This is a genomic window from Haloarcula salina, assembly GCF_010119195.1.
GTDB classification, from domain to species: Archaea; Halobacteriota; Halobacteria; order Halobacteriales; family Haloarculaceae; genus Haloarcula; species Haloarcula salina.
Genome location: NZ_WRXL01000002.1, coordinates 443,596 through 497,593, shown reverse-complemented (window position 1 = coordinate 497,593; position 53,998 = coordinate 443,596). Strand labels below are relative to the sequence as shown.

The 53,998-nt window shown below is 64.2% G+C and carries 66 protein-coding genes and 2 tRNA genes (2 of these 68 running past the window's edge); 17 read left to right on the top strand and 51 right to left on the bottom strand.

Annotated features, from left to right (window positions below; translation table 11 throughout):
• Nucleotides 1-452, top strand: partial view of an NAD(P)-dependent alcohol dehydrogenase gene (locus GM656_RS07560; protein ID WP_162413051.1) — the 3' portion only. Its footprint begins 589 nt before the window's first position; 452 of the gene's 1,041 nt are visible here — the last part of the coding sequence; its start codon lies off the left edge, out of view; its stop codon occupies nt 450-452.
• Nucleotides 453-499: 47 nt separating this feature from the next.
• Here GM656_RS07560 and GM656_RS07555 read toward each other — a convergent pair whose 3' ends face one another.
• From GM656_RS07555 to GM656_RS07505, 11 genes are all read right to left on the bottom strand, one after another.
• Nucleotides 500-802 (bottom strand): DUF7562 family protein, encoded by a 303-nt coding sequence (locus GM656_RS07555; protein ID WP_162413050.1) that lies wholly within the window; start codon nt 800-802, stop codon nt 500-502.
• Between the two features lie 207 nt (nt 803-1,009).
• Nucleotides 1,010-1,084, bottom strand: a tRNA-Thr gene (locus tag GM656_RS07550).
• A gap of 77 nt (nt 1,085-1,161) precedes the next feature.
• Nucleotides 1,162-1,575 (bottom strand): universal stress protein, encoded by a 414-nt coding sequence (locus GM656_RS07545; protein WP_162413049.1) that lies wholly within the window; start codon nt 1,573-1,575, stop codon nt 1,162-1,164.
• A gap of 3 nt (nt 1,576-1,578) precedes the next feature.
• Complete coding sequence (locus GM656_RS07540) at nt 1,579-2,328, bottom strand: ABC transporter ATP-binding protein (RefSeq protein WP_241692722.1); 750 nt, start codon at nt 2,326-2,328, stop codon at nt 1,579-1,581.
• 2 nt (nt 2,329-2,330) lie between these two features.
• A complete protein-coding gene (locus GM656_RS07535; protein ID WP_162413048.1) occupies nt 2,331-3,116 on the bottom strand; it encodes an ABC transporter ATP-binding protein in 786 nt (261 codons plus the stop codon).
• Nucleotides 3,109-4,167: a branched-chain amino acid ABC transporter permease gene (locus GM656_RS07530; RefSeq protein WP_162413047.1), complete on the bottom strand. Its 1,059-nt coding sequence runs from the start codon at nt 4,165-4,167 to the stop codon at nt 3,109-3,111. The genes GM656_RS07535 and GM656_RS07530 overlap by 8 nt, the downstream gene beginning before the upstream one ends.
• Nucleotides 4,164-5,051 (bottom strand): branched-chain amino acid ABC transporter permease, encoded by an 888-nt coding sequence (locus GM656_RS07525; protein WP_162413046.1) that lies wholly within the window; start codon nt 5,049-5,051, stop codon nt 4,164-4,166. Before GM656_RS07525 ends, GM656_RS07530 begins: the two co-directional genes overlap by 4 nt.
• A 5-nt stretch (nt 5,052-5,056) precedes the next feature.
• The gene (locus GM656_RS07520) at nt 5,057-6,403 is read right to left on the bottom strand and encodes an amino acid ABC transporter substrate-binding protein (protein WP_162413045.1); all 1,347 of its coding nucleotides are present in this window, start codon (nt 6,401-6,403) and stop codon (nt 5,057-5,059) included.
• A gap of 148 nt (nt 6,404-6,551) precedes the next feature.
• Nucleotides 6,552-8,099, bottom strand: a complete 1,548-nt coding sequence (locus GM656_RS07515) for an SLC13 family permease (protein ID WP_162413219.1) — start codon at nt 8,097-8,099, stop codon at nt 6,552-6,554.
• Between the two features lie 52 nt (nt 8,100-8,151).
• Entirely contained in the window at nt 8,152-8,403 is a 252-nt protein-coding gene (locus GM656_RS07510) for a helix-turn-helix domain-containing protein (RefSeq protein WP_162413044.1), read from the bottom strand.
• A 46-nt stretch (nt 8,404-8,449) separates the two neighbouring features.
• Complete coding sequence (locus GM656_RS07505) at nt 8,450-9,430, bottom strand: class I SAM-dependent methyltransferase (RefSeq protein ID WP_162413043.1); 981 nt, start codon at nt 9,428-9,430, stop codon at nt 8,450-8,452.
• 75 nt (nt 9,431-9,505) lie between these two features.
• Between GM656_RS07505 and dph5 the strand changes: the two genes are divergently transcribed.
• Nucleotides 9,506-10,285 (top strand): diphthine synthase, encoded by a 780-nt coding sequence (gene dph5 / locus GM656_RS07500; protein ID WP_162413042.1) that lies wholly within the window; start codon nt 9,506-9,508, stop codon nt 10,283-10,285.
• A 23-nt stretch (nt 10,286-10,308) separates the two neighbouring features.
• On the opposite strand, the gene artA is transcribed toward dph5, so the two are convergent.
• The gene (artA, locus tag GM656_RS07495; protein WP_162413041.1) at nt 10,309-11,310 is read right to left on the bottom strand and encodes an archaeosortase A; all 1,002 of its coding nucleotides are present in this window, start codon (nt 11,308-11,310) and stop codon (nt 10,309-10,311) included.
• A gap of 148 nt (nt 11,311-11,458) precedes the next feature.
• Entirely contained in the window at nt 11,459-14,173 is a 2,715-nt protein-coding gene (locus tag GM656_RS07490; RefSeq protein WP_162413040.1) for a DUF7282 domain-containing protein, read from the bottom strand.
• Nucleotides 14,174-14,576: 403 nt separating this feature from the next.
• On the opposite strand from GM656_RS07490, the gene GM656_RS07485 reads away from it, so the two are divergent.
• The gene (locus tag GM656_RS07485; RefSeq protein WP_162413039.1) at nt 14,577-15,224 is read left to right on the top strand and encodes a hypothetical protein; all 648 of its coding nucleotides are present in this window, start codon (nt 14,577-14,579) and stop codon (nt 15,222-15,224) included.
• A gap of 79 nt (nt 15,225-15,303) precedes the next feature.
• Here the strand turns inward: GM656_RS07485 and GM656_RS07480 are convergent, their stop codons facing one another.
• The 4 genes from GM656_RS07480 to GM656_RS07465 form a co-directional block, all read right to left on the bottom strand.
• The gene (locus GM656_RS07480) at nt 15,304-18,066 is read right to left on the bottom strand and encodes a DUF7282 domain-containing protein (protein ID WP_162413038.1); all 2,763 of its coding nucleotides are present in this window, start codon (nt 18,064-18,066) and stop codon (nt 15,304-15,306) included.
• Between the two features lie 388 nt (nt 18,067-18,454).
• The gene (locus GM656_RS07475; RefSeq protein WP_162413037.1) at nt 18,455-19,207 is read right to left on the bottom strand and encodes a VOC family protein; all 753 of its coding nucleotides are present in this window, start codon (nt 19,205-19,207) and stop codon (nt 18,455-18,457) included.
• 72 nt (nt 19,208-19,279) lie between these two features.
• Complete coding sequence (locus GM656_RS07470) at nt 19,280-19,720, bottom strand: TIGR04206 family protein (protein ID WP_162413036.1); 441 nt, start codon at nt 19,718-19,720, stop codon at nt 19,280-19,282.
• A gap of 78 nt (nt 19,721-19,798) precedes the next feature.
• Nucleotides 19,799-20,908, bottom strand: coding sequence for an OBG GTPase family GTP-binding protein (locus GM656_RS07465; RefSeq protein ID WP_162413035.1), 1,110 nt, complete (start codon nt 20,906-20,908; stop codon nt 19,799-19,801).
• 149 nt (nt 20,909-21,057) lie between these two features.
• On the opposite strand from GM656_RS07465, the gene GM656_RS07460 reads away from it, so the two are divergent.
• From GM656_RS07460 to rpl12p, 5 genes are all read left to right on the top strand, one after another.
• Nucleotides 21,058-21,258 carry a VNG_1110C family protein gene (locus GM656_RS07460; RefSeq protein WP_162413034.1) on the top strand — a complete coding sequence of 67 codons (201 nt, stop codon included), beginning with the start codon at nt 21,058-21,060 and terminating at the stop codon, nt 21,256-21,258.
• Between the two features lie 113 nt (nt 21,259-21,371).
• A complete protein-coding gene (locus GM656_RS07455) occupies nt 21,372-21,860 on the top strand; it encodes a 50S ribosomal protein L11 (RefSeq protein ID WP_162413033.1) in 489 nt (162 codons plus the stop codon).
• A 248-nt stretch (nt 21,861-22,108) separates the two neighbouring features.
• The gene (locus GM656_RS07450) at nt 22,109-22,747 is read left to right on the top strand and encodes a 50S ribosomal protein L1 (RefSeq protein ID WP_162413032.1); all 639 of its coding nucleotides are present in this window, start codon (nt 22,109-22,111) and stop codon (nt 22,745-22,747) included.
• A gap of 1 nt (nt 22,748) precedes the next feature.
• Nucleotides 22,749-23,795, top strand: coding sequence for a 50S ribosomal protein L10 (locus GM656_RS07445; protein WP_162413031.1), 1,047 nt, complete (start codon nt 22,749-22,751; stop codon nt 23,793-23,795).
• An 18-nt stretch (nt 23,796-23,813) separates the two neighbouring features.
• The gene (rpl12p, locus tag GM656_RS07440; protein WP_162413030.1) at nt 23,814-24,161 is read left to right on the top strand and encodes a 50S ribosomal protein P1; all 348 of its coding nucleotides are present in this window, start codon (nt 23,814-23,816) and stop codon (nt 24,159-24,161) included.
• Nucleotides 24,162-24,328: 167 nt separating this feature from the next.
• Here the strand turns inward: rpl12p and GM656_RS07435 are convergent, their stop codons facing one another.
• From GM656_RS07435 to GM656_RS07420, 4 genes are all read right to left on the bottom strand, one after another.
• Nucleotides 24,329-28,051 carry a DUF7289 family protein gene (locus GM656_RS07435; protein WP_338401348.1) on the bottom strand — a complete coding sequence of 1,241 codons (3,723 nt, stop codon included), beginning with the start codon at nt 28,049-28,051 and terminating at the stop codon, nt 24,329-24,331.
• Between the two features lie 569 nt (nt 28,052-28,620).
• The gene (locus GM656_RS07430; protein WP_162413028.1) at nt 28,621-29,631 is read right to left on the bottom strand and encodes a tyrosine-type recombinase/integrase; all 1,011 of its coding nucleotides are present in this window, start codon (nt 29,629-29,631) and stop codon (nt 28,621-28,623) included.
• Nucleotides 29,624-29,947 (bottom strand): hypothetical protein, encoded by a 324-nt coding sequence (locus tag GM656_RS07425; RefSeq protein ID WP_162413027.1) that lies wholly within the window; start codon nt 29,945-29,947, stop codon nt 29,624-29,626. Before GM656_RS07425 ends, GM656_RS07430 begins: the two co-directional genes overlap by 8 nt.
• Before the next feature lie 83 nt (nt 29,948-30,030).
• Nucleotides 30,031-30,198, bottom strand: a complete 168-nt coding sequence (locus GM656_RS07420) for a CopG family transcriptional regulator (protein WP_162413026.1) — start codon at nt 30,196-30,198, stop codon at nt 30,031-30,033.
• A 185-nt stretch (nt 30,199-30,383) separates the two neighbouring features.
• Here GM656_RS07420 and GM656_RS07415 point away from each other — a divergent pair, with 185 nt between their 5' ends.
• The gene (locus GM656_RS07415) at nt 30,384-30,680 is read left to right on the top strand and encodes a MarR family transcriptional regulator (protein WP_241692721.1); all 297 of its coding nucleotides are present in this window, start codon (nt 30,384-30,386) and stop codon (nt 30,678-30,680) included.
• A 27-nt stretch (nt 30,681-30,707) separates the two neighbouring features.
• The gene (locus GM656_RS07410) at nt 30,708-31,028 is read left to right on the top strand and encodes a hypothetical protein (RefSeq protein ID WP_162413024.1); all 321 of its coding nucleotides are present in this window, start codon (nt 30,708-30,710) and stop codon (nt 31,026-31,028) included.
• 225 nt (nt 31,029-31,253) lie between these two features.
• On the opposite strand, the gene GM656_RS07405 is transcribed toward GM656_RS07410, so the two are convergent.
• From GM656_RS07405 to GM656_RS07270, 28 genes are all read right to left on the bottom strand, one after another.
• The gene (locus tag GM656_RS07405) at nt 31,254-31,655 is read right to left on the bottom strand and encodes a type II toxin-antitoxin system VapC family toxin (RefSeq protein WP_162413023.1); all 402 of its coding nucleotides are present in this window, start codon (nt 31,653-31,655) and stop codon (nt 31,254-31,256) included.
• The gene (locus tag GM656_RS07400; RefSeq protein WP_162413022.1) at nt 31,652-31,873 is read right to left on the bottom strand and encodes a DUF7557 family protein; all 222 of its coding nucleotides are present in this window, start codon (nt 31,871-31,873) and stop codon (nt 31,652-31,654) included. The genes GM656_RS07405 and GM656_RS07400 overlap by 4 nt, the downstream gene beginning before the upstream one ends.
• A 51-nt stretch (nt 31,874-31,924) precedes the next feature.
• Nucleotides 31,925-32,581, bottom strand: a complete 657-nt coding sequence (locus GM656_RS07395) for a site-specific integrase (protein ID WP_162413021.1) — start codon at nt 32,579-32,581, stop codon at nt 31,925-31,927.
• A gap of 121 nt (nt 32,582-32,702) precedes the next feature.
• Nucleotides 32,703-32,936 carry a hypothetical protein gene (locus GM656_RS07390; protein ID WP_162413020.1) on the bottom strand — a complete coding sequence of 78 codons (234 nt, stop codon included), beginning with the start codon at nt 32,934-32,936 and terminating at the stop codon, nt 32,703-32,705.
• A 243-nt stretch (nt 32,937-33,179) separates the two neighbouring features.
• Nucleotides 33,180-33,734, bottom strand: coding sequence for a hypothetical protein (locus tag GM656_RS07385; protein ID WP_206673697.1), 555 nt, complete (start codon nt 33,732-33,734; stop codon nt 33,180-33,182).
• Between the two features lie 494 nt (nt 33,735-34,228).
• The gene (locus GM656_RS07380; RefSeq protein ID WP_162412564.1) at nt 34,229-34,702 is read right to left on the bottom strand and encodes a hypothetical protein; all 474 of its coding nucleotides are present in this window, start codon (nt 34,700-34,702) and stop codon (nt 34,229-34,231) included.
• Nucleotide 34,703: 1 nt separating this feature from the next.
• Complete coding sequence (locus GM656_RS07375; protein ID WP_241692720.1) at nt 34,704-34,976, bottom strand: hypothetical protein; 273 nt, start codon at nt 34,974-34,976, stop codon at nt 34,704-34,706.
• A complete protein-coding gene (locus tag GM656_RS07370) occupies nt 34,973-35,206 on the bottom strand; it encodes a hypothetical protein (RefSeq protein WP_162413018.1) in 234 nt (77 codons plus the stop codon). The genes GM656_RS07375 and GM656_RS07370 overlap by 4 nt, the downstream gene beginning before the upstream one ends.
• Complete coding sequence (locus GM656_RS07365) at nt 35,203-35,763, bottom strand: hypothetical protein (protein WP_162413017.1); 561 nt, start codon at nt 35,761-35,763, stop codon at nt 35,203-35,205. The genes GM656_RS07370 and GM656_RS07365 overlap by 4 nt, the downstream gene beginning before the upstream one ends.
• Nucleotides 35,756-36,142 carry a hypothetical protein gene (locus tag GM656_RS07360; RefSeq protein ID WP_162413016.1) on the bottom strand — a complete coding sequence of 129 codons (387 nt, stop codon included), beginning with the start codon at nt 36,140-36,142 and terminating at the stop codon, nt 35,756-35,758. Before GM656_RS07360 ends, GM656_RS07365 begins: the two co-directional genes overlap by 8 nt.
• Nucleotides 36,139-36,498, bottom strand: a complete 360-nt coding sequence (locus GM656_RS07355) for a hypothetical protein (protein WP_162413015.1) — start codon at nt 36,496-36,498, stop codon at nt 36,139-36,141. The genes GM656_RS07360 and GM656_RS07355 overlap by 4 nt, the downstream gene beginning before the upstream one ends.
• An 81-nt stretch (nt 36,499-36,579) precedes the next feature.
• Nucleotides 36,580-36,777 carry a hypothetical protein gene (locus GM656_RS07350; RefSeq protein WP_162413014.1) on the bottom strand — a complete coding sequence of 66 codons (198 nt, stop codon included), beginning with the start codon at nt 36,775-36,777 and terminating at the stop codon, nt 36,580-36,582.
• Entirely contained in the window at nt 36,777-37,283 is a 507-nt protein-coding gene (locus GM656_RS07345; protein WP_162413013.1) for a hypothetical protein, read from the bottom strand. Before GM656_RS07345 ends, GM656_RS07350 begins: the two co-directional genes overlap by 1 nt.
• The gene (locus GM656_RS07340; RefSeq protein ID WP_162413012.1) at nt 37,280-37,810 is read right to left on the bottom strand and encodes a hypothetical protein; all 531 of its coding nucleotides are present in this window, start codon (nt 37,808-37,810) and stop codon (nt 37,280-37,282) included. Before GM656_RS07340 ends, GM656_RS07345 begins: the two co-directional genes overlap by 4 nt.
• Before the next feature lies 1 nt (nt 37,811).
• Nucleotides 37,812-38,000 (bottom strand): hypothetical protein, encoded by a 189-nt coding sequence (locus GM656_RS07335; RefSeq protein ID WP_162413011.1) that lies wholly within the window; start codon nt 37,998-38,000, stop codon nt 37,812-37,814.
• 102 nt (nt 38,001-38,102) lie between these two features.
• Nucleotides 38,103-38,828 carry a hypothetical protein gene (locus GM656_RS07330; protein ID WP_162413010.1) on the bottom strand — a complete coding sequence of 242 codons (726 nt, stop codon included), beginning with the start codon at nt 38,826-38,828 and terminating at the stop codon, nt 38,103-38,105.
• A 4-nt stretch (nt 38,829-38,832) separates the two neighbouring features.
• Nucleotides 38,833-39,363: a hypothetical protein gene (locus tag GM656_RS07325; protein ID WP_162413009.1), complete on the bottom strand. Its 531-nt coding sequence runs from the start codon at nt 39,361-39,363 to the stop codon at nt 38,833-38,835.
• Nucleotides 39,363-39,608 carry a hypothetical protein gene (locus GM656_RS07320; protein ID WP_241692719.1) on the bottom strand — a complete coding sequence of 82 codons (246 nt, stop codon included), beginning with the start codon at nt 39,606-39,608 and terminating at the stop codon, nt 39,363-39,365. Before GM656_RS07320 ends, GM656_RS07325 begins: the two co-directional genes overlap by 1 nt.
• Nucleotides 39,609-39,702: 94 nt before the next feature.
• Complete coding sequence (locus tag GM656_RS07315) at nt 39,703-39,840, bottom strand: hypothetical protein (RefSeq protein ID WP_162412563.1); 138 nt, start codon at nt 39,838-39,840, stop codon at nt 39,703-39,705.
• On the bottom strand, nt 39,840-40,640 hold the full coding sequence (locus GM656_RS07310) for an ATP-binding protein (protein ID WP_241692718.1): 801 nt from the start codon (nt 40,638-40,640) through the stop codon (nt 39,840-39,842). Before GM656_RS07310 ends, GM656_RS07315 begins: the two co-directional genes overlap by 1 nt.
• Nucleotides 40,637-41,212 carry a hypothetical protein gene (locus GM656_RS07305; protein ID WP_162413007.1) on the bottom strand — a complete coding sequence of 192 codons (576 nt, stop codon included), beginning with the start codon at nt 41,210-41,212 and terminating at the stop codon, nt 40,637-40,639. Before GM656_RS07305 ends, GM656_RS07310 begins: the two co-directional genes overlap by 4 nt.
• 4 nt (nt 41,213-41,216) lie before the next feature.
• Complete coding sequence (locus GM656_RS07300; protein ID WP_162413006.1) at nt 41,217-41,759, bottom strand: hypothetical protein; 543 nt, start codon at nt 41,757-41,759, stop codon at nt 41,217-41,219.
• Nucleotides 41,753-42,307, bottom strand: a complete 555-nt coding sequence (locus GM656_RS07295; protein WP_162413005.1) for a hypothetical protein — start codon at nt 42,305-42,307, stop codon at nt 41,753-41,755. The genes GM656_RS07300 and GM656_RS07295 overlap by 7 nt, the downstream gene beginning before the upstream one ends.
• The gene (locus GM656_RS07290) at nt 42,304-43,452 is read right to left on the bottom strand and encodes a hypothetical protein (RefSeq protein ID WP_162413004.1); all 1,149 of its coding nucleotides are present in this window, start codon (nt 43,450-43,452) and stop codon (nt 42,304-42,306) included. Before GM656_RS07290 ends, GM656_RS07295 begins: the two co-directional genes overlap by 4 nt.
• A gap of 101 nt (nt 43,453-43,553) precedes the next feature.
• Complete coding sequence (locus tag GM656_RS07285; protein ID WP_162413003.1) at nt 43,554-44,288, bottom strand: DNA cytosine methyltransferase; 735 nt, start codon at nt 44,286-44,288, stop codon at nt 43,554-43,556.
• Entirely contained in the window at nt 44,281-44,736 is a 456-nt protein-coding gene (locus tag GM656_RS07280) for a hypothetical protein (RefSeq protein ID WP_162413002.1), read from the bottom strand. Before GM656_RS07280 ends, GM656_RS07285 begins: the two co-directional genes overlap by 8 nt.
• 139 nt (nt 44,737-44,875) lie before the next feature.
• A complete protein-coding gene (locus GM656_RS07275) occupies nt 44,876-45,430 on the bottom strand; it encodes an SWIM zinc finger family protein (RefSeq protein ID WP_162413001.1) in 555 nt (184 codons plus the stop codon).
• Between the two features lie 244 nt (nt 45,431-45,674).
• Nucleotides 45,675-45,746 (bottom strand) — tRNA-Ala (locus GM656_RS07270).
• Between the two features lie 163 nt (nt 45,747-45,909).
• On the opposite strand from GM656_RS07270, the gene GM656_RS07265 reads away from it, so the two are divergent.
• The 5 genes from GM656_RS07265 to GM656_RS07245 are packed head-to-tail and all read left to right on the top strand — an operon-like array spanning nt 45,910 to nt 49,247.
• The gene (locus GM656_RS07265) at nt 45,910-46,506 is read left to right on the top strand and encodes a DUF7287 family protein (protein ID WP_241692717.1); all 597 of its coding nucleotides are present in this window, start codon (nt 45,910-45,912) and stop codon (nt 46,504-46,506) included.
• A 1-nt stretch (nt 46,507) separates the two neighbouring features.
• Nucleotides 46,508-47,095, top strand: coding sequence for a DUF7288 family protein (locus GM656_RS07260; RefSeq protein WP_162413000.1), 588 nt, complete (start codon nt 46,508-46,510; stop codon nt 47,093-47,095).
• Nucleotides 47,083-48,087, top strand: a complete 1,005-nt coding sequence (locus GM656_RS07255) for a DUF7261 family protein (protein ID WP_162412999.1) — start codon at nt 47,083-47,085, stop codon at nt 48,085-48,087. Before GM656_RS07260 ends, GM656_RS07255 begins: the two co-directional genes overlap by 13 nt.
• On the top strand, nt 48,080-48,517 hold the full coding sequence (locus tag GM656_RS07250) for a DUF7266 family protein (protein ID WP_162412998.1): 438 nt from the start codon (nt 48,080-48,082) through the stop codon (nt 48,515-48,517). Before GM656_RS07255 ends, GM656_RS07250 begins: the two co-directional genes overlap by 8 nt.
• Nucleotides 48,510-49,247 carry a DUF7289 family protein gene (locus tag GM656_RS07245; RefSeq protein ID WP_162412997.1) on the top strand — a complete coding sequence of 246 codons (738 nt, stop codon included), beginning with the start codon at nt 48,510-48,512 and terminating at the stop codon, nt 49,245-49,247. Before GM656_RS07250 ends, GM656_RS07245 begins: the two co-directional genes overlap by 8 nt.
• Before the next feature lie 12 nt (nt 49,248-49,259).
• On the opposite strand, the gene GM656_RS07240 is transcribed toward GM656_RS07245, so the two are convergent.
• A complete protein-coding gene (locus tag GM656_RS07240; RefSeq protein ID WP_162412996.1) occupies nt 49,260-51,053 on the bottom strand; it encodes a DUF7289 family protein in 1,794 nt (597 codons plus the stop codon).
• Nucleotides 51,054-51,125: 72 nt separating this feature from the next.
• Complete coding sequence (locus GM656_RS07235; RefSeq protein ID WP_162412995.1) at nt 51,126-52,877, bottom strand: DUF7289 family protein; 1,752 nt, start codon at nt 52,875-52,877, stop codon at nt 51,126-51,128.
• 296 nt (nt 52,878-53,173) lie between these two features.
• On the opposite strand from GM656_RS07235, the gene GM656_RS07230 reads away from it, so the two are divergent.
• Both GM656_RS07230 and GM656_RS07225 read left to right on the top strand, forming a co-directional pair.
• Nucleotides 53,174-53,644, top strand: a complete 471-nt coding sequence (locus GM656_RS07230) for a 30S ribosomal protein S15 (RefSeq protein WP_162412994.1) — start codon at nt 53,174-53,176, stop codon at nt 53,642-53,644.
• Nucleotides 53,645-53,998, top strand: partial view of a hypothetical protein gene (locus GM656_RS07225; protein WP_162412993.1) — the start only. The gene runs 756 nt beyond the window's last position; the window shows 354 of its 1,110 coding nt (coding positions 1-354); its start codon is at nt 53,645-53,647; its stop codon lies off the right edge, out of view.

Here is a 53,998-nt window from a genome sequence, read left to right as displayed (position 1 = left end):
CCGCCGACATCGTCGCCGTCGACCTCAAGAGATCTGCTCGCGACCTCGCCGAGGACCTGGGGGCGCACTACACCATCGACCCCGAGACCGAGGACGTAGCGAGCGAAATCGAGGACATCACGGAGGGAACGGGGGCCGCACAGGTGCTCGATTTCGTCGGGGCCGACGAGACCACCGCGCTCGCTCCGGACGTCTGTGCCGCCGGCGGCGACCACCAGATCATCGGCTACGGCGGGCACATTCACGAACCCGCGCAGGCCTTGGTCAACGGCGAGTTCGCCTACCAGGGCAACATCGTCGGCCGCTACACCGAGCTCCAGGAACTCGTCGCGCTGGTCGAACGCGACGCGGTCGCGCTCCACACGACACGGTACGACCTCGACGACGTGAACTCCGTCGCCCAGAAACTCGAAGCCCGTGAAATCGACGGCCGGGCGGTCATCACGCCCTGAGCGGGTGGCGACCGTCCCCTGAAGCGAATCCCGAACCGACGGATCGGTTACCGCCGCCCGGTCCGCGGTCGCTCCCCGCCGGCCAGATCGTGATACCGCCGGAGGAACTCGCCTCGGCTCGCGATCCCGGCCCCGGCCGCTTCGAGGCGGTCTTCCAGCCCCGTCCGGTCGACGTGACAGCACTCCCCGTCGCAGGGCTTACAGAGGTACTCGAAGGACTTGCCGTCGCGGTCCCAGCGGTCGCCGTACTTGTCGTACTCGCGGGCGTCCGAGCGCGAGACGGTCTCGCCGCAGGCGATGCAGGTCACCTCGGCGTCGGCGTCACGGTGACAGCGATCCCGAAAGCCCATCACCGACCACCTCCGCCAGCGGGACGAGCGGTCGGTCGCCGAGCGGTCCGTCGTCGTGCCGGGAGCGAACAGTCGTGTGCCAGCATCGTGTACGGTCGAGGGTTCGCCTCGCGTCGCCGAGGCGGTGTCGCCCCACCAGTGAGGGTCGTTTATCAACCGATCGAATGCGAGCCGACCGGCTCTCGGGAATTCGGTAGCGGGAAGGAGAGCCGGTGGAGGGATTTGAACCCTCGGCCTAATCCTTACGAAGGATTCGCTCTAGCCAGTCTGAGCTACACCGGCGCGGCGTTCGCGTACTACGTTCTTGGACGGATAACCGCAATAAGGATTGCGAATCGGACCCGGCGAGGGAGCCTCTCTCACTCCTCGCGGGCGCCGACGACGGTGACCGGTACGTCGGCTTCGAGCAGGACCTGCTGCGAGACGCTGCCGAAGACCGCTTTGCCGGTCGGGGACCGCTTCCGGGACCCCATCGCGATGTGGTCGGCGTCGAACTCCTCGGCGAGGGAGAGAATCCCGTCGGCCGGGGGCTGTTGGCCCTCGGCGAGCCGGACGTCGACGTCTCGCTCTTCGAGGTAGTCGCGGACGACGCGGACCGTCGCGATGCGCTCGACGTTGCGGATCTCCTCGGGAGCGTCCACCTCTTCGCCGGTGAGCGCGTGGGTGATCACGGCCTCGATGTCGGTATCGGCGGCCGGCAGTTCCGAGACGAAGGCGGCCTGTCCGCGGGCGCGGTCTTCGTCGGCGTCGACGGGGACCAGTATCGTGTACATCTCTCAGCCTCCTAGGTAGAGTCGTCCGACTTCCTCGTCGTTAAGCAGTTCGGTCCCCGTACCGGTGAACTTGATCTCGCCGCTGGCGAGGACGAAGCCGCGGTCGGCCACGGACAGCCCCTTCTCGGCGTTCTGTTCGACCAGCAGGATGGTCGTTCCGAGGTCGTTGAGCTGTTCGATGCGCTCGAACACGTCGTCGATGAACCGCGGTTCGAGGCCGATAGACGGTTCGTCGAGCATCATTACGTCGGGGTCGACCATCAGCGCCCGGGCCAGTTCGAGCAGGCGGCGCTGACCGCCCGAGAGCGTTCCGGCCTTCTGGCCGCGGATGTCGCCGAGCACCGGGAACTCGTCGTACAGTTCCTCGGCGCGGGCGGCGGCCCGGTCGTCGTCGTTGAACACGTAGCCGCCCATCAGCATGTTCTCGTGGACGCTCATCCCCGGGAACACGCTGGCGTCCTGCAGGACGTAGCTCATGCCGTTGGCGAGGTTGTCCTGTGGCGACCGGCCGGTGATCTCCTCGCCGCGGAGCGTGACCGTGCCTGACTGGACGTCCGCGAAGCCGTAGATGCTCTTCATCAGCGTGGACTTCCCGGAGCCGTTCGGCCCGATGAGACAGGCGATCTGGCCGTCCTCCACGGCGATGCTCACGTCGTGGAGCACGGTCGTGTTGCCGTAGCCCGACGTGACGTTGTCCATCCGGAGGATGGGATCGGTTGTCATCCTGACGCCGTCGTCTGGTGTCGTCGCCACGGTCATTCCCTCCCGAGGTAGGCGTCGAGGACGGTCTGGTCGTTCTGTATCTCCTCGGGCGTCCCCTCGGCGATGCGCTCGCCGTGTGCCAGGACGTAGATCCGGTCTGCGATCTCCATGACGAAGTCCATGTTGTGTTCGATGAGGAAGATGGTCGTCTCCTCGTCCTCGTTGGCGTTGCGGATGTAGTCGATGAGGTTCTCCAGCATCGAGGGGTTGATCCCTCCGGCCGGCTCGTCCATCAGCAGGATCTCCGGCTCGGACATCAGTTCCATCGCGAACTCCAGCAGCTTCTGCTGACCGAAGCTCATCCGGCCGGCGCGGGTGTCCGCGAGGCCGGCGAGGTCGACGTAGTCCAGCAGTTCGTCGGTTCGCGCCAGCAACGAGTCGTCCGGGCGACGCAGGAGGTTCCCCACGTCGGCCCCGCCCTCCTGGGCGGCCAGCAGCAGGTTCTTCCGGACGGTCATGTCCCCGAAGACCCGCGTCTCCTGGAACATCCGGCCGAGGCCGGCGCGGGCGATCTTGTGCTCGGGCCAGTCCGTCACGTCCTCGCCCTGCAGGTAGACCTGCCCCTCGTCGGGAGTCAGCGTCCCGGTGATGCAGTTGAACAGGGTCGACTTGCCGGCCCCGTTCGGCCCGATGAGACCGACGATCTCGCCCCGGTGGATCTCGACGTTCACGTCGCTGACGGCGGTCAGGCCGCCGAAGCGCTTCGTGACGCCGTCCGTCCGGAGGACCGCGCGGTCGCTCTCGACGGCCGTCTCAGTGCCTGCAGTCGCCTTACTCATCCGAACTCACCTCTGCGTCGTCGTTCGTGGCGGCCATGCCGCCGTGCTTGTAGTAGTCCATCTCGCTGGCGTACTCGCGGAGCGTCCCGACGACGCCGTTGGGAAAGCCGATGACGGTGACGATGACGGCCCCGCCCAACAGGACCAGTTGCCATCCGACGGCGTACGATTCGACGATCTCGATGATGGTGTGGAGGCCGAACGCGCCGATGACCGGACCGGCGACGGTGCCGGACCCGCCCAGCAGCGCCATCGCGATGAGTTCGACGTTCCACGCCCCGTTGTAGGCCGTCTGCGGGTCGATGAACGTGTTGAACAGGCTGTACGCGCCGCCTGCGAAGCCGGTGAACAGCGCCGCCAGCATCCACGCGGCCGTCTTGTAGTAGGTAGTGTTGAACCCCATCGCGGTGGCTTTCTCCTCGTCGTCGCGGATCGCGTTGAGGACGAAGCCAAAGCGCGTGCTGGAGAGGTAGTACACCACGCCCATCTCGACGACCAGCACCGCGAGGAAGAGGAAGTAGAAGGTCTCTCCCGAGGGCGTCTGGAGCAAGATCTTCCCGCTGGCGCCGCCGGTGATGTCGAGGATCCGCGACACCTGCTGTGCGGCCAGCAAGACGCCGAGCGTCGCGATCGCGAAGTAGTGCCCGCGCAGTCGGAGCACGACTGCGCCGATGACGGCGGCGATAGCGACGGCGGCCACGCCGGCCAGCACGAAGGCGACCGGGAACGCGAACGCGAAGTCCTTCGTCAGGATGGCGGTGGTGTACGCGCCGATGCCGAAGAAGGCCATGTTCCCGAAACTCGGGTAGCCGGTCTGTCCGCCGACGATGTCCCACGACAGGGCGAGGATGGCGAACAGGAACATCTCGGTGATGACCGTCATGAAGTAGCCGGCCTCCAAGCCGAGCACGGGAAGCGAGACGGCCGCGACAGTCCCGAGCCCGAGCAACAGCCACCCGTGATCATTGCAGGTGTCGAGGAATCGGTCGACCGCCTCCGGCGGGAGAATCGACCGGAGCGCGCCACGTGAGTCCTCGTCGCTCGTGCTCATTGTTCGACCCCCTGGCCGAACAGGCCCTTCGGCTTGACGACGAGCAGGACGATGAGCAGCGAGAAGGTGACCGCGAGCGTCCACTGCGAGGAGATGAACCCAGCGACGAGCTCCTCGATGGAACCCAGCAGGAGGCCGCCGATGAGCGCACCGGGGATGCTCCCGACGCCGCCGAACACCACGATGACGAAGCTCTTCAGCGTGTAGATGAGCCCCATCTGCGGCTGGATGTTCAGGATGACGGCGATGAACGAGCCGACGCCGCCGGCGATGGCCGACGAGACGCCGAAGGTCACCGCGCGGGTGTGTTCGACGTCGATGCCGACCAGCGCGGCCGCCTCGGGGTTCTGCGAGACGGCGCGGATGGCGCGTCCCGTGCGCGTCTTCTGGAGGAAGACGTACAACAGCGCCGTCAACACGATGGCTCCCACGAAGGCGATCAGCTTCATCTTCGGCACGACAATTCCGCCAAGCGTCATGGACGGGTCGGCGAACCGCACCTGGATGGATCGCGGGTTCGCCGACCACGCCTGGATCGCCAGCTGCTGGATGGCGATGCTCGCGCCGAAGGTCACCAGCAGCGTCAGGAAGATGTCGGTGCCGATGACCCTGGAGACGAGCGTCCGCTGGAGCGCGTACCCGACGACGAACAGCACGGCGATCGCGACCGGGATGGTCGCCAGGAACAGCACCGGCGAGCCCTCGGCGTTCCCGGTCACGAGCGACAGGACCCAGTACGACGTGTAGCCGCCGAGCATGACCATCTCGCCGTGGGCGAGGTTGATGATGTCGACGACGCCCCAGATGAGCGCGAATCCGACCGCCACGGCTGCGAACAGCGCACCGACGAGCAGTCCGTTGACGACGAATTGGGTGGCGGCCATGTGTCTCAGCGCTCGCTCCAGGCGGGCATCGGGTAGACCGGGTCAGACTGTGCCACGTTGCTCGGGTGGACGATCTGGAGGCCGGGGTCGGGCTGCCACTGGTAGACCAGCATGTTCTTGTCGATGACCCCGCTGTCGTCGAAGGCGACCGTCCCGTACACCGAGGAGAACTCGGCCTGCCGAATGTGGTCGCGCACCGCCGTCGGCCCGAGTTCGGAGACGTTCTGGAAGGCGTTCATGTACGTGAGGATGACCGCCTCACCGGCCGCGCTGTGGTAGTCGGGCGTGTAGCCGTAGTTCTCTTCGATGGCGGAGACGAAGTCGCCGGTCTTGCCGTACACCGGGTCGTCGAAGTTCGCGTTGACTGCCCAGGAAGACGGGCCGTACATGTAGTCGCCGTTGGCCCCGACCTCGCCCTTGAACGAGTCGTTGAGGCTGCCGACCGTCCCCATCACGGCGTCGGGGTTCACGTTCTGGCTCTCCATCTGGTTCGCCAGGATGATGTTGTGCTTCTGGTGGGCACACAGCAGCAGGATGTCGGCGTCGTTGTCCCGCACCCGGCCGAGGTTCGTCGAGAGGTCCGACGTGTCCGAGGGGAACGTCTGGTCGACGACCAGTTCGAGGTCCGTCTGCTGGACTTTCTGGCGTGCGCCCTCGGCGGTGGACTGACTGAACGTCCCGTCCTCCGCGAGGATGGCGATGGACTCCGGCGCGGATTCCTGGGCCGTACACATGTCGATGAAGCTCTTCGCGTACTTGTTGGCCGTCGGGAGCAGCCCGAAGATCCACTCGTTGCCCTGTGCGAAGATCTCCGGGCTCGCGCCGCCGCCCTCGACCATCGGCTTCTGGTTCTGGGCGGCGACCGCGCTGGCCGGCAGCGTCACCGTACTGGAATAGGGGCCGAGCAGGTAGTCGACGCCCTCGCGGTCGATGAGCTCCTGGTAGATGGACTTCGACTGCGAGGCGTCGGTGCTGTCGTCCCGGAGTATCATCTCCAGTTCGTAGGTGTTGCCGTCGCCGGCCTCGATGCCGCCGGACTCGTTGATTCGCTGGATCGTCAGTTCGTAGGCGTCTTTGTACAGTTTCCCGAGGTCGGCGTTGTCGCCGGTGAGGCTCATCGACCCACCGAGCGTGATGACGCTCGTACCGCTTCCGCTCTCGCCGGTCGAGCCGCCGTCGCTGCCACCGTCACCGCCGTCGCCGCCACTGCCTCCATCGCTACCACCGTCACCACCGTCACCGCCACCGCCGTCGCCGCCGTCACCGGAACAGCCTGCGAGGCCGGTGAGCCCCAGGACACCTGTACTTCCCGCCACCTTCAGAAACGTGCGTCGGTCTTTCTTTCCCGTCATAGGTTTCGAGCCGGTCGTGTATCAGTGATACACGGCCTATACTGACCGTTGTGATTTATCCTATTAAATGTTAAGGATAGTTGTTCGTGATGGTTTCTCGGCTGTCACGTGCGGCGAAACCGACACCGGGTACCGTATTAGCGAATCGCTACCACAGGACGTGCGGCCAGAACAGCGAGAAGGAGACGACGACGAGCACCGTCAGGACGAGGGTCATCAGGACGTTCAACACGATTCCCGCCCGGATCATGTCCCGCTGATCGAGGTGTCCGCTCCCGAAGACGATGGCGTTCGGCGGCGTGGCGACGGGCAGCGCGAAGGCGAAACTCGCCGCGATCGCGCCGGTGATCGCCAGCGTGACGGCCGCGTGCACCGGGTCGACGCCGAGGGTCCCGGCGAGGACGCTCCCGAGACTGATGAGGACCGGCGCGAGGATCGTCGTGGTCGCCGTGTTGGAAGACAGTTCCGTCACGAGGACCGTGAAGACGATCACCGCGAGGACGACGAGCGCGAGCGGCGCGTTGACGACGGCGTCGAAGACCGAGCGGGCCAGCCACTGGGTCGCGTCGGTCTCGGCCAGCGCGTCCGCGAGCGAGAGGCCGCCGCCGAACAGGACGATGGTCCCCCAGTCGATGTCGATCAGGTTCTCCCAGTCGTCGGCCCCCGAGAGCACCAGGGCGGGGATGGCGAGCAGGCCGACGACGACGAAGTAGAGGATTCCGCGATGGCCTTCCAACCCGAACACGCTCGGCCCCGTACCGCCGAACAGCGTCACGAACACCGGTCCCGGGAGGACGCCCTCGAACAGGAAGCCGAGGCCGCCGAGCATCCACAGGACGGCCGTCGCGGCGAAGATGTACGCCGCGCGGCGACCGCTTCGTGAGAGCGCACCCTCCTCCTCTAAGTACTTGCTGGCCTGGGCCTGCGCGTCGCTCACGTCCTCGACCTCCGGCGGGTACAGCCAGAACGTCAGGACGTACCAGGTGAGCGGGAGCGTCAGCACGACGATGGGCAGGCCGACGACGAGCCACTGCGCGAAGGATATCTCGACGCCGGCGAGGCGGTCGAGGAAGGCCACGGCGACCACGTTCGGCGGCGTGCCGATCAGCGTCCCGACGCCGCCGACGCTCGCCGCGTAGGCCGTTCCGAGGAGAGTCGCGATCCGCATGTTCGACGCCTCGCCGTCGGGGATCTCTCGGCCGACGACCTCGGCGAGGACGCCCAGCGCGACCGGCGTCATCATCGCCGTCGTCGCCGTGTTCGACACCCACATCGAGAGGAACGCCGTCGCGACCATGATCGCGAGGATGAGCAGTCGCGGCGAGCGCCCCATCCAGCCGATGAGGTACAGGGCGATACGCCGGTCGATGTTGTGGGTCTGGAGCGCCTCGGCGAGCATGAACCCCGCGACGAACAGGTAGATGAGCGGGTCCGCAAAGCCCGACAACGCCGGTTCCATCGTGTCGTAGATGCCGAAGACGGTCAGCGCGACCGGGATGAGAAGCGCCGTCACCGACAGCGGGAGCGCGTTCGTCACCCACAGGATCGCCGCCAGCGCCATCGTCGCGAGCGCGTACTGGGCCGCCACGTCGAGTCGCGCAGGCGTCGGCGCTGCGGCGATGGCCCCCGTCACGACGAGCGCGAGTACGATCGACGCCGCCGTCCGCCGCGGCGTCGCCCGCCCGGACCACGTCACGGTCGTCCCCTCCACCGTCGTTCCGTTCCCTCGTCTCGTTGGTCGGTCATAGCTAGAAGTTCGACACCAGGACGCAGACCTGTTCGTCCGTCAGTTCAGAGTGATACAGGTCGAACAGCACGTCGAGTCGCTCCTGAGAGAGACTCCGGTTGTTGTTCTCAAGCATGGAGATGTGAGCCTGCATGATGTCGTCGATCTCGACCTCGACCTCTCGCTGGCCGTACCCCGCGGCGACCCGCAGTAGTCGCCACGCCATCGGCGAGATGTCGTGGACGTCTATCTCGTCTACCTCGCTCACACCCATCTGCCACTACGTTCCATCATCGGAGCAATGTACATAATTGTTCGTCTTATTCTGTCAAACGAACGTCCAGAACGACGTTGTGCTCGTGCGGTGCGTACGACCGAACGACGTGTCGTGTCTCGACCGTCACGTCGTACTCGGGTTCGGCGGCCGCCCGGATAGCGCGCTCGCCCGGACCGAACGGGTCGTCCTCGTGCTGGATGTCGTAGTAGTGAAGCACGCACTCCGCGCCGGCCAGTCGGACGGCGGTATCGAGGAACTCGTCGGCGCTGTGCGGGAGATTCATCACGAGTCGGTCGGCCCACCCCTCGTAGTCGTCTGCGACTTCGCGCACGTCGCCGCAGATGCCCGTCACCCGGTCCGCGACGCCGTTCCGTTCGGCATTCTCCCGCAGGTACTCGATCGCCGTCTCGTTGATGTCGGTCCCGACGCAGGTCGCCCCGCGCTTGGCGAAGGGGACGACGAACGGGCCGACGCCGGCGAACATATCGAAGGCCCGCTCGTCCTCGGCGACCTGCTCGACGACGCGGTGTCGCTCGGTCGCCAGGCGCGGCGAGAAGTACACTTCGGTGAGGTCCAGCGCGAACTCGCAGCCGTACTCCCGGTGGACGACCTCCGTGCTCTCGCCGGCCAGCACGTCCCACTCGCGGACCCGCTGTTCGCCTTTGACCTTCGACGCCCGGTTCAACACCGTCCGCACCGGCAGGTCCGACGCCACGATGGCGTCGGCGATCTCCCTCGCCCGCTCGGCATCGTCCTCGTCGACGATCACCACGTCGCCGATGCGTTCGTAGCTCGGGTCGGATCCGAGTTCGTCTGCCGGCATCGTCTGGCCCTCGCGGACCGGTGGGTCGAACTCCACCACGTCGAGGTCGGCCGGCACCGCAGAAGGGTCGGTCACCGGCACGTACAGATTGCCGTCCGCCGCCGTGATGTCATAGCCGTCGTCGACGAGGTCGGCCGCCGCGAGCCGGCTCCGCGTCGCCTCGCCGTCCTCTCGCGGCACGCGAACGCAGGGAACGCCCATACTACTCCTCCCCGACCGCGGGCGGTAAGCCTGACGCTTCGCGCCCTTTATGCCCGGCGCTACCCCACTGCCGGTATGCTCACCTTCGTCGGGCTCGGGCTCTACGACGACCGCTCCGTCACGGTCGCCGGTCGCGACGCCATCCGCGACGCCGACCGCGTGTTCGCGGAGTTCTACACGAGCCGGCTGGTCGGAACTGATCTCGAAACGCTCGAATCGACGCTCGACACGACCATCGAGGTCCGCGACCGCGCGGGCATCGAACAGGACCCTGAACCGATCCTCTCGGCCGCAGCGGACCGGAACGTGGTCTTCTGCACCGCCGGGGACACGATGGTCTCGACGACGCACGCCGACCTCCGGCTTCGCGCCGAGAACCGCGGCATCGAGACGCGCATCGTCCACGGGACGACCGCCCAGACGGCCGCCGGCTCGCTGACCGGCCTGCAGAACTACCGCTTCGGGAAGGCCACGACGCTCCCCTTCGAGGACGCCCACGGCGGCGACGGCGTCCCCGACAGCGTCGTCGCGACCATCGAAGACAACCGCGACCGCGACCTCCACACCCTCGTCTACCTCGACATCAAGGTGGACGACCCCCACTGGGACGACAGCGACGACACGTACATGACGGCAGACGCCGCGGCGTCCCTCCTCTCGGAGCCGTTCCCCGACACGCTCGGCGTCGTCGTCGCCAGGGCCGGCAGCCCGGACCCGCTGGTCGCCGCCGACACGCTGGAGGACCTCGCCACGCGGACCTTCGGCGACCCGCTCCACTTACTGGTCGTTCCGGGCTCGCTTCACCCGCTCGAACGCGACGCGCTGACGGCGTTCGCCGGCGCACCGATCGAGTGAACCGCGACGGCGTTCTCGCACCCTCAGTCGTCGCCGGGCGTCGGCGTCCCAGCGTCCGTCTCGTCGGCCTCGAACGTCGCCCCGAGGTCGTACTCCGTCCCGGTCACCAGGTACAGCAAGTCTTCGACGATCACCGCTAGCTCGGGGAGTTCGCGCATGAGTACCCACGTGAGCGCGACGAGCACGACAACGGACCCGGTCTGGGCGAGGATGCGGTCCACGATGTAGTACGACACCAGCCGCGGATCGCTGATGCCGAACAGCGTCATGATCGTCCCCTCGAAGAACTGCGCTTTCTGGAGCCCGAACGCCAGACCGATGACGACGTTCCGGAACAGGTTCAGGACGTAGATGACGCCGACCGTCACCGCCAGCGTGCGGAGTTTGCGTCGCCACGGCGCGTCGACCGCGAGGATGCCGCCGGCGAAGATGGAGATGCTCCCGATGCCCGTACAGGCGAGGATGATCGTGTAGGTGATCGGCCTGCCGTCGCCGTCGAACCAGAACGTGTTCTCGTAGGGATACTGTTTCCCCGTGATCTCGATCCCGTTGTGCGACAGCCCGTTGACCACGAGCGGGTCGTGGCCGACGAGCGTCATCAGGAATGCCACCTGGTCGGTGACCGACTCGATGATCGCCTGCCTGAGAGGCGCAATCGTCAGGAACGGCACGTAGATCAGCCCCATGACGCCGATCGCACGCGTCAGAACGAGCAGCGATTCGCGCCCGTGCCAGAGCAGGTAGCCGGCGTACAGCGACAGCGGGACCGCCGCGACGCTCCCGAGCCCTTCGATGACGCTCTTCTGTATCAGGATGAAGTGCGGCGCGAGAACGAGCCAGTACGCACCGAACAGGACCCAGCCCGCGGTGGCGACGGGGCGGGCGAGCCGGTCGTCGTACAGAGCGGCTAGCGAGCTCCCGAGGAACGCCGCGAGAACGAGCCACATCAGCGGCTCCGAGACGGCGACCGGCTCGAACGACAGCCCCGCCACGTCGACGCCCGCCTGCAGCACCGTCTCGCTCATTTGCTGTACGTTAGCCAAACCGTCCTATATGTTTTGTCGTTGCGCCCGTGTGCGGCCTCAGTACCAGACCGCAGCGGTCGGTACAGCAACCGCTACCGGCGTCGCGCGCGAAGAAAAATCGGATGTTCAGGGACTGGAGCGCTTCCAGTTAGTTGTCGCGTCGGACGGCCAGGAGCGCCGCAGCGATGAGCGCGATGAGCGCGATGGCGGCCGTGAAGCCGGGACCTTCGGAGGCCGTCGTGCCTTCGTCGGTCGGCTCGTCGGTCGGCTCCATCGTGGGCTCAGAGGTCGGCTCCTCCGTCGGTTCGGAGGTCGGCTCCTCGGTCGGCTCTTCCGTCGGCTCCTCGGTCGTCTCGCCACCAACGGTGACGTTGGCGGACTGCGTCACGGCGGAGCCGTTCGCAGTGTACGGACCGTCAGCGCCGGGGAAGTCGTAGGCCTCGTTGCCGTTCGTGTCGAGGTGCGGCATCGCGACGGCCGTGAAGTCGCCGTCCTGGGGCGTGTCGAGAGTCACCGTGATGTCCTCGTGGCTGCCTGCCTCGAGGTACTCGGAGTTCCCGATCACGTCGCCGGAGGCGTTCCCGACGTGGATCGCGATGAAGCCACCGTCGGACAACTGTGCGCTGTCGACGACGACTTCGCTACCGTCGGATTCCTGGTCGCTGATGCTCACCGTCGCGGTGGCAGCAGCGGTAAGCTGACCGTCTTCCTCGTCGCCGAGGTCGTCACCGTCGACGTCGAGCACCTGCGCCGTGAAGTTCGTTCCGGCGGAGTACTCGCTCATGTCAGCCGCGGCACTGAACGTGCCGTTCGGCGTGACGGTCGCCTCGGGGCGGAGGATGAACGGGTTCGCTTCGCTCTCGGAGTCGAGGCGGACCTCGATCTCCGAGCCGGGCGCGACGGAGGTCGTGCCGGTGACAGGCTGGTCAGCAGCAGCCTGCAGGGTCACGAGACCGTTGGCCGTGTTGATGGACGCGTCTCGCTCGACGAGCGTGTAGTCGTCTTCGACGCCGTCGTTGTCGTCAGCGATAGCGCTGATTTCGGAGACGGTGAAGTTGGCCGTGATCTGGTCGTCTTCGTTGTCCTCGCGGACCACGGTATCGCTCTCGTACTGGTTGACGTTGTCCAGTTCGACAGCGATGAAGTACGTGTTGTTGTCAGGGTCGTCGACAACCGTCACGTTGTTCGAGGTGAGGACCATGGAGTCCTCGTCGGCGTTCGCGCCGACGTTCGTCCGGTTGACCGTGAAGTTGATCGGGTTACCGGGGTTGGACGAGCGGAGGAACGCCTGCGTGACGTCGGACGAGCCGTTGACCTCTTCCTCGTAGGCGAGCGTACCTTCGACACCGGAAGCGACGACCTGGTGGACGACGATGTCGCCGTCAGCGATGTCGTTGGCCTGGGTCAGGTTCGCGCCGATGCGGTCGTAGATGTCGATGTCCTCGTCCGTGAGGTCAGCGTCCTGCGGGGCGACCCAGCTGCGGACGCTCTCGGTCGAGCGCTCGCTCAGGCGGAGCGTCCCGACGTTGTCCGGGCTACCGCTCTTGCTGGTGCCCGCAGTCACGTTCATGTTGTAGCTGGACGCGTCGACCGTCTCTTCGTTGAGGGTCGTACGGCTGAACGTACCGTGCTCGGTGACACCGCTGATGTCGTCGTCACCGGGGACGGAGAGAACGTCGTTCGCGTTGATGCCGGCGATGCCGGACGTACCAGCCAGGTAGCTGTTGAACTGGACGGTGACTTCACCGTCGTCGTCGTCGTCAGTGATCTGACCGGAGATCGCGTAGTTGTCGTCGTCCTCGTCACCGATGAAGATGTAGCCGTCGTCGGTGTTGTCGAGCTGGACCGTCACGTTGACCACGTCACCGCGCTGGTCGGAGACGACGCTCTCGTCGAAGCTCGCTTCACCGTCTTCGGCCTCGGTGACGTTGATCTGGTCAGAGGACACCGTGACGCCGGTCTGGTTGTCGGTCACGTTGACCGTGTACGGAGCGTCGTCGGCGGTGTGGTTGCTGAAGTCGAACTGGACGACGTCGTTACCCTTGAGGTTCTTGACGATCGACTTGACCTTCTCGCCGTCCTCGTCGAACAGCGTCGCGTTGGCCGGCTGGCCACCGCGCTTGACCGTGACGTTGGCGATGATGGCGTCCTCGTCAGTGACGTCGTTGTCGTCCATCTCGACGTCGAGACCGAGGTCGCTGACCTTGAAGCCAGCTTCCTGGTCGCCGTCGGTGGTGATGTTGTAGCGCTGACCGGTGTCGAGGTCACTGGTGTCCACGACGTAGACCTGGCTGTTCGCCGTGAAGGTGTCGTCAGCGACGACGCTACCGCCGTCTTCCTCGAGGAGGACACTCGTGCTGGAGCCAGCAGAGGTGTCCTCGATGGCGATGGACTCGCCGCGGTACACGTTCGTGTACGAGCGGGATTCCGAGTTACCCAGCGCGTCAGGGGTGAACGTCCGCGAGGTTACGTCGATGTCCTTCGCCGTGACGGAGCCGCTACCGATGTCGGTGAGCTTGACCGTCAGGTTACGGTTCGGCGTGACGTCCTCGGTAAGGTCGATTTCGACGCGGCCGTTGGTACCGTCTGCGTCGACGTTGTTGAACAGCGTACCGGAGACCTCGTTACCGTCGAGGTAAATCTCGAGTTCGCCGTTGCCGTCGAGACCATTCGCAACAGATTGGTTGAGTGCCAGTTCGATTGTACTTCCGCCACTGTTGGCGGAGTACTCCACTGCCTGCTCGACGCTCACGTTACTCGCGGCGGCTGCGCCACCGGAGAACGCGACGGTGCCGGCGAATACCGAAAACACCATCAGCGCCGTGAGGAACAGACTGCGGAGCTTCTCGTTAGTTCCTGTCATAGTTTGTGTTGTGTTGCTATCGGGCGACACCAGCAGTTTTCCGCGTGGTCGGAACGCGGTCACCGCGACCACGCGTAGACCGAACCGGCGTACTCACTTCTGGCGTCATGGGTAGGGGTATCCACACATTCCCCGAAGTGAGGTAAATGCTTTGTGGAACAAATGTGGTAAGTAAAACACAAATATGACAATCAAAAATTCAGTCTGGATGAAGTTATTCGTATCCTGTCTTGACAAGCCTTCGGTGAAACGAACTTCAGGATTGTCTTCTGTCGGGGTTAGAGTGGCGCTGCTCTACCGACGATTCAATTGCGGCCGGTAACTGGAGACACGTGCTGCAAAGCATCACCGAGTGATAAGTAAACGATATCTAAATATTGCATAAAGCATGTTCATTCAGGTAATGACGGGGACATACGAGCAACTGCAACAGTGCCCGCAGACGGGCATCTCTCGTTCGGATCTGAATTTCGAGGAGCGATCCGAAGTGCGGGCGATTCAGGTCAAGGGAACGAGCGGTCTCTCGCAGACGAACAATCCCGGGAAGTTCACCGACGTGTTCTACCTCGACGGCGAGGAGAAAGCGGCCGCGGAAACGTTTGCAGCAGAGAACGCGGCCCTTCTGGAACAACTCGACCTGTCCGCTCGAAACGTGCTGCAGACGAGCCTCGCACGCGAGCTGTACGACCTGATTCTCGACGCCTCCGGTCGCCGCGATATCGAGAGGTATCCGACCGTCGTCGTAGAGACGCACGAGGACGGGACGCAGTGGGTGATCAACCGCGACCGGTACGAGACGCGGGTCGACCGGCGATACACGACGAGCGAAACCGGGAGTGCACGCATCCCCGGGGAAACGTCACTCCACGACATCTACGAGTCACTCGGCGACACGATCACCGAGGCGAACCTCCGGAACACGACGATCGCAGGTGACGTTCGGCAGGTACTGGATTACTACCGCGTCTCGTCGACGTTCGAGTGCGTTCCGGTCACGACCGACGACCAGCAATTGGCCGTTCGCAAGCGAACCCAGGCCACGCAGTCCTGACCGGGGTGGATTTCGAGGCTGTCGCTACCGGTGTAGCGCGCGAAAAAAAGCGGATGTTCAGGGACTGGAGCGCTTCCAGTTAGTTGTCGCGTCGGACAGCCAGGAGCGCCGCGGCGACGAGCGCGATGAGCGCGATGGCGGCCGTGAAGCCGGGACCTTCGGAGGCCGTCGTACCGGTCTCGTCAGTCGGCTCGTCGGTACCTGCCATCGTGGTCGGCTCTGCAGTCGGGCCTTCGGTCGGCGTCGGCTCGTCGGTCGGCGTCGGGCCTTCAGTCGGCGTCTCGCCACCAGTGACAGTGACGTTCGCGGACTCGACTACGGCGGAGCCGTTGGACGTGTACGGACCGTCCGTCGAACCGCCGTCGAAGTCGTAGGCCTGGTTGTCGTTGGTGTCGAGGTGCGGCATCGCGACGGCCGTGAAGTCGCCGTCCTGGGGCGTGTCGAGGGTCACCGTGATGTCCTCGTGGCTGCCTGCCTCGAGGTACTCGGAGTTCCCGATCACGTCGCCAGTGGCGTTCCCGGCGTGGATCGCGATGAAGCCGCCCTGGGACAGCTGCGCGCTGTCGACGACGACTTCGCTACCGTCGGATTCCTGGTCGCTGATGCTCACCGTCGCGGTCGGTGCGGACGTGATCCGTCCGTCCTCCTCGTCGCCGAGTTCGTCACCGTCGACGTCGAGCACCTGCGCCGTGAAGTTCGTTCCGGCGGAGTAGTCGCTCATGTCCGCCATGGCGGTGAACGTCCCGTTCGGCGAGACGGTCGCCTCGGGGCGGGTGATGAACGGATTCGCATCGCTCTCGGAGTCGAGGCGGACCTCGATCTCCGAGCCGGGCGCGATCGTCGTCGTGCCCGAGACGGGCTGATCCGCGGCGGCCTGGACGGTCACGAGACCGTTGGCCGTGTTGAGGGACGCGTCACGGTCCGTGATCGTGTAGTCGTCTTCGACGCCTTCGCTGTCATCGCTCAGACCGGTGTCCTTGGACACCGTGAAGTTAGCGGTGATCTGGTCGTCTTCGTCGTCCTCGCGGACCACAGTGCCGCTCTCGTACTGGTTGACGTTGTCCAGTTCGACGGCGACGAAGTACGTGTTGTTGTCGGGGTCGTCGACGACGGTCACGTTGTTCGAGGTGAGGACGATCGGGTCCTCGTCAGCGTTCGCGCCCACGTTCGTGCGGTTGACCGTGAGGTTGAATACGTCGTTCTCGCCGGCGTCACCGCCGGTCGAGCGGAGGAACGCCTGCGTGACGTCGGACGAACCGTTGACGTCTTCCTCGTAGGCGAGCGGACCTTCGACACCGGAGGCGACGATCTGGTGGACGACGATGTCGCCGTCGGCGATGTCGTTGGCCTGCGTCAGGTTCGCGCCGACGCGGTCGTAGATGTCGATGTCCTCGTCCTCGAGGTCGGCGTCCTGCGGGGCGACCCAGCTACGGAGGCTCTCGGTCGAGCGCTCCTCGAGTCGGAGCGTCCCGACGGAGTCGGGATTGTCGTCCGAGCTGGTACCCGCGGTCGCGTTCATGTTGTAGCTGGACGCGTCGAGCGTCTCCTCGTCGAGCGTCGCTCGCTCGAAGTCTCCGTACTCGTTGACGTTCTCGATGTCGTCGTCGCCGGCGACGGAGAGGACGTCGTTCGCGTTGATACCGCCGACGTTAGCGGACGTGCCAGCCAGGTAGCTGTTGAACTGGACGGTGACTTCGCCGTCGTCGTCGTCGTCAGTGATCTGGCCGGAGATTGCGTAGTTGTCGTCGTCCTCGTCACCGATAACGATGAAGCCGTCGTCGGTGTTCGAGAGTTCGTACGTGATGTTGACCACGTCACCACGTTCGTCGGAGACGACGCTGTCCTCGAAGCTCACTTCTCCGTCCTGGGCTTCGGAGACGTTGATCTGCTCGGACGTCGCCGTGACGCCGGTCTGGTTGTCCGTCACGTTGACGTAGTACGGACCGTCGTTGGCGTCGAAGCCGTCGGCGTCGCTGATGTTACCGAAGTTGAACTGGGTAACGTCGTTACCCTTGAGGTTCTTGACGATGGAATCGACCTTCTCACCGTCGTCGGAGAACAGCGTCGCGTTGGCCGGCTGGCCACCGCGGCGGATCGTCGCGTTAGCGATGATGTCGTCCTCGTCGGTGACGTCGTTGTCGTCCATCTCGACGTCCAGGTTGAGGTCGCTGACACGGAAGCCGGCCTCGTCGGAGCCGTCGACCGTGATGTTGTAGTTCTGGCCGGTGTCGAGGTCGTCCGTATTGAAGACGTAGACCTCGCTGTTGTCGCTGTAGCTGTCGTCAGCGACGATGGACCCGCCGTCCTCTTCGATCTCGACGCTGGGGTTGTTCGTCGCGTCGGGGTCCTCGATGGCGATGACCTCACCGCGGTACACGTTCGTGTACGAGCGGTCGGAGCCAGATGGCGTGAACGTTCGCGAGGTCACGTCGATGTCCTTCGCGACGAGCGTGGACGTCTGACCACCGTTGGTCACGTCGACCCGGACCGTCAGGTTCCGGTTCGGCTGGACGTCTTCCCCGATGCCGATGGCGATCCGACCGTTCGTCGCGTCGGATCCGTCGCTATCGGGGTCGATGTTCGTCGAGTAGCCGCTCGGGTTCTGGTTGCCGTCGATGAAGATATCGACGTCACCGCTGGTGACAGCGGTGTCGGTACTATCGTTCAGCGCCACTTCGATCGTGTTGGTACCGCCATTGGCGGTATACTCCGTTGCCTGATTGATACCCACGTTTGCGGCGGCGGCTGCGCCACCGGAGAACGCGACGGTGCCGGCGAATACCGAAAACACCATCAGCGCCGTGAGGAACAGGCTGCGGAGTTTGTCGTTAGTTCCTGTCATAGTTTGTGTTGTGTTGCTATCGGGCGACACCAGCAGTTTTCCACGTGGTCGGAACGCAGTCACCGCGAGCGCGCATAGACCGGACCGGTGTACTCACTTCTGGCGCCATGGGTAGGGGTACAATCAAAACCACTGCTGTCAATTATAAATGTTTTGTGGTCACGACGAGTGTATGACACTATATTGCATGCCGAAGAATTGGCAATAGCGCCGGTGAAACTCCCACATAAGGGCTTTGTGGCTCTTTTCAGACGCGTGTCATTCACCCGTCTGACAGCGGGGGTTTAGGTACGGAACCGACTGGTTCTCGGCAGAAGTGGACCCACGTCATTCTACAACCGCAGTGACAGGTAGTGCGGCGGCCGCCGCGGGACGGAGTGTGACAGCCCTAGTTGGTGACGATCTCGATCTCGCGCCCGTCGGGGTCCTTGGTGAACGCGTAGCGGTCGTCGCAGCTCTCGGGATCGCGGTAGTCCTCCGCGTGGCGGTCCATCAGTGTCTCCCAAGTGTCGTGGAGATCGTCGGTCCGGACGGCGAGGTGCCCCCACGCGTCGCCGAGTTCGTACGATCGGCCGTCGTAGTTGTACGTGAGCTCGACGGACATCGCCTCGTCGGGCGCGTCCGCCGGCTTGAGGAAGTACAGCGCGAAGTCGTCGTGTTCCGAGCGGCGGAACAGCTCGTAGTCGAGTTTGCGAGCGTACCAGCCGATGGCTCGTTCGGCGTCTTCGACGCGGATCATCGTGTGGTCGAGCGACCACTTCGCGCCGTGGTCTCGCTCGACGATCTCGATCTCGTGGCCGTCGGGGTCAGTGACGAAGGCGTAGGAGCCGCCACAGGAGTCGGGGTCACGGTAGTCCTCGACGCCCGCCTCCATCAGCTCATCGTAGGCGTCGTACACGTCGTCGGTCCGGACGGCGATGTGCCCCCAAGCATCACCCATCGTGTAGGACCGGCCGTCGTGGTTGTACGTGAGTTCGAGGAGCGCGCCCTCGTCGTGGGCGTCCGCCGGACCGAGGAAGACGTTCGTGAACGTATCAGCCTCCCAGCGTCCCTTCTCCTCGTAGTCGAAGTGTGTCTGGTACCAGTCGAGCGAGGCGTCGAGATCCTCGACGCGCATCATTGTATGATCGAGCGACAACATACGACGCACTATCGGGCGAGCGAGCGAAAAGGGTACCGCCACAGGCGGAAGCGACCGGCTTCGGCGTGCGTATCAGTCGGCCGTCCCGCCGTCGCGGAGTGCGGGCCAGTAGTACCACCACACCACCGCCAACAGGACGACCGTCCCCACTGGGACTGCCACGGAACCGAGCCGTCTGTTGAAACCCAGCGCGACGGTGACCTGCGAGAGCCCGGCGGCCGTGAGCGCGAAGGCGGTGAGGCGGCGGTCCTCGCGCCAGACGACTCCGGCGACGGCGCTCGTCAGACCGAGCAGATACAGCAGGACGCCGGTCCCCCAGGCTTCGAGGAAGCGTGGCAGGCCCTCGGTGAACCGGACGAAGTAGTCGTAAACGGTGACGAGCGCGAGCGGGTCCGTGTTGACGAGCCCGAACGAGAACACCAGCGTCAGGTCGCGTCCGACCAGCAGTACCGTCCACGGGACGAGGCCCGCGACGACGACGGCACCGAGACGGCGGCGTGGCGCGTGGTTCATACGCGGAGTCGGAGACGGCCGGAGATAGTAGCTGTTCTTTCCGCACGTGCGTGCGACGGGAAATCCGTCGACATGCGCTCAGCGGTTCGCGACGATCCGGAGCACGTCCTCGTCGGCGAGTTCGTGGTCCCGTCCCACCTGCTGTTCGTCGTGCTTGGCGCTCGGGCCGGTGACGCGTGCGAAGCGAAACCGCTCGTCGAAGCTTCCGCCGAGCTTCTCGCAGGCGTCGTCGACGGTGTCGCCCTCGCGGAGGATCAGCGGTTCCTCGTAGTCGACGCCCCGGCCCGGCTTGTCCATGTAGATGCGGATGAGGCCGAGTTCATCCCAGATCCGCTCGGTGAGGCTGTCCAGCCCCTTCTCCTCCTCGGCGCTGATGAAGATGGCCTCGTCGGGGTCGATATCGCGCTCTTCCAGTTCGCTCTCGACCGTCGGGAGGTAGTCCGGTTCGATGAGGTCGGCTTTGTTGACGGCGACGAGCGAAGGGAGGTACACGCGGTTGTCCATCACGCCGTCGACCAGTTGGTCGATGTCGACGTCCGCACCGACGGTCACGTCGGCGTTGACGTAACCGTGTTCGCGCAGGACCGCCTTGATCGTCTCCTCGTCGAGCGACACGTCGGAGGCCGTGTTGACGGAAATCCCGTCTTTTCCTTTCTTGCGGATGTTCACCCACGGCGGTTCCTGGTCGAGTCGGATCTTGTTCTCGTACAGTTCCTTCCGGAGCCGGTCGTACTGGTCGATTTCGAAGACGGAGACGAGGAAGACGATGAGGTCTGCAGTCCGGACGACCGAGAGGACTTCTTTGCCGCCGCCGCGGCCGCCGGCCGCGCCCTCGATGAGCCCGGGCACGTCGAGGATCTGGATGTTCGCCCCTTTGTGCTTGAGCATCCCGGGATACACGTCGAGCGTGGTGAACTCGTAGGCCCCCGTTTCGGACTCGGCGTTGGTCAGCGCGTTGAGCAGCGTCGACTTGCCGACGCTCGGGAACCCGACGAGGGCGACGGTCGCGTCGCCGTGCTTCTCGACGCCGTAGCCACCGCCGCCGCCGGAGGAGGCCTGCTGTTCGAGCTTCTCCTTTTTTTCAGCGAGCTTGGACTTCAGCCGACCGATATGCGCCTCTGTCGACTTGTTGTAGGGCGTGTTGGCGATTTCTTCTTCGAGTTCCTGTATCTCCTCTTCGAGCCCCATTAGGTGTATGTCGGCCGCCCGTGCCGAATAAGGCTTTCCTCCCCGGACGGGATGCGGTCCGTCCGGACGGTGAGCTGTCGACCGGAAACGATTGCCGACACTCACATAATTCGACACACCTATAGGGTATCCTCCGTCACGTGTCGACAATGGGTGCCGCCGACAGGTTCCGCGACAGTACGCAGATCCTCCTGCCAGCCGGGGCGCTGGAGGGGGTCCGCGAGGAACTGGAGCGGCAGTTCACCGTGACGGTGCACCGCGAAGGCGACCGCGTCCGCGTCATCGGATCTCCGATCGAAATCAAGGACGCGAGTGACTTCCTCGCGATGAACGGCGTCACCGTCGCCTGACGCGGCCCGAGCCCTACCACAGCCCTCACTGCTCGGAGTTCGAGCGTGTGTGCCCCTCACGCAGCCGTCTGCGAAACGCAATCCTTTAAACCGCCGCGGCGATTTGCCCATACATGGCTGGAACTATCGAAGTCCTCGTTCCCGGTGGACAGGCCAACCCCGGTCCGCCGCTCGGTCCGGAACTCGGCCCGACACCCGTGGACGTGCAGGCAGTCGTACAGGAGATCAACGACCAGACGGCCGCGTTCGACGGCACCGAGGTCCCGGTCACTGTCGACTACGACGACGACGGCTCGTTCAGCATCGACGTCGGTGTCCCGCCGACGGCCGAGCTCATCAAGGACGAGGCCGGCTTCGAGACCGGAAGCGGCGAACCCCAGGAGAACTTCGTCGCCGACCTCACGGTCGAACAGGTCAAGCAGATCGCCGAGCAGAAGCACCCCGACCTGCTCGCCTACGACCTGAAAAACGCCGCGAAGGAAGTCGTCGGCACCTGCACCTCGCTGGGCGTCACCATCGAGGGCGAGAACCCCCGCGAGTTCAAAGAGCGCATCGACGCCGGCGAGTACGACGACGAGTTCGCCGCCGAAGCCTCGGCGTAGTCCGAGCCGCTTCGAACGCGACCGTCAGCAGCGCGAGTTTTTCGCGGCCCGACCGGCGAGTCACGGCTGTGGCCCGCCGGAATCTCATCGTTTTGTGACTGCCCCTGAGACGCGGAAACACGGTCGTGAGACGCCCTGGGGCTGGTTCGACGGGTTTAAGTGTCGCATTAGCGTTGTGCCGGACGAGACAGGCATCCGCCTGTTTCACTGACCCGTAGAAGCCATACGGCGCACTACGGAGGTGAACAATGGCAGATCAGGAAATAGAGAACGCAGTCTCGCGCGCACTCGAGGACGCACCCGAGCGGAACTTCCGCGAAACGGTGGACCTCGCAGTGAACCTGCGCGACTTAGATCTTAACGACCCGTCGAACCGTGTCGACGAGTCCGTCGTGCTTCCTGCTGGCACCGGTCAGGAGACCACCATTGTGGTCTTCGCCGAGGGCGAAACCGCCCTTCGTGCCGAGGAAGTCGCAGACGACGTACTCGACGAGGACGAACTCGAGGAACTCGGTGGCGACGACGACGCCGCCAAGGACCTGGCCGACTCCACTGACTTCTTCATCGCGGAGAAGGACATGATGCAGGACATCGGTCGGTACCTCGGGACCGTCCTCGGTCCCCGCGGGAAGATGCCGGAACCGCTCGACCCCGACGACGACGTCGTCGAGGTCATCGAACGCATGAAAAACACCGTGCAGCTCCGCAGCGGGGAACGACGAACGTTCCACACGCGGGTCGGCGCAGAGGACATGTCCGCCGAGGACATCGCGGACAACATCGACGTCATCCTCCGCCGGCTGCACGCGGACCTCGAGAAGGGCCCGCTGAACATCGACACCGTCTACGTCAAGACGACGATGGGCCCGGCCATGGAGGTGGCGTGATATGAGCGCCGAGTCCGAACGCAAGACCGAGACCATCCCCGAGTGGAAACAGGAAGAGGTCGACTCGATCGTCGAGATGATCGAGTCCTACGAGAGCGTCGGCGTCGTCAACATCGCCGGCATCCCCTCGCGACAGCTCCAGGACATGCGCCGTGACCTGCACGGCACCGCGGAGCTTCGCGTCTCCCGGAACACGCTCCTGAAGCGCGCGCTCGACGAAGTCGACGACGGTCTGGAAGACCTCAACGGCTTCGTCACCGGGCAGGTCGGCCTCATCGGCACGAACGACAACCCGTTCTCGCTGTTCCAGGAGCTCGAGGCCTCCAAGACGCCGGCCCCCATCAGCGCCGGCGAGGTGGCCCCGAACGAGATCGTCATCCCGGAAGGCGACACGGGCGTCGACCCCGGTCCGTTCGTCGGTGAACTCCAGAGCGTCGGCGCGGACGCACGCATCCAGGAGGGGTCCATTCAGGTGCTCTCGGACTCCGTCGTGCTGGACGCTGGCGAGGAGGTCTCACAGGACCTCTCGAACGTCCTCAGCGAACTGGGTATCGAACCGAAGGAGGTCGGGCTCGACCTCCGCGCCGTCTTCGCCGACGGCGTCCTGTTCGAACCCGAGGAGCTCGAACTCGACATCGACGAGTACGAGCGCGACATCAAGGCGGCCGCCGGTCGGGCGTTCAACCTCTCGGTCAACGCCGAGTACCCGACCGCGACGACCGTCAAGACGATGCTGCAGTCGGCCCGTGGCGACGCCAAGAGCCTCGCGCTCCAGGCCGCTATCGAAGACCCCGAGGTCGTCCCCGACCTCGTGAGCAAAGCCGACGCGCAGCTGCGTGCACTGGCCGCCGAAATCGACGACGACGAGGCGCTCCCCGAGGAGCTCCAGGGCGTCGAGACCGCGGCCGCGACAGAGGAATCGACTGACGAACAAGACGACGACACCGCATCCGAGGACGACGCCGACGAGTCGGCGGCCGACGACGACGAGGCCGACGACGACGATGACGACGAAGACGCCGGCGACGCGCTCGGAGCGATGTTCTAACAACTCACACAGATACCAATGGAATACGTATACGCCGCACTCATCCTGAACGAAGCTGACGAAGAGATCAACGAAGACAACCTGACCGACGTGCTCGAAGCCGCCGGCGTCGACGTCGAGGAGTCCCGCGTCAAGGCCCTCGTCGCCGCCCTCGAGGACGTCGACATCGAGGAGGCCGTCGAGCAGGCCGCCGCGGCTCCCGTTCCCGCCAGCGGTGGCGCGGCCGCGCCCGCCGAGGGCGACGCCGACGACGAGGCCGACGAGGCCGACGAGGCCGAGGAAGCGGAAGCCGACGACGACGGCGACGACGACGATGACGAGGACGACGAGGCCAGCGGCGAGGGCCTCGGCGAACTCTTCGGCTAAGTCACCGGTCTATCGAATCAGTCTTTCTTTGCGCTCGACCGCCCAGCGACAGCGCCGTCTCTCACCCGCTCGTGCACTGACGGACACGCGAGCGGTGTCGCGTCCTCGAAGAGAGGGGAGTCTCAGCCAAGAAAGGAGCGCCCTCGGGGAAGAAGAGAGTGGAGCGATTACTCGCCCAGCGTCACCGAGTCCGAGTCGACCGAGATGGGAGCGTTGTCGCCGGATGCCCCCGTCTCGTCGAGTTCCTTGAGGAACAATTCACCGGACGCCGCGTCGTCGACCGGCTCGCCGGTCGTCTCGTTGTACACCGTCACCTCGTAGGTGTAGTACCCCGGATCGAGGCCGACGTCGTAGCCCGCCCACGCCGGATACTCGGACACCCCGGTCAGGTCGCCGCTTCCGGCGGTGACGTTTTTCGACGCCGCGAACACCGTCTCGCCGTCACTCTCGTTCTTGACCGTGAGGTTCACGGTTCGCTCGTCGCCGATCGTGCCCCTGTTGACGACCTCGACGGTCATCCGACTGGCGCCCCCGCGACGCTCGATTAACTCCGAGGTGTTGTAGGTCTGCGCGCCGATGTTGATCGACTGGGTGTCGGCCACCGCGACGTCCGAGCGGCCGACGAAGAACGACTGGCCGGGCGAGGTGGAGTTCGACGTCTCGGCGCGGACGGTGTAGTTCCCGCGGTCGGTCGGCAGGTCGAGCGTGAACTGGCGCGTGTCGCCGGGTGCAAGGATCGTCGACATCGTCACCGAGTCGACCGTGGTGAACGACGGGCTGCCATCGTCGTCGTTTTTCGCCTTCAGGACGACCGTGTCGGTCCCCGCCTCGTCGCCGACGTTGGTGACGTTGACGGTCGCGGCCGCGGTGTCGTCGCTGTCGATCGCACCGGGGACCCGGACCGAGTCGACCTGCATGAACTGTTCGTCCAGTTCGCCGACGTAGACGTTCCCGCTCCATCGCTCGTCGGATCCGGCCACGGTCACGTTGTACCCGTACGAGTTTTCGGGGATCTTGCTGTCGGTGTCGAGTTCGAACGTGACCTCTTCGGTCTCGTTAGCCTCGATTTCGATCGATTCGCTTCCGGCTTCCGATCCGTCGAACGTGGTTTCGACCGTCGCCGTCCCGTCCTGGCCGCCGACGTTCTTGACCTCGGCCGTCACCACGGCGTCGGTGGTCTCGTCGACGCGTGCCGGCGCATCAACGTCGATGATCCGGTACTTCGGCCCCGTTCGAACGTCTCTCTCGATGGCGTTGACCGTGAACAGCACTACGGCGTCGTTGTAGTCGGGGTCGCCCTCGCGACTCGCGTCCTCCGGGTCGGCGTTCGGTGTCGAGAGCTCGTACAGGAACGCTCGCTCGCCGTCGGCCAGGCGGAGGTGCCCCGTGTCGTCGACGCGGCTCCCGAGCGTGTCCTGAATGTCGCGCTGATACCACTGAGCCTGTTCGAACGCCGGGAGCGCCTCGCCGTCGCCGAGGATCACCAGATTCTCGCTGTTCTGGGTCTGGCTGACCTCGATTCGCTCGCCGCCCCAGTCGTCGCAGTACATGGTCTCGTAGCCCGCGAGCCAGATGGTCGGGTCGGTCTCACGGTGTCCCGAGCAGTAGTAGGATTGTGCGAAGACGGAGATCTCCGTCCCGGGCTCGAACGAGGCGGAGTACGTGTACGGGTTCTCGTGGTCGCTGGAGACGAGTCGCTGTTCGGCGTGGGGCCCGTTGACATCGCCGTTTTCGTAGTCACGCCAGAGGCCGATCGTCTCCGTCCCGGACTCGTCGCGGACGTAGAGCGACATCTGTACGGGCGCGTGAATGATACGCGATTGCCAGAACCCCTCGAGGTCAGCGCCCTTGAGCGCGACGGACGCGTTGACCGACTGCTCGATGGTGATCGTCGAGCCGTTCCCCTCGATCAGCGACTCCGGCTGGACGTTCATCGTCAGCCGCCGCGACCGGTTCGCCGTCGAGAACGTCAGTGGATACTTCCCAGGCTCGTCAGGCGCGGTGACCGTCCGGTTCAGCGTGACGCTCTCGCCCGGATCTAACTCTTCGGTCTCCGAGATCACGGTCGTTCCGTTGCGCTCGATGCGGAGCGTCTGCTCGCCTTCTGTCCCACCGGTGTTCCTGACGGTGAAAGTGGTCGTCGTCTGATTGCCCGGCCGAACCGGGTTCTTCACGTCGGCCGCCGTGATCTCGAACAGCGGCGGCGGTGACGCGCCGACGACGAACGACCCCGACTCCGTCCGGTCGGGCGTCTCGACGACGTAGCGGTAGTGTGTCGGCGACGAGACGGTTATCGGACCGCTCGTGACCGAGACCGTCCCGGACTCGGCCCCGCTCTGCGTGCCGTCGAGGTCCAGCGTCGTCGTCTGGGTCGCGATCACGGTTCCAGTCGAAGCGTTCTCGATGCGGACCTCAACCGGCGACGCCTTCCGGATGTCACCGGTGTTCTCGATCGTCGCGTCGACCGTCGCCGTGTCGCCGCTCTGGAGGCCGCCCGGCGGCGCAACGGACGTTATCTCGAATACCCCCACTCGTCCGACCACGAAGTAGTGCCCGTCGTCGCTGTGCTGGATGTAACTGCTGTCGTTCGTCACCACGGTGAGGTTGTACGTCCCGTTCTCGCCCGTCGGAAGCGACGGCCCGAAGTCGAGTGTCCGGTTGTCGTTCGGGTGGACGGTCACGGACCGCGTCGCGTTCAGCGACCCGTTGACGAGGAATTCGACTCGCTGGGTCGCCGTCATCGCGCCGGTGTTGTTCACCGTCACCGACGCCGACGGGACCTGATTCAGCCGCGCGCTCGCCGGCATCGTGTTGTCGGTGATCGCAAGGTTCGGCGACCCGCCCGGCGACGTGTAGACGACCGTTACGTTCTCCGCGTCGGCGCTCGTCGAGACGCTGAAATTGTGCGGAGCGTTGACGGTCACCGGCAACGTTGCGTTGACATCGACCGTGTCACCGCCACCGAGCGTGACGGATCGGTTCACCGACGACGACCCTGACCGATTGTGAGCCAGCGTCACGTTCTGCGTGTCGCGCAGGCCACCGACGTTCGTCACGGTCGCCGAGACGTTCGCGCCGGGGCCCGCGTCGTTGGGAGTCACGGAGAGATTCTCGACTTCGTACCGGGAATCCGAGACGTCGCCGAGCGCGAATCGGATCCGAACCGTGTCGCCGGGTTCGACGGCCTTCGGCGTCACGGTGACGTACTTCTCGTCGTACGTGTCGCGCGCCCAGTCTGCCCACGCGCGTGCGTACGTACTGTTGCCTACGGTCAAGGTCGCATTCTGGATGTGGGACGGGACACACGACTGCGACGGCGACGTGACTGCACCGCTCCGCGCCTGCTCGTAGGTCGCGTCCGTGAACATCGCCATCTTCAGTGCGGCCTCGTGGGACCGCTTGTTCGTCGCGTTCGATCGGACCGTCACCGACTCACCGCCGATATGTCGGCCGGAGATGTTTGCGAACGAGAGCGACAGCGACCCGTTGTCGTAGGTCACCGCCGGCGGCGCGGACATCGTCGCTCCGGACTCCGTCTGTCGCCACACGCCGCCCCCCTCGTAGCCGACTCGCTTGCCGTCTCGCTGGTACTCGATCGTGTGGAGAGAGCGGTTCCCGGTAGAACACGACGGCGACCCGTTCAGGGTCAGATTGTACGTCGCGTTCGCCCGTACACCGACATCCGACCGGACCCGGTTCGGAACGACGACCGATTCGTCCGTCTCCGATCGCTGGAAGCTGTTGTCGACGGACAGCATCACTTCTTCAGCGATCTCGACGTTCGCCTCGTTGTTCACGTCCCCAAGCGTCTGTTGACCCACCTGAACGATCAGAAACGCGCCGATCACCACCACGCTGGCAAGTAGCACGACTCCGAGGACGTGCGACACACCACGGTCTGTTTCCCCCTGTTTACCCCACGCTGACATATACATATACATGCCAACTGTTGCACAAAAAAGTATTGCTTTACTGTGTGTAAACTATCATATTTTCCATCGAAAGCGTCTCTCCGGCGGAAATCGTGACACACACCGCTCTTCTCTATCGTGCCCTGTGCCGGTCCGCTTAGCCACAATGTGCCGGCTGTGCTCAGAGAGGCGCACTCGCTCCCGTCCGATCGGCCCGATTTGACTCGGCGCGGTCTTATGTGCCGAGTCGACCGCCCCTGAATCGTCTCTCACATCGACTAACGCGACGATACTCTCCCGGTCGTCGCCACAGATGACTGCGGCGGGTACATCCGCTTTCCGGATGAACTCTATTTCTACGGGGAGGTTCCGAAGAACCCGATTCCGTCGATACAGAGAAAAAGCGACGCTCTCGCGTTGTTTTAGTTTCCCCGCGTATGGCGGTAAAATACGGATGGACTCGCCGGGGTACGGGCATTTCGACCGACCGGCACTCCGTCGGTTCGTTGGTTCGTTCGCTCGCTCTCGTGGTGGGTGCGTTGGTGGCGTCATATGTCCTCCAGTAGGTCGCGCCGCAGCTCCATGCGCTCTCGCTCAGTGCGTCGGTCGTAGTGCTGTTCCAGCACGTCCCGCGAAACGTTACTCCGGTCGCCCACAACCTCCTCGGGCGTCCCCTGTCGAAGCATCCGGGTGAGTGCCCCGCGCCGAATCCCGTGAGGCGAGTGCGAACTCGGGCACTCGCTGGCCTGTCTCACCAACATGTAGTCGCAGGTCTTCGGGTCCTCATCGTGGGGACACTCGCCCACCATGCAGGGGCGGGTCCACTTGTAGACCGTCATGCGGATAGACGACTCGGCGAGTCGCCCCTGTTTCGAGGAAATCAGCGGCTCGCGGCCGTGAGAGTCCTCGGACGGAATCCGGTTGTGCTCGATGTAGTCGCCGAGAATACGGGCGTAGCCCTCGCCGAGAGCGATGACACGCTCGGCTGCCGTCCGGTTCTTCAGCGGCGTCCCGGTCTCCGGTCGGTGGCGAACTCGAAGGCACGGGGTATCGAGGTCGACATCGTCGACATCGAGCGCCCGGAGCGTTCCGAGACGCATCCCCGTGTGCCACAGAATCGCCATGACGACGTGGTCCCGACTGGCGTACTCGAAGCGGTTCAGGTGCTCAAGTATCTTCTCCGCCCGACCGGTTTCGAGCTTCACGTCTTTCGCCTGTTCCTCCTTGTCCACCTCCGGCAGCACGACCTTCTCCCGAATCCCCTGCTCCACACCGTCGATGGACGCACAGAACTCCAAGAACACCCGTAACGTGGCGAGATTCGTCCGTAGAGTCATCGTCGTGATGTCCTGCTTACTCCGCCACGTTCGGAACCTGTGGAGATCGCGCCCAGTCAGGTTGTTCAGGTTCTCGATCCCGCGCTCCTCGCAGAACTCAAGGAACACGTCGAGGCGGTACCGATGGTTGTGCAGGGACTTCTCGCTCAGTTCCGGCTCGCGGTGGCTGAGGTACATCTCCACCGCGTCGAAGGGTGTGAGCGGTTCCAGATCGTTAGTCATCCGCGACCACGGCCATACCGGCCGACTCGTCGGCACTCGCCTGCTCGCGGCGCTCGTCGTCCGCGACGCGGACCTTCAGGCCCTCCGGGTCAGATCGGCTCCCGTAGGTTTCCGTCCGCACCTCGCGGATCGCCGCGACCTTGTGGGGCGGAAGTTTCACACGGTGGCCCTCCCACTCCGTGACACGCACCCAGCCGCTCTGGAGTGTCTGGTAGTCAGCGACGTAGACCGGTCCCTGCTTACGAACCTGCACGAGAGCCGGCGTGTAGCGCGGGTTCTGGGGCAGGTTTTCGGGGTCGACACGGTCCCCGTTCATGGACCGCCCTCCACGTCGTCGTCACGCTTTTCCTGACCGGCGTCCTCGTCTGATTCGGGGGCCAGCACGCTACTGGACATAGTTTAGGCGGCCCCCTCATTTCGAGAATCGTCTCCGTTCTCGTCGACACAGACCACTGGCTCGTTCGGTCGGTCAAACGGAGTCCTGTGGTGGTCCCGGAGAACTTCCCGAACGTACTCAGAGTACGCGACACCGTGTTTTTCTGCCTCTTCAACTATCTTATCATCCATCCAGCGTGGTAGCGAGATGGACACGGATAGACTCTTTCGCACCATTGCGTTAGCAATCAATTAACCCTTAGCAAATATATTTTACGCAAGATGGCTAATTTGGTAAGTAACTATAGGTTTGCTATTCACAGGAATATTAGCACCTCGATTAGTTAATTATCAACATGAGATATAGCGGAGAATGGATGGTACTTCTCGATGACCGGATATTAGAGCATTTAGAAGGTGTGGAAACAACCACCGCCAAAGAACTATCAGAACAAGATTTCATCGTGCGGAGTCGACAACAGGTATCTAATCGACTGAACAAACTGGCTGAACACGGTCTTGTGAAGGATCTCGGAAACGGTGTCTACCGAATCACGGAGCGTGGGGAGAGATACTTAGCCGGCGAGATCGACACCTCCGAAAACGCACCCGATGAAGTCGAGTCGGCCGTTGATGACGGTCCCAGCGCAAGCGGAAATCACGAACAGGCGTGAATGACACCACGAAAACCCGCACCGTGGATGGTTCAGGTAGATGAGCGTGTCATGGAGTGGATACGCGAGAACGGATTTGCTTCACCGGGTATTCTCGCCCGTGAACGCGGCTTCAATGTCTCCGCTGGACACATTCGAGATCGGTGCAAGTGGCTTCAGTACGCTGGCCTACTCTCGCCCATCAGCGGAGACCTGTACGATCTCACGAGCGAGGGTATCCTGTATCTGAAAGGCGAGCTTGACGCGAGACACTGCCCAAGACCAACGCCGAGTAAGGTCTTCGAGGATCGGTACGCGACACCGCCGAACTGGATCGAGGCAGGTGTGAAGTTTAGGATTCGTCTGTAGTGTGAATATTGCCGTGAAGGTCTGATTCGTCTATTTCCTCTTTCAGTGTCTCTCGAATATATTGGTCCATCGTAATGCCCTCTGGTTTCGATTCTTCGAGTCGGTCGTACATTTCTGGCATCATCGTGAATGTCACGTGTAGCGTTTTGCTCACCATGTAGTATCTGTCAGAAACGGGTGGCAAAAAAGTATCAGTCTGCTATGTGTGACGACGGGCTCTCGGCCTTATTCCGTGTGTACAACGTCTACATCCGCGAGTTCAAGTAGCGCATCTTTGTCGAAGTCACGCTTGTTATGGGTAACAAACGTCGCACCTTCGCTGTGTGCAGTTGCGAGGTTCAGTAGATCGACAGTGTCGAGAGACTTACCTTGTGACTGGAGCCGTTCCTGTAGGTAAGCGGCTTCAAGCGCAGCGTCGTCGGAGAAGTTCAGTATCCGGTCAAAATCGGACTGCAAGCGCCGCTGTGCTTGCAACATCTCCTGTCGAGAGTCCTGGGCCTTGTACGACTCCCAAGCGACTAACGACGGGATAGTCCACTCCTCGCCGCGATACTGCTTCAGGTGGTCGATTATCTCCGAATTAGATTCGACAAGCTTGACGAGTATATCCCGGTCGAGAACAATCATTCGGTGCGCTGCTCCAGCGATTCGTTCAGTTCTTCGTGTGCTTCTTTCGTCCGCTCAGCGAAGTCGTCTCCACCAAGTTCACTAAGCGATTCAGCAATTGCTTCTACGTCTTTCTCGCTTCGACTAAGCCGGTCCAGTAGGTCGTTGAAGCTCTCATCGTCCCGCTTCAGGTCCCGCAGCCGCTCTTTCACTTCGTCGGTGACTCGGATAGTGCTCATATGTATACGTTGTGTACGTGGTGTTGGTATCTCTTTCGGTGACTGTGAGAATTAGTCCGCGGAGTGGTGTGATGTCGCTGGCATCGTACCAGGATGAACCACCTCCGCACTCTCGTCGCCGCCTTCGAGAAAGTCGACCTTGCCGCGCTCTCGTCGAATCGCCTCCGGGCTGAACTCTCCGAGATAGTGTTTTCTGAACGTATCCCAGTCCTCCCAGCCGCCGAAGGACATCACGACTGACGGGATTACGCCCTGTTCCAGTAGGTACGTTCCCCAGGTCCGGCGGAGATCGTGGACGTCGAGATACTGCCAGCCCTCGTCTCCGGTTTCCTCTTCCAGTTTGTCAGCTGCACGCCGGACCCAGCGGTAGACGGTCGACCCGGCTACGTCCAGCAGCGGCTCGTCGTCGTCCTGCTGGTACGCCAGCGTCTCCGCGATGGTGACGACTTCCTGCGGGATGGGCGGTTCTCGGTACTTGTCTCGCTTCGCGTAGCTCTCCCAGACGCGGATATGGTCGCCGGTCGGCCCGTTGACGAGGTCTTGCGGACACACCTCGATGATTTCCGACCGCCGGAGTCCGACCCGACCGGCCAGGAGGAACGCGAGCCGCTGGTGTGGTGTCTCGGCCTGCTCGATGAATCGCGTTAGTTCGTCGTCCGACAGCCACACCCGTTTCCCGTCGTCGTTGTCGTAGTCCTTCAGACGCATGCACTCGTTCCCCAGTTCTATTGCAAAACATCTAGTTTTTTCGGTCAACTCGGGGGTCAACAGGGGTCAGATCGGGGAAGATTGCACCAGAATGGGGGATTCTCGCGCAGTCCTTCGACGATCAGGTAAATCGGAATCCAATGTACGAGATTGTTCCCAAACCCATTAATCCGCCACCCAGCCCTCGGTACATGTAGATTGGATAATCATTGAATACCATAATTAAGTCAGTCATGATGTGTGTCCCAAAGACAGTATTAGCAATAGGGACTCCTACCCAAATTGCCATGCCTAATATTATCATCAGAGCATATCCAGTAATCCCAGAGATATCTGCGATTATGTTTCCAGCCATCTAAAATAACATTCTAATATTTTACCAAATAACTTGCGATGAAAGAGATGGTGTAGCATCAGAATAAGAGAGAAGAGGATATGGTTGCATGCGATCTTCGGAATGATTCCAGCGACGACGGGCAGTTCTAGAGTTTAGTAAGAGTATCTACATCCATCACTACATTCCTGAGCCAGAATGGGGGGTTCTCGGGCACAAAGATGTCCGATATTCACCGCAGAACCGGACAAGGAGACAGTCCAGTTATTGCAGCGTCCAGTTCCTCTCCAACCGATCTGCGACTTCTTGATACCACTTGTGGAGAGGCATGTGCAGAAATAGGCCGATGAAGAGGAACAACTGGGAAATCCCAATCATAATAGCTGCATTCCATTTCAGCGACATCCAAGCGATGTATGGAGATATTGGAAGAGATTGCCAGGGAATATTCCATCCATAACCCGTCATAAATAGAATACCAGCAGCGATAGCTACAATAGTAGCATTACCAGCAATCTCTGTACCTTTATCAAGCATTTCCCGGCTTTTGATCGAAACCGCGATTGCACTGACAGAATTACCCACAGAGAACAAATGAAAGGCTATAGCGGCGATGAGTGCTGCATGTGAGAATACGATACCACTCACCCGTTCTGGGGCGTAGAAGGGAGAAATTATGGAACCAGCACTAAACAAAAACAGCCCCAGAACCACCCAGACATAGCTTGCGAAAAAACCCCGCATCTCGTCACCAATGGAATCACGCAAGAATCTACTGAACCGACGTAGCCCTCTGTTTACTCTTGAAGTAATGCCCATATTTTCCTCTATCACTAATCGAATAAATATTCACATAGTCTAATCAGAGACCAACAAAAATCGTCAGCTGCTGCACGAGATGATCTAACCTGCCGCGGTCAGTAGCTCCCGACCACCAGCCTTCCATGCAGCGTCAATCGGCACCCACCACCCGAACGCATGCTGGATCACGTCGTCGGCCGCGACTAGTCCCAGGAACATCACCGCAACCCTCTGTCGGCGGGGCCAGTAGGACGACCACACCGGCCGGAGTGGAGCTAGGATCACCAGTAGAACCGCAACCAGCGACAGTACTGCGCCGAGGCGAGGATAGCGGGGCCACACCAACCCGAAGCTCGCCAGACCACCCAGTACGCCGCACAGGACTATCCACGGTTCCCGTTGTCGGTGGTCGTCCCACACTATCAGTATGGGTACCAGTACGGCCAGCAGCGCCGTCACGTAGTGGTGCGGAAGCGCCGCGCTCCCATCCGGGACTGTGTGGTACGGGAATCTCACGACTGCACCATGTAGACCGCCAGCAGTGCGAGCGCCGCCGTGCCGGCCAGCAACGCCGTGTTGCCCTCACCGAGTCCCGCCGCCACCGGGGCTGGCGTCGACGGGCTGCCCGTCGGAGCGGTCGGCGTCGAGGCGGTCAGAGCCGACGAACCGGAGCTGCCGGACGACCCGGACGACCCGGACGACCCGGACGACGTGCTGCCCGAGCGGATGGGTAGCTCGCTCGGCGAGACCTTCTGACCGTCCACGTACAGGTCCGAGTGCGACGGGATAGACGCGCTGATTACGGTCCCCTCGAACTCGTAGGAGTCCGTCCCGTCCCCGATCTTCCCACCGATCTGTCCGCCGACAACGCTGTCTTGGTCCGTCGCGCCGGACGCTTTCACAACGTCCCCGTCGACGGTGATGCGGTAGTCGTCGCCACCAGCGACGTAGGGCGGGCCGCTCCCGTCGACAACGATGCGCCCCATCTCAGGCACCTCCGTCCGCGTCGGTCGCGCTCTCCTGGTCGTCGCGATCTTCGGCCGGCGGCTGGCCGCGAGTGGCCCGAATCAGGGCCGTCTCCTTGTCGGTCCCCGGCGGCGACTTGTACGGGAGCTTCGATGCCGCGAGCCGGCCGAAGCCCTCGATGCGTTCCATGCCGTACCGCGTCGGGACTGCCAGCCCCGCGAGTCCGCTGAGTAGGCAGTATGCGAGCGTCTGTGCTTCTGGCGTCGGAATCTGAGTGATTGCTGCTTGCATCATTTGAGAGTCACCGCCTGCGGGTCGTCCGGGTCGTCCACTGTCATTTGACCGACGGGGGCATCCGGTAGCGAGTCCGTCGGGACAACGACAGAGCCATACTGGTTCTCCTGAGTAGGGGGTTCTGCAGGCGTTAGCTCCCCGTTTTCGTCCGGAGTGTTGTAGCTATGCCACGTCAGCAGTACCGTGCCTGTCTCGTCGTACTGGATGAGTACCGAATCAACCGGAATCATGCGTCTACCCTCCGAATCTCCCAGTTTACCACGGCGTCCCCGTTGGAGTCCTTGTAGGACATGTAGACTGTCTCGTAGAGAATCCCGCTTGTCTGGCCGTGAGCCTCCGTGTGAACGTAATATTTATCGCCGCTCCCGGTGGGATGCTCCACCACAAACTGAGTCGCGGGAGAGTTGTCCGTCCGGCCGCCGTCCTGATACATGTGGTTCTGCGTCTTGCTCTTGGTCACGGAGCCGGTAGCTACCACCGTGTAGTTTGCCGACCGCGCCTCGCTGTCCGTGTAGCGGCTGTGGTGGTCTCCCGAGTTGATGCCGCTCAGGTCGTCATGGTTGCGGGTCGGAATGTCGGTTAGGTTGTCGATGTGGTCGTTTGCTCCGACCCCAGACAGTTGCGAGTGGTCCACGACGGTCTGCTCGACCCACGTGCTGCCGTCGTAGACGTACGCCCCGTCGTCGTCGGTGTCGTACCACTCTTGACCCTCTACGGGGTCGCCGGGCGGCTCGGCCTGCACGTAGTCGAAGCCGCCGCCTCCGGTGGGGTTGCTCAGGTCAGCCATCCTCGTACAGCACCCCCACTTCGTCGCCGCTGGTCGGCGTGCGGACGTAGATAGCGGACGTGTCCGAGACTGCGAGCGTCAGGGACCCGCCGGGCTTGATGGGGACCGCCTGCGTAGCCGAGTCCCCGACCCACACGAAACCGCCGTTCGCGTCCTTCGCGTACATCAGCACCTCCACGCCGTCGGGGACGGCGTTCTCGGGTAGCGGCTCGGCGTCGGTCCCGCTGGTCGAGTGGGTGAACGCCGTGAGGCTGTCGTTGTTGGAGAGAGCCGACGAGATGGCCTGCTGCTCCTGCTCGGTCGCAGGGGCCGCGTCGTTGCCCTCGGAGTCCTGCACGACGTTGAGGCGCTCTACCTTCGTGTTGGTTTCGAGCGTCACCGTCCCGTCACCTCCCAGCCGATAGGCTGGATACTGTACCGGCGGGTCGTCGCGTCCGACAGGTTGCGGACGATGATACGGAGTTTGGTGCTGAACCGCCGGGCGGGAAGCCACGTCGCGGTCAGGTCGTCAATGTCCGTCGGCGGGATCGGCGCGGGGCCGTAGACCTTCTCCCCGTCGCGCCACACCTCGTAACTGCTGCTGGGGTGCTTCGAGACGGCCAGCGTCGGTAAGACGAACTCCGTGACCTGCTGGGTCGGCTCGAAGGTCACGATCAACTGCTGTCCGGGGTCGACCGACCGGGTGATGGGGTCGTTGTACGGCACGTCGTCGGGGGCCGGCTCGGGCACGATCATGCCGCGCCCCTCTCGCCGTCGATACGGCTCCGTTGCTCCTCGATCTCCTCCTCGCTCATCTCCTCGACCGTCGCGCTGACGTTAGTTCTCATGGTCCTCCTTGCCGCGCAGATGCTCGTTCACCAGCGAGACGATACCGCGCCGGTAGTCGGTTCCCGACAGTTGCCGCTCGTGTCGCAGGACCGCCTTGTGTTGCCAGCGGGCTTCGAGCGCCAGACCGGCGAGACCGGACGCGCCGAGGATGGCGGCCGTCTGGTAGATGATCGGGTCGGGGATCATCACGCGCTCCCTCCCGTGGCCGAAGCGGCCACCTGTGCGTAGGGAGCGAGAAGCCACAGAAGCACGAGCGCGGCGAGGATACCGCCGGCTTCCTTGACCCCGACCATGCCGTACCCGAAAAGACCGGGGCCGGCGTCCGGGTCGGACTGCCGGCGAAACACCGGGTCGCCGTCCGACGTGTCGAGTAGCGCGCCGAAGTCAATCGACGGCCCAGCCATGTCGTGCTGGTCCTCTTGGCCGCCCCATTCGCCATCGTAGTCAAACGCGTAGTCGTACAGGTCCCGGGCCGGGCCGGTCAGCACAGCGTCATCGTTGTATCCCTCCTCGGGGACAGTCCCGTACGCTCCGTATGCGAAATCGGCCGTCTCAGAGAGTGTGGGGCCTACTCCGGTGGCTGACTGGACCGGCGTCACTGTCCAGTCGAGCGAGGTTCCGGCCGCCTCGGCCGCAGTGTCGGCCAGTGTACCGTCCTCGGGCTCAAGGTTGTCGGGTAGCCACTCGGTCACGCCGACCCCTCCATCTTGAAGTAGGCGATGCCCAGCAGCAGGATACCGGCGAAAACGCCGAGCGGCGTCGTCAGGTCTCCGCCGAGCGCCGCCGTCGACGGCGACAGGCTGGCCGACAGGACGCTCGACGGGCCGCCGGTCGCGCCGGTCGTACCGGGAGCGGAGTTGTCGGCCCCGTACGAGAGTACGGACCCTCCGGCCTGCTCGATTTCGTCGGCGGTCGCCGCGACGGCCACCGCGTCACCATCGGACCCGAGCGCCGCGTTCACTTCGGAATCCGGAGCGTGCCCCTCGTACTCGCCAGTGGCGATGCTTTCAGCGAAGTCCTCGGCCGCTTGCTCGTTGGAGTCCAACGAGTTGTCGCCGCCGATGCCGTCGCCTTCGATGAGGTCGAGGTCGCTGTTGCTGTTGTTGTTGTCCGTCCCGTCGCCGTCGTAGCTGTCACTGCCTGCAAGCCACTCCTGCCGGGCCTGCTCGTTGTCGGGGAACCGCTGGAACGCCTCGGTGAACGTCCGAGAGGCACCCATCTCAGGCACCCCCCTCGACGGTCAGGTACAGCAGGGCGGCGAACATCAGGACGTTCAGCGCCGAGAGCGCCATCATCACGTCGTCGGTCGTCCACTCGGACTGTGCGACGTGGGCCGTGAGCGGCCCGTTCGTCTCGCTGTTACTGCCGGCCACCGCGTCGGCGTCGGTCTCGGTCGACGTGACGGACATGGTGGTTCCCCCACTCTGTCCGCTGTTGCCGCCGCTGGCCGGGTGCTGTCCCTCCTCCCAAACGGGCGTAGCTTCTACCGAAATCATGGGTAAAAGGCTCTCTTACTGCCGTCCCATGTCCGCCCCGACCGCCGAGGTGAGTCCGCTGATCTCACTCTGGCCGATCATGGCGGGGACGTGCAGGAGTGCGTTCGTCGGCTCGGTCCCGTCGCCGTCGTTGTCCGTCCAGCGGACGGTGTACGGCGCGTCGAGGTAGACGTCGACGGTCATGTCGGTGCCGATCCACGGGTGAAGCGGCGTCTGGTTGAGCCGCAGGTACTCGGGCTGCTCGATCTGCGGGGCCTCGTGAATCAGACCGAGGTTGCCCGTATAGACCCGCTGCGAGCCGGTGTCGGCGTTGCTCGCCGCCTTGCGGATTTCGAGAGAGGCGGCCGCGTCACTGATGTAGTAGACGTGAACGTTGCTTGCGGTCCCCGAGTCGGTCACGTCGATGGTATCAGCGTCGAAGTCCACCGCGTCGGGCGTCCCGTAGTACGCCCCGTCGAGCCAGACCACGACCGGCTGCGTGACCGGCGTGTCAGTGACCGAGTGGGCGAGGTTGAACGTCTCGGTGTTGTCAGCCGTCCCGTCAGTCGTGAACGACTCGTAGGCGGGGACGGCGATCTTGAGCGGGTTGCCTCGCCCCTCGCGGAGCATGTGGGCCGTGGTGGCCCGGTAGCGGCCGATTCGGGACCGCTGGCCCTGCGAGTTGACGGACTTGTCCATCTCGTCGGGCGTGATGTGGCCGGGCTGGCGTCGAGCGTCGGCCAGTCGATTCATCAGACCCATCGGTTTACCTCCGTCCGTGCTGCTCGACGGCGTTGCTCTCGATGTAGAGCTCGGACTGCGACCAGTCGATTTGGGCGGCTGAGTCGCACATGAGGTACAGCGTGTCGATGTCGCGTACGTCGATCTTCGGCACGGAATCGCCGCCGTTCGGGGCGTTCTCCGGGGCCTGAAGCTCGATCTTCACACTGTCGATGTTGTCCACGTTGCGCTGGTCGGAGATGCCCAGCTTGACGTACTGGCTGATGTTCTTCAGCACCTCCGAGACCTTCATCGTGCTTTCGTGGCCGCTCGGTTCGACCGCGAAGTACAGCGAAGTGTTGGTCGGGAGCGGGTCGCCGTTGGAGTCGCGCAGGTCCATGTAGACGGGCATGCCGTCCTGCTCGCCCTGAGCGACGTAGTTGAGGAACCGGAGGAACTGGCCGCGCTCCGGCGTGATTTCGAGAATCGGCGTCGGCCGGGGGCTGGCCGGCGCGTTCTGTGCGACCGTGACCGCCTCGGCCGTGCTGCCCTCAGACGCGAATAGGTCCTCGGACATCAGTTACCTCCCGTGAATCGCTCTCGAAGGGCCTCCACGACGTGGACACCGCCACCGAGCGCGACCTTCCGGCCCTCTCCGCCGTAGAGAGCGCCGCCGACCGCGACGGTTGCGCCGTACGCCTCGTCGGGCAGGTTCTTGCCCATCTTGGTCTCGACTCCGTACTTGACGACTGCGGGGCCGACGAACCCGGCAACCACGAGGGCCACGTCTACGACGTAGTCCTCGGATGCGAGCGTCGACATTGCATTACCAAAATCCATGCATTCCCGCCGTTTACCGGGGTCTACCATCAAGAACCGACGAAAAATCGGAGCGGGTCGCTTCGAGATGCTTCGGTCAGTACTGGGAGTCGTCCATCAGGATGCGGACCACTTCAGCGTTATTCGGAGTGCTACCGGGGAGGTCGCGGTCGATGCGCTCGCGGGCTTCCTCGAATCGGTCGCTGTCGTCGCCGCGTAGGGTTATCTGTGTCATCATGCGTATTCTGGTGCGTTGAGGTCGTTCCCTTCGCTTCCGTAGTGTGTACTATTCATCGAGACACGACCCGTATTGACCCGTTGACGCTCGCCGTCGTCGTCACTGTATATCCACTCTGTGCCGGTGATGGAACCGCTTTCGTCCTTGTGCTTCTGGAGCGACGAAGGCCGCTCCCTGCCGGTCGGAAGCAGTTCATCGGGGACACGGGACGGAGGGAGGTCAGCACCGGGGTCGTGCAGGTCAGCCGGGTACTGGATCGAACCGGCCAGCGGCCCGATCTCTCCGCCGTCGAAGCCGCCTATCATCCGGGCCTGACACTGCGTGAGAATCGTCTTGTCGATCTCTGCCGTACGCTGTGTGACCCACATGGTCGACGTGCCTGCTCCCCGACCGGTCGTCGCCAGTTCCTTCACCGGTTGCGGGAGCTTCTGGCGCTGCGGTGCGACGAAGTGGGCTTCGTCGACGACGACGAGCTGATCCCGGTCGAGGCGGCGGACGGCCGACGCGATGCGGGTGCAGATTTCCCGCCAGCGGTCGGTCCCGATTTCCGCCTTGTGCCGTTCCAGCACGATGTGAGGGTTGGCCTGTAGGACCTGCATCCAGTCCGAGACCGACAACTGGGCTTCGAGCGGGCCGACGATGAGATGGTCGGCAAGACCCGCCTTGACCAACCCACGATACTCCGCGCAGTAGTCCATCACGACGAGGGCCTCGTACTCTCTGGCGTTGCTCTCCATCCACGCCTGAGCGTGGTACGATTTGCCCCAGCCGCTCTGTGCGACAAACGCGAGGTTCACGCTTCTGCCAGTGCCTCCGTGTTCGCTTTGATGGCCCGTTCAGTCGCCTCGGACGGACCGGCCAGCAGGTCCTCAAGCGCGTCGGACGGGTCGAACTCGACGACGATGCGCTCGAACTCGGGGAGCGAGACACCCCACTTCTTGCTGATGTGATGGTCGGCCAGGTCCCGGTCGGTCGCGTCGATCTCCCCGGCGCTGTTACGGTAGGTGTCGGCCCATCGCTCGATCTGTTGTTCCCACTGGTCGCCGTCCATCGCGGCGTAGTGAGAGAGCGCCGCCGGGTCACCGTCGATCTCGGCGCACCGTGCCAGCCACACCTCGGAGAGCGGCCGCCCACCGGGGCCGTAGCCATCGACGAGGTCCAGAATCTCGCTGGTCCGCGCCTCCTTGTCAATTCGCTCACGGCCGTCGTCGGGGTCGATACCCGCCGCCTCTCGCTGGTCCATGACGGCGTCACGCTGTGCTGTCTCGATTTCGGCCAGTATCTCGGCCAGAGCGCGGAGTCGGTCGCTCTCGTGAGGGTTCTCGATCTCGTGCTTTGCTTCTTGAATCTGCTTGATTTTGCCCATCATGGTCTTAGAATAGGTCTGCACCGCTCAGTTGGTCGCTCAGTCCGTCCATCAGGTCGCTCGCTACGTCGGTCTCGGTCAGCAGAACCACCGCGACGAGACCGGCTGTACCGAGTGCCACGGCTTTGCCGGGCGGGATGTCCTGCCCCATCCCGGCCTCCTGTAGCCAGCGGTCCACCGAGTCGTCCAGTTTGACCGGGGGAGCGCGGGCCAACTCCTCGATGTCCTCGGCTGTCTTGCCCGGTTCACCCTCGGTCGATTCGGCGATCTCTCCGAGCAGAAGTGCCAGCAGCGAGACGTACTGGTCGCCCCACGTCTCTCCGTCGGGCGTCGTCGGCTGGCTCGCCGTCTCGTCGGTTCCTTGCTCGTCCGTGTCCGTTTCCTCGTCCGGTTCGCTCTCGTCGTTTCCTGCCCCCGCTTGCTCCTCTACCTCGTCCGGGTCTACATCGAGGTCATCGAGCGAGATTTCGGCCTGCTCGTCGGGGTCGATGTCCGGCGCTTCTTCGGTGGCCTCGTCGCTGGTCTCCTCGGTGACTGCTTCGCTCACCATGCCACCTCCGGTTCGGGGTCGTCAACGACCGGCTCGGCGTCGGTATCTTCGACGACTTCGCTCTCTACCTCAGTCGGCTGGTCGTCACCACCGGAGAGGGCGATAGCGAGCACGACGAGCAGGACAAGACCGGCCATCAGGGGCAGTACAGGGACCCCTCGACCGCTGGTCGTCTGGTTGGTCTGATTCCCCTGCTGTCCCTCGGTTTCGGTCCCCTCGTCGGTGCTCTCCTCGCCCGTAGTGGCGACGACCTGCTGCTCGTACTCGCTTGATTGGTCCATCTCTTGCTGCTCTGTTTCGGTGTTTTCGTCCACTTCAGCGCCCTCTTGCGCCGCTTCGTCCTGCTCGTCGTCCTCGGTGTCGTCGGGAGCGCCCTCAGCACCGTTCTGTTCCCCTTCATCGGGGCGGTTCAGCGCGCTCCTGAGTGCTTGCACGTCGCTGTGAGCGTCGTCGGCCTTCGCGTTGATGTGTCGCCGGACGCTCTGCTTGCTTTTCTCACCGTTCTCGTTGTAGTCGCACCCCTCTGCGGGGCATTCTGGTCCGTTCATAGTGTCTCCTGACCGCCCTCAGCAACCGCGAAGGCGTCCGGTATCTGCTGCTCTGTCTCACCCGAACCGGCGGTCTGAGCGCGCTCATCGGCCAGCAGACCGCCGGGATTCTCCTCAGATACGTCGACCACCTCTCCCTGCCCCTGCTCACCGCGCTCACCATCAGCCAATCGCGCTTGGTCGTCCGCTCGCTCGCCGGAGAGCGTGCGCTGGTCGTCGGTCTCGATTACCTCGGCCGGGTCGGTCGCTCCCTCCTGGTCGAAGTGATCCAGCGTTCTGACAGTCGGGATGCTTCCGGGCATCCCATCGAGCGCATCGAGAAGCGTATGCAGCCGGTCGGGGTGCATCGGCTCCTGACCGTTGGCTTCCCGAATCCGGTTGATCGCTTGCCACGCCTGCCGGGCGTTGATGACCGCTTCGCGGCTTTGCGATAGCGCCGCTTCGAGGTCTGAGATACCCGCTTTGTACCCCTGCCAACCGCGCCGGAGAGCGCCGGCTGTCTCCGGTCGTACTTCCATCTCCGGGTAGTCGCCACCGCCGACCGTCACAAGTTCCTGCTGCTCGCTCCGGTCGGGCTGACTCTCGTCGACGAACTGCGCGATCTCCTGCTCGGAGTAGCCGCAGGTCTGAGACAGGAATTCGCAGGCTTCGGGGTCGCCGTTCTCACAGTGCCCTTGGGCGTGGTCACACTGGTTCGACTGGGCCGCTCGCGCCGCTCGTCCTGCTTTCTCGTCAGCGCTTTCGTCGGCCGACCGCTTCCCGCTCTCGGTCGCGGCGTCGGCCATCACCTCGCGGTGTTCGTCGACGGTCAACGTCCCGTCGTAGTAACTCACCCAGTCCTCGACGCCCTCGGCCTGTGCGATACCTTTCACCGCTTTGGCGTGGGGGACGTTGGCCCGCTCCTGCGAGAAGTCGATTCGGTCCTTCTCGGACTCGGAAAGCGGTACTTGTCCGGGGCCGTCCTCTCGCTCGGCCCGGCCGTCGGCCGCTTCTAGTCGTTCCGTTTCGAGTACGCTGTCGGGTGTGTCGCTGCTGTATGCGACAGTTTTCAGTCGCCTATCGTCGTCAGTACACAGGTACTCGCTGTGTCGATTTCTGGCGGCGTCTGCGGTCGCTTTCGTACCATACTCAATTCGCTCTGTCACTCGTCAGTAGTCCTCCGTCAGAACGGACGGAAGTACTAGAAATAAAACCTGTTGCTTAGTTAATAGGTTAATAAATAACCAAGGCGACTGTAGCCGGATAGCTACGTGTCGCTAGACTGGCTAATGTCCGCTTGTAGACTGTGGTCGTTTCCGCCGTCAGTCGCTGCGACTAATCGAGACTGTTTAGGCCTGGTATCGCCGTTTCGGGCCGCCAGCCACCAGTACAGCAGCCGTCGGATATACGCCGCCGGTATTCCGTGGCGCTTCAGCGGTCGAGCGGGCCAGTCGTGGCCGTAGCCCTTTGCCAGCCGCCAGCCGACGTTTCGACCGACCCAGGCGTTCCCCGACTTACCCTGTTCGGCGAGCGGGCCAACGTCCGGCGACCATCTGGGAACGGGCTTCGGGTGGTCAATAGGGAACGACGTTTCGAAGGCTCTCGGGTAGTGAATCGGCAGCCCGAATTGACCGCCAGACATGACTACCGGATCCCGAAGCGGGGCGTCTCGCACGTTCTCGATGACGTAGTGGTCGGCCAGCCGCTCGCAAACCTCGCGCGCCTCGTTGATGAGGTCCGGGTGGTCCTCCGGGTCTCCGCCACCGCCTTCTGTGGCGACACTCCATCGCTGGCACGGCGGGTGTGCGAAGGCTAGGTCAAATCCGCCGTTGAGCGGCGGGTCGCAGGCGTCGGCCTGGATAACGGTGCTGAACGGGTTCGGCTCCGGGTCGATTCCGACCCGCGTCACGTCGCCGAACGTGTGCAGCACTTCGTCCTCGATTCCAGTATCTGCGAAGAGGTGAAGGATTCGGTCAGTACCGCTCACAGACTGCTCACACATTGGCTTTCACACCTCCCTGAGCGGGGTCGTGTCGGGAGAACGGCCGAACGTGGACAGCCATGTAATCGCTCGGCGGAATCCCGTTCTGTAGGTGGACGTACCCACGCTTCGCCAGTCGGTTGAGAAGGCGCTGAGCGTCTTTCTGATCGACGTTGTCGACGGCTTGCGCCAGTGCCCGCTTGGCGGTCTCGCCCCGAACGATACCGCTCGTGGAGCGCTTCTTGCACAGCGTCCGGTAGGCGACGGCGAGGTCTCGGTCGTCGGGGTCGGCGTAGGGTTTCACGCCCCCGTCCTCGGTCGGCTCCGAGACCGTGCGGCGTACGTAGTTTTCGAGGTCGGCGCTCATGTTGTCGACCTGCTCCTTGAACTGTTCCTTCAGGTGGGTCGGCAGTCGGAACGTGATCTTGTCACTGCCGGTCTCCTCGTGGAGCTGGGAACCGCCGGTCATGTCTGACTAGCCACCTCCTCGTAAGACGGGGCCGAATCCCCATACAGCGCGGTGATGGTCGCCGATGTTGGTACTTGTAGGACAGCCCCCCGTGGGGTCGCCGGAAGGTCTCGCGCTAGCGGGCGGGCGTGCGGGCGCGTCATCGGCGGCCCTCCATCCCGTCACGGGCAGATGCAAGCAGGTTCCCGATCGTACCGGGCGAGCGACCGGAGAGACGAGCGTACTCCCGAACGCCGAGGCTCCCGAGTTCGCAGGTCAGGTAGGCGTCGAGTTCGGCAGGAGTGAGGTGGTCGAAGGCGGTCGGGTCGTCGTCAAGGCGGAGCCACGCTGGTGGCGCTGGGTACTGGCGGCCGGTGTCGAGGTGCGTGACGACGATCCCGCCACGGACCCACTGCCACCACAGTGAGGCGACGTGAGCGCACCACTCGCCGTGGTACTGGTAGCCGGCGCAGTCGCATTCAGCGGCGAGCGTGCGGCCCGTAAGCGCCCACAGAACGCGGTGAGTGCTGTCCCCGCCACTGAGGTAGACGACACGCTCGGCGTCGTTGATAGCGCCGCCTCGGTCGCTCTCGGTCTGGGCGCGCTCCCACGCCGTCGACAGCGTCCAGTCGTCGGGCATGGACAGCGTCGGCGGGCCGCCGATCTGGCCGGGGAGGTCGTCGCTCGATTGCCAGCCACGACTCGCGCGGCTCATGGGCGGCACACCCCGTCTTGCAGAGCCGGACACGGCTGGCTGTCGTGGTTGATGGGAAGCCCGCAGTAGTAGCAGAGCGCCCGCCACTCCCTCACGGAATCGCCGGACGGCGGTGGGCCGCGTTGAGAGTCTAGACGCTCTCTTTTTCGTGAGGGAGTCGACGCAGACTTGGAAGTGCCGAAATCAGCGTCGTTAGAAGTTGTACCGCCATCGGGGGTGAATTCCCCACGACGGTTTATTTCAATGGACTCGCCGGGATTTGAACCCGGGGCCTCTCCCATGCCAAGGGAGTGATCTACCCCTGATCTACGAGCCCGCTTCGTACTTCTGGTATCCGGTGGCTTTTATTAAACCCATCGAAGCGGTTCGGGAGTGAGAACGGCTGGCATCCTGGGTGGCCTGCACAGATCGGCCACAATGGATAAGAGCGTCGGGGGCCTCGACTACGCAGAAACGGGCATGCAGCGAGGAGAGGGAGCGTGTTGAGGCGTCGAGTCCGATCGAAGCGTCGCGGGGACGAGAGAGCGACGCGTGGACAGACGACGCTCGATTTCGCCATCGGGATCAGCGTGTTCCTCGCGGTGCTCATCTTCATCTTCCTGTTCGTGCCCGGCCTGCTGTCCCCGTTCACGGAGGGGGCACAGGAGGAGACGGTCGTGTCGAACCGCGTGGCCGACGGGCTCACCAAGTCGATGCTCGGGTCGCCCGAACGACCGTACCGGCTCGATCGGTACTGCACGGTGGAGTTCTTCGACGACCAGGCTGCGCCGGCGTCCTGTGCAGGCAGCTGGAGCGGCGGCCAGCCCGTCGAGTCGCAGGTGGGACTCGACCCGACCAGACAGCATCTCAACGTCACGATATACGGAAACGTGTCGACGGCCGGATCGGGCTCGGACCGCCTGTGCTGGGACGACACCGCGGAGGCCATCGTCGAAGAAGGGAACGCGTCCGCGACGTGCTCGGTGCCGTTCAGTCGCGGTGAGACGGCCCCGACGAACAACGATCAGTCGGTGACGGCCACCCGGGTGGTCTCGCTCGATCACCACGACGTGACCGTCTCCGTGGAGGTGTGGTGAGATGCGAGGACAGGCACACACGCTGGAGGCGGTCATCGCGAGTTTGATGTTGCTGTCGAGCCTGGTGTTCGCGCTCCAGATGACGGCGGTGACGCCGCTGTCGGCGAGCACGTCGAGCCAGCACATCGAGAACCAGCAGGCAGCGACGGGGAAGGGCGTGCTCACGGCGGCGGCGGAGGCCGGCGCGCTCAAGCCGGCGCTCCTGTTCTGGAACAACTCGACGCGGCAGTTCCACGGCGTCACCGGGCAGGAGAACTTCTACACGAGCGGGCCGCCGGACAACAGGTTCGGGGAGATGCTCTCGCGGTCGTTCGACCAGCGAGGTATCGCCTACAACGTCTACCTCGACTTCGTCAGTCCGAGCGGCGACATCGTCCCCCGGCGATACGTCTACAACGGCGTCCCGACCGACAACGCAGTGACGGCGACATATACGGTGACGCTGTCCGACGACGACCCGCTGTACGACGCGGACGGGACGGCGAACGAGACGACTCTCGGCGACCCGGGTTCGACGTACCTGATCCCGGACACGGGACGAAACCACTACAACACGGTCCGCGTGGAGGTGATCGCGTGGCGGATCTAGCCGGTGGCGACCGCGGCCAGATCATCCTGATCGCGGCGTTCGCGCTCGCGGTGACGTTCGTCTCGCTCGCGCTCATCGTCAACTCCGCAATCTTCACCGAGAACCTCGCGAGTCGCGGGGAGACAGCCGGCGGCGACGGCGCGCTGGACGCGCGCGCGATGGTCGAGGCGAGCGTCGAGCAAAGCGTCGCGGCGGCCAATCGCTACAACCACTCCGCGCCCGAGCCGTCCATCGAGCGCGACGTGCGGGCGATGAGCCGTCAGCGCGAGAAACAGCAGGTGCGCTCCGGCGGACTAGTGAACGTCTCGAACCCGCACGACTACCACGACGGGTCACGGATCGCGATGAACGACAGCGGCGGCGGGAACTTCACCGCGACGGGCCTGAGCGGCGGCGACCCCGACTGGCAGCTTGTCGAGGGCGTCGACGAGAACGGGCGACCGCACGCGACCCGGGCATTCGACATGGAGATCAAGAAGACGAGCTCGCTCAGCGATACCAGCGAGTTCGCCGTCGTCGTGAACAACACGGGGTCGCCGAGCAAGACCTGGACCGTGGAGATCTGGTGGGATGGGTCGAACCCGGATTTGTTGCACCTCCGGACAGAGCGACCGAACGGTGACGCCGAGGAGTGCACCGAAACGATCACCGCCGACGAATTCTCCGTCTCGCTGACCGACGGGACGGTCGACGGTCGCCCGTGTCACGCGCTCGGATACGATCAGGTGAGCAACACCTACTTCGGCTACGCGGCGGGCGTCTCGACGCCGTACAACGTCAGCTTCGAGAACGGCGACCAGGTGAAGGGCAACTACTCGTTCGTCACGGCGAACGCACCGGCGACCACCACGCTTGATTCCGGCCCGAGCGCCGGCCCCGCGCCGTACGTGACGAGCGCGGTCTACGACGTCGAGGTGGCGTTCACGTACGCGAATCCGAACATCAACTACACGACGGAGATTCGGGTCGCCCCGGGTGAGCCGGATGGATAGCCGCGCCGTCTCGACGACGCTGAGCTACACGCTGACGCTCACCATCGCGACGCTGCTGGTGACCGGACTGGTCGTCGCTGGCAGCGACTTCGTGAACGACCGGCGCGAAGAGGTGGTCCGCGAGGAACTCGCGGTCATCGGCCAGCAGGTCGCCTCGGACCTCTCACAGGCCGACCGACTGGTCCAGGCGGCCCACGGTGGGTCGCCGACGGTCGAACTCCGGCGGAGCTATCCCGAGCGCGTGGCGGGCAGCGGCTACCGGATCTCGCTGGACGGGCCGAACGACCGCGTCGTCCTCGAGTCGGTCGAGCCGTCGCTGTCGGTCACCGTCGACATCCGGACCACGTCGGCGATGGGCACGAGCGCGGTCGACGGCGGCGTCGTGGTCGTGACCTACGACAGCTCCCAGCTGGAGGCCCGCAATGGCTGACCGGGGCGTCAGCGAGGTACTGAGCTTCGTTCTGGTGTTCACGCTGATCATCGCTTCCATCACCCTCGTGTCGGTGGGCGGTCTCGGGACCCTCCAGGACGCGCGTAACGCCGAGCAGCTCAACAACGCCGAGCGGGCCTTCGACATCCTGACCGACAACATTGCGGACCTCTACCAGCGCGGCGCGCCGAGCCGGGCCACCGAGATCAGCCTCGGCGAAGCCCAACTCCGGACGGGCGAGAACGTCACGATGTCCGTCGAGGTCGACAGCGGAAGCGGGTACTCGCGGGTCGGCCAGTGGGAGATCCGGCCCATCGTCTTCGAGGGCGACGAGGAGCGGCGGATCGTCTACGAGGCCGGCGGCGTATACCGGACGAACCGGGACGGCGGACTCAGAATCCGGGATCCGCCGCTCGTCGTCGACGAGAATCACGTACTGATCACCGTCGTCGGTATCAACAGGCCGGAGACCCAGAGCCTCGGCGGGTCGACCGTGCTCGTGCGGGCGAACCACCGGGATACGGACATCGCGTTCGAGGACACGAGCGGCGACGTCGAGGGAGTCCGGATCAACGTCACCGGGCCGCGGTCGGACCTCTGGGAGGCCTACTTCGAGGAGAAAGGGTTCACGTGCGCCACCGGCGACGACTGGTGTGAGTACACCGACGGGGGCGGCATCGAGCGGACGTACGTCGTCTACCACGACATCCGGGTCGACATCGACCAGTAGCGTTCGGGCACCTCAGGGCGAGGTCACGTTGACGCGGTTGACGGAGATGTGGAGGTACGTGATGCGGATGATGTTGACTTCTTCCGGAACCGCTCGGGTGTTCCTGAGGCTCCGGTCGTAGTGGATCGCGCCGTCCTGCCAGACGTCGACCTCGCCGGTGACGACGCCGCCGTAGATCTCGCTCTGGCGCATCGCGAGCTTGTTGGTCCCCTGGCTGGGCGCGTACACGATGCCGACGAACTTCGAGTTGCTCCCGTCCTTCGAGAGCGTCGCGTTGACGTGACTCTTGCCGTAGAAGGCGACTTGCGTGGCGTTCTCGCTCGGGCCGCTCCCGACGGTGACGACCCGTCCGCCGGTGATGTCGATGTGCGAGGTCGTCGTCTCGCCCTTGATCGACCGGTCGCCCCAGGCGCTCTCGCCCTTGACGAAGAAGCGCGCGTCGTGGGTCCCGTCGACCTCGATGCTCGCCTCGTCGAGGCTGACGTAGTCTCGGACCGCCACGGAGACGTTGCCGCCGCTCGTGTCGACCGTGAGCGTCTCGCCGGAGTCGAGGTCGATGTGCTCGACGTAGTACTGCTTGTCGCCGCCCGCGGAGTCGAGCGTGCCGCTACTGGTGATCGTGTCCCCGGTGTAGTACCCGCTGTCGGGGTTCGAGCGGATGTGGTCCACCCTGCGATTGACGTAGCCGTCGATGGCCGACACGCTCTCGACGCCGGAGATCTGCTCGGTCTCGACGGATGCCGGCGCGGGCGACGGCGAGAACCCGTCGGCGTACGCGACGCGCTCGCCGTTGAAGTTGTTGCTCCAGTCCTTCAGGTCGACGTACCCACCGGACGTGATGTTGCCGTGGACGCGGACGCCGTTGTCCTGTATCTCCACGTCGCCGGCCGTGTTGATCGAGGCGTTGTTCCAGCCGTTGGCCGCGCCCTCGCCGGCGTAGCCGTCACCGTCTGAGGAGTTGTAGGCGTCGAATCCGGGATCGGTCGATCCCTTGAATTTGATGACGCCGGCGGGCGACGACGACCTGACGGCGCTCCGGACGGTCCGTGCGCCGACGGGCGTGACGAGCGTGGCGTTGACCATGTTCTTCGAGTGCGTGTAGCTCACGTCGCCCTCGGTCCGCGTCTCGAAGTACTGGCCCCAGCCGCGGTAGTAGTCGCTGCGGACCGACACCGTCACCTCGCCGTTCGCCATCGGATTGACGAACGCGGGGTTCATCGACTCGTTCGGGAAGTACCGCGTCGTCCCGTTCCGGCTGATGACGCCGCGTCGGCCCAGCGAGGCGTCGCCCCGGACCGTTATCAGCGGCAGGGTCAGCGTCGCCCCGCGGTAGTGGAACTCCGGCGGCGAGATCATCACTGACTGTCCCGCACCGTCGGAGCGCCAGACGCCGCCGCCCTGGTACGCGATCGAGGTCGCCGTCTCGTCGTCGTTGACGACCGCGCCCATCCGCTTGCGGAACACGACCGTCGTGGCTCCCGTCTCGGGGTCCTTGTAGGAGACGTTCATCCACCCCGCGTCCTCGTCGACGCGGTAGCGCTCGGACCCGCGCGAAGTGAGCTCGACCTGCTGGACGTTCGACTGGCCGAGGCCGACGAGCGCCGCCCGCGAGTCGAACTCGGTCAGCGCCTTCTGCGTGCGCTCCGCACCGAGGTGCGACTCCGTGTCCGTGATTGCCCCCGCCCCGAAGGCCACGATCACCGTCGTCGAGACGACCATGATCCCGAAGATCAGCGCCACCCCCAGCGGTGCCGATTGCGCGCGGCGTCCCCGCTGTCCGCCGCCCCGACCCAGAGGCATCTTCATGCCCCCTCAATTGCTATCACCGCTGATAACGTCTCTGGCCACGTATCGTTCGTCTGTCACCAATCTGCGCCGTCAGCCCGCGGTGACGTTCACGTCGTTCGTCGAGGCGTGGACGTAGGTGACGGCGGGAATCTGGGAGTTCTGCTCGACGGTGTCGGCGTTCGCGAGCGCCTCGTCGTAGTGGAACGCGACGTTGTTGATCGTCGTCGCGCCGCCGACGAACGCGCCCTTGATCTCGTTGCCACTGGAGGCCGCCGTCAGGACCAGGTCAACGCCCTCGTTCGGCCCCTGTCCGGGACCGTAGACGACGCCGGTGACGCTGAACTTGCTCCCGAACTCGATCCGCCGGTCCGGGTTCATGTACAGCCAGAACTGCGTGGAGTCGTCGCCCGGCGTCGAGATCTCCGCGTTCCCGTTCTGACCCTCGACGAAGGCGTCGCCCTCGAGGTAGACGTTCACGCGGCTGGGGCCCGTGACCTCGATCTCGCCCCGGTCGATGGACAGGTCGTTCTCGACGTAGATGTCGATGTCGCCGCCCGAGGTGTCGAGCGTCAGCGTCTTGCCGTTGGGCACGTCGAGCTGTGAGAGATGGTAGTCGCCGTCGGACAGCGTCGCCTCGTCGGACGGCCCGAGGGCTCCGTAGTCGATGGTCCCGGCGTCGACGACGGGGGTCGTGTCGTTGTCGTTGTCGGCCGGGTCCCGGAGGGCGTCACCCCGGTCGCCGATCACGCCCGCGACGGAGTCCGGGGCCGAGACGCTCGCGTTGTCGTTCTTCCAGTTGTTCGGCCCGGGCTGCCAGTTGTTCGGCTTCTTCTGGCTGTACCCGCCGCCGTAGGAGATGTTCCCGTCGTAGAGGCGGCCGTTGTTGTGGTCGAACGCCATGTCGCCGCCGACCTCGACGTTCCCGTAGATCTCGCCCTTCTCGACGACGAGGTCGCCGGCGACGACGACTTTCGTGCTCGATCCGCCGCCCGCGTACGGCCCGACAGAGGAGTTGTAGCTGTCCATCACGACGTTGTTGTCGACGGTGAGCGTCGATCCGGGCGACCCGGAGACGACCCCGGCTTCCAGCGAGGGGTAGTCGGCCGGAACGGTCAACAACAGCGTCACGCGGTCGTTCGCGTGGTCGTAGCGCACGTCGCCGCCGGTCCGCGTCTCGAAGTACTGCCCCCAGCCACGGTAGTAGTCGCTCTGGACGGTGACGGTCATCTTCCCGTCGCGGAGCGGGTTCGTGAAGTTCCCGTCGCGCGTGGTGTTGGGGTAGTACTGCGTCGAGCGATTCCGGGTGATGCGGACGCTGTTCCCGACCGCCGGGTCGCCGCTGACGGTCACGAGCGGAAGCGTGATGGTCGCGTCGCGGTAGTGGAACTCCGGCGGTGACACCATCAACGAACCGTTCTCCCGGGTACCCCGCCACAGTCCGCCGCCCTGGTACGCGATGCGGTCCCCGCCCTCGGCCGCGTACACCACTTCGCCCATCGTCTCGTTGAAGACGGTCTTCGTCTCCCCGGATGACGTGTTCCGGTAGGAGACGTTCATCCACCCCGCGCCCTCGTTCACCCGATAGCCGTTCGGCCCGGTCGAGGGCAGCGTAACCCGCTGTGCGCCCGACCGTCCGAGCGCGACCATCGCGGCCCGCGACTTCAGTTGCGTCATCGACTTCTCCGTTCGTTCGAGGTCGAGTCGGTCCTGCGTGGTCCCGATCGCGTCGGACCCGAAGGCCACGACCGCGGTCGTCGTGACGATCATGACCGCGAACACGAGCGCGACACCCAGCGGTGCGGTCTGCCCGCGCGTTCCCGGCCGGGACCCTGCGCTCGCCATACTACGCGAAGCTACGTCGAACCGGGCCTTAAGCGAGCGGGACTGGTTATCAGACGTGAATACTGCGGGCCGCGCGGTCGCGAGCGGTGACCGTCTCGTGCGGGCGCGGCGGCGGCCCGAAACGGAACGGTTTAGTCGCGCCACCGTTCACGGACAGACGGGAACAGCACGACCGCAAATCTGACACGTCCTGGGCTTCCAGGACTCGGGATTGCGGCCGTGTTCGGCATCACCAGATGCCAATACGCCTCGCTACCGGTTAGCGACGAGCGGTCTGTGCCGTTCCAATCAGAACTATGGCACGAATGCACACACGCCGCCGCGGTTCGTCCGGCTCGGACAAACCGGCGGCAGACGAACCCCCGGAGTGGAGCGACGTAGACGAAGACGCCGTCGAAGAGCGCGTCGTCGAGCTCGCCGAACAGGGCCACTCGCCCAGCCAGATCGGCCTGAAGCTGCGCGACGAGGGCGTCCAGGGTACCCCGATTCCCGACGTCTCGCTCGCGACCGGCAAGAAGGTCACCGAGATCCTCGCGGACAACGAGGCCTCGCCGGAGCTCCCCGAGGACCTCCGGAACCTCATGGAGCGGGCCGTCCGCCTCCGCGACCACATGGACGAGAACCCCGGCGACTACCAGAACAAGCGCGCCCTCCAGAACACGCAGTCGAAGATCCGACGGCTCGCCGACTACTACCGCGGCGACGAGCTCGACGCGGACTTCACCTACAGCTACGACACGGCCGTCGAGCTGCTGGACGACGCATAGATGTCCGCGACCGGTCGGGAACCGACGCCAGCCACGTCGCCCAGTGACCTCGCCGGGTCGCTGCGCGAGGCCGCCTTCGTGCGCCTCGTCAGCGGCGCGACCGGCGAGGCGCTGGCCGCGACCGGCCTGCTGGCCCGGGCGCTCGACGACACGCCGTTCCAGGCGAGCGTCGTCCGCCCCTTCGAGGACCCCGATCGGACCACGGAGGCCGACCTCACGGTCGCCGTCGGTCGCGCGCGGTCGGCCGCCGACGTGGCGCTGACCGACCGACCCGCCGCGACGGCGTTCGAGACCGCCCGCGAACTCGGCACGGCCGACCCCGCCCTCGCCCTGGCAGGCACGATCGCCGCCGGC

Coding starts and splice junctions, on each gene's coding strand:
- GM656_RS07555 (WP_162413050.1), bottom strand. CDS start 802: ATGGGCTTTCGGGATCGCTGTCACCGTGACGCCGACGCCGAGGTGACC.
- GM656_RS07545 (WP_162413049.1), bottom strand. CDS start 1,575: ATGTACACGATACTGGTCCCCGTCGACGCCGACGAAGACCGCGCCCGC.
- GM656_RS07535 (WP_162413048.1), bottom strand. CDS start 3,116: ATGAGTAAGGCGACTGCAGGCACTGAGACGGCCGTCGAGAGCGACCGC.
- GM656_RS07530 (WP_162413047.1), bottom strand. CDS start 4,167: ATGAGCACGAGCGACGAGGACTCACGTGGCGCGCTCCGGTCGATTCTC.
- GM656_RS07525 (WP_162413046.1), bottom strand. CDS start 5,051: ATGGCCGCCACCCAATTCGTCGTCAACGGACTGCTCGTCGGTGCGCTG.
- GM656_RS07520 (WP_162413045.1), bottom strand. CDS start 6,403: ATGACGGGAAAGAAAGACCGACGCACGTTTCTGAAGGTGGCGGGAAGT.
- GM656_RS07510 (WP_162413044.1), bottom strand. CDS start 8,403: ATGGGTGTGAGCGAGGTAGACGAGATAGACGTCCACGACATCTCGCCG.
- GM656_RS07505 (WP_162413043.1), bottom strand. CDS start 9,430: ATGGGCGTTCCCTGCGTTCGCGTGCCGCGAGAGGACGGCGAGGCGACG.
- dph5 (WP_162413042.1), top strand. CDS start 9,506: ATGCTCACCTTCGTCGGGCTCGGGCTCTACGACGACCGCTCCGTCACG.
- artA (WP_162413041.1), bottom strand. CDS start 11,310: ATGAGCGAGACGGTGCTGCAGGCGGGCGTCGACGTGGCGGGGCTGTCG.
- GM656_RS07490 (WP_162413040.1), bottom strand. CDS start 14,173: ATGACAGGAACTAACGAGAAGCTCCGCAGTCTGTTCCTCACGGCGCTG.
- GM656_RS07485 (WP_162413039.1), top strand. CDS start 14,577: ATGACGGGGACATACGAGCAACTGCAACAGTGCCCGCAGACGGGCATC.
- GM656_RS07480 (WP_162413038.1), bottom strand. CDS start 18,066: ATGACAGGAACTAACGACAAACTCCGCAGCCTGTTCCTCACGGCGCTG.
- GM656_RS07475 (WP_162413037.1), bottom strand. CDS start 19,207: ATGTTGTCGCTCGATCATACAATGATGCGCGTCGAGGATCTCGACGCC.
- GM656_RS07470 (WP_162413036.1), bottom strand. CDS start 19,720: ATGAACCACGCGCCACGCCGCCGTCTCGGTGCCGTCGTCGTCGCGGGC.
- GM656_RS07465 (WP_162413035.1), bottom strand. CDS start 20,908: ATGGGGCTCGAAGAGGAGATACAGGAACTCGAAGAAGAAATCGCCAAC.
- GM656_RS07460 (WP_162413034.1), top strand. CDS start 21,058: ATGGGTGCCGCCGACAGGTTCCGCGACAGTACGCAGATCCTCCTGCCA.
- GM656_RS07455 (WP_162413033.1), top strand. CDS start 21,372: ATGGCTGGAACTATCGAAGTCCTCGTTCCCGGTGGACAGGCCAACCCC.
- GM656_RS07450 (WP_162413032.1), top strand. CDS start 22,109: ATGGCAGATCAGGAAATAGAGAACGCAGTCTCGCGCGCACTCGAGGAC.
- GM656_RS07445 (WP_162413031.1), top strand. CDS start 22,749: ATGAGCGCCGAGTCCGAACGCAAGACCGAGACCATCCCCGAGTGGAAA.
- rpl12p (WP_162413030.1), top strand. CDS start 23,814: ATGGAATACGTATACGCCGCACTCATCCTGAACGAAGCTGACGAAGAG.
- GM656_RS07430 (WP_162413028.1), bottom strand. CDS start 29,631: ATGACTAACGATCTGGAACCGCTCACACCCTTCGACGCGGTGGAGATG.
- GM656_RS07425 (WP_162413027.1), bottom strand. CDS start 29,947: ATGAACGGGGACCGTGTCGACCCCGAAAACCTGCCCCAGAACCCGCGC.
- GM656_RS07420 (WP_162413026.1), bottom strand. CDS start 30,198: ATGGATGATAAGATAGTTGAAGAGGCAGAAAAACACGGTGTCGCGTAC.
- GM656_RS07415 (WP_241692721.1), top strand. CDS start 30,384: ATGGTACTTCTCGATGACCGGATATTAGAGCATTTAGAAGGTGTGGAA.
- GM656_RS07410 (WP_162413024.1), top strand. CDS start 30,708: ATGGTTCAGGTAGATGAGCGTGTCATGGAGTGGATACGCGAGAACGGA.
- GM656_RS07405 (WP_162413023.1), bottom strand. CDS start 31,655: ATGATTGTTCTCGACCGGGATATACTCGTCAAGCTTGTCGAATCTAAT.
- GM656_RS07400 (WP_162413022.1), bottom strand. CDS start 31,873: ATGAGCACTATCCGAGTCACCGACGAAGTGAAAGAGCGGCTGCGGGAC.
- GM656_RS07395 (WP_162413021.1), bottom strand. CDS start 32,581: ATGCGTCTGAAGGACTACGACAACGACGACGGGAAACGGGTGTGGCTG.
- GM656_RS07390 (WP_162413020.1), bottom strand. CDS start 32,936: ATGGCTGGAAACATAATCGCAGATATCTCTGGGATTACTGGATATGCT.
- GM656_RS07385 (WP_206673697.1), bottom strand. CDS start 33,734: ATGGGCATTACTTCAAGAGTAAACAGAGGGCTACGTCGGTTCAGTAGA.
- GM656_RS07380 (WP_162412564.1), bottom strand. CDS start 34,702: ATGGGGCGCATCGTTGTCGACGGGAGCGGCCCGCCCTACGTCGCTGGT.
- GM656_RS07375 (WP_241692720.1), bottom strand. CDS start 34,976: ATGATGCAAGCAGCAATCACTCAGATTCCGACGCCAGAAGCACAGACG.
- GM656_RS07370 (WP_162413018.1), bottom strand. CDS start 35,206: ATGATTCCGGTTGATTCGGTACTCATCCAGTACGACGAGACAGGCACG.
- GM656_RS07365 (WP_162413017.1), bottom strand. CDS start 35,763: ATGGCTGACCTGAGCAACCCCACCGGAGGCGGCGGCTTCGACTACGTG.
- GM656_RS07355 (WP_162413015.1), bottom strand. CDS start 36,498: ATGATCGTGCCCGAGCCGGCCCCCGACGACGTGCCGTACAACGACCCC.
- GM656_RS07350 (WP_162413014.1), bottom strand. CDS start 36,777: ATGATCCCCGACCCGATCATCTACCAGACGGCCGCCATCCTCGGCGCG.
- GM656_RS07340 (WP_162413012.1), bottom strand. CDS start 37,810: ATGGGTGCCTCTCGGACGTTCACCGAGGCGTTCCAGCGGTTCCCCGAC.
- GM656_RS07335 (WP_162413011.1), bottom strand. CDS start 38,000: ATGTCCGTCACGTCGACCGAGACCGACGCCGACGCGGTGGCCGGCAGT.
- GM656_RS07330 (WP_162413010.1), bottom strand. CDS start 38,828: ATGGGTCTGATGAATCGACTGGCCGACGCTCGACGCCAGCCCGGCCAC.
- GM656_RS07325 (WP_162413009.1), bottom strand. CDS start 39,363: ATGTCCGAGGACCTATTCGCGTCTGAGGGCAGCACGGCCGAGGCGGTC.
- GM656_RS07320 (WP_241692719.1), bottom strand. CDS start 39,608: ATGTCGACGCTCGCATCCGAGGACTACGTCGTAGACGTGGCCCTCGTG.
- GM656_RS07315 (WP_162412563.1), bottom strand. CDS start 39,840: ATGACACAGATAACCCTACGCGGCGACGACAGCGACCGATTCGAGGAA.
- GM656_RS07305 (WP_162413007.1), bottom strand. CDS start 41,212: ATGATGGGCAAAATCAAGCAGATTCAAGAAGCAAAGCACGAGATCGAG.
- GM656_RS07300 (WP_162413006.1), bottom strand. CDS start 41,759: ATGGTGAGCGAAGCAGTCACCGAGGAGACCAGCGACGAGGCCACCGAA.
- GM656_RS07295 (WP_162413005.1), bottom strand. CDS start 42,307: ATGAACGGACCAGAATGCCCCGCAGAGGGGTGCGACTACAACGAGAAC.
- GM656_RS07285 (WP_162413003.1), bottom strand. CDS start 44,288: ATGTGTGAGCAGTCTGTGAGCGGTACTGACCGAATCCTTCACCTCTTC.
- GM656_RS07280 (WP_162413002.1), bottom strand. CDS start 44,736: ATGACCGGCGGTTCCCAGCTCCACGAGGAGACCGGCAGTGACAAGATC.
- GM656_RS07275 (WP_162413001.1), bottom strand. CDS start 45,430: ATGAGCCGCGCGAGTCGTGGCTGGCAATCGAGCGACGACCTCCCCGGC.
- GM656_RS07260 (WP_162413000.1), top strand. CDS start 46,508: ATGCGAGGACAGGCACACACGCTGGAGGCGGTCATCGCGAGTTTGATG.
- GM656_RS07250 (WP_162412998.1), top strand. CDS start 48,080: ATGGATAGCCGCGCCGTCTCGACGACGCTGAGCTACACGCTGACGCTC.
- GM656_RS07245 (WP_162412997.1), top strand. CDS start 48,510: ATGGCTGACCGGGGCGTCAGCGAGGTACTGAGCTTCGTTCTGGTGTTC.
- GM656_RS07240 (WP_162412996.1), bottom strand. CDS start 51,053: ATGAAGATGCCTCTGGGTCGGGGCGGCGGACAGCGGGGACGCCGCGCG.
- GM656_RS07235 (WP_162412995.1), bottom strand. CDS start 52,877: ATGGCGAGCGCAGGGTCCCGGCCGGGAACGCGCGGGCAGACCGCACCG.
- GM656_RS07230 (WP_162412994.1), top strand. CDS start 53,174: ATGGCACGAATGCACACACGCCGCCGCGGTTCGTCCGGCTCGGACAAA.